Origin of the sequence: Pseudoalteromonas sp. SR44-5, from assembly GCF_014163675.1 — a bacterium.
Classification (GTDB): Bacteria; Pseudomonadota; Gammaproteobacteria; order Enterobacterales; family Alteromonadaceae; genus Pseudoalteromonas; species Pseudoalteromonas rhizosphaerae.
In genome coordinates this window covers 1-57,671 of record NZ_JACJDT010000017.1, presented here as the reverse complement: position 1 = coordinate 57,671, position 57,671 = coordinate 1, and the positions used below count along the sequence as shown (strand labels likewise).

The 57,671-nt window shown below is 40.5% G+C and carries 55 protein-coding genes, 3 tRNA genes and 2 pseudogenes (1 of these 60 running past the window's edge); 38 read left to right on the top strand and 22 right to left on the bottom strand.

The window, feature by feature from the left end; all coding sequences use genetic code 11:
- The 5 genes in view from H5154_RS11435 to H5154_RS11415 are tightly spaced (at most 33 nt apart) and all read left to right on the top strand, a layout consistent with a single transcriptional unit that may run on beyond the window.
- Window positions 1–13, top strand: the end of a protein-coding gene (locus H5154_RS11435) for an FAD-dependent oxidoreductase (RefSeq protein ID WP_182718353.1). The gene continues 989 nt to the left of window position 1, outside the view; the window shows 13 of its 1,002 coding nt (coding positions 990–1,002); the start codon falls outside the window, past its left edge; it ends in the stop codon at window positions 11–13.
- A 20-nt stretch (window positions 14–33) separates the two neighbouring features.
- On the top strand, window positions 34–231 hold the full coding sequence (thiS, locus tag H5154_RS11430; RefSeq protein ID WP_145234634.1) for a sulfur carrier protein ThiS: 198 nt from the start codon (window positions 34–36) through the stop codon (window positions 229–231).
- 1 nt (window position 232) lies between these two features.
- Window positions 233–1,030: a thiazole synthase gene (locus H5154_RS11425; RefSeq protein ID WP_145234637.1), complete on the top strand. Its 798-nt coding sequence runs from the start codon at window positions 233–235 to the stop codon at window positions 1,028–1,030.
- A 33-nt stretch (window positions 1,031–1,063) separates the two neighbouring features.
- Window positions 1,064–2,599 (top strand): thiamine phosphate synthase, encoded by a 1,536-nt coding sequence (gene thiE, locus H5154_RS11420; RefSeq protein WP_182718352.1) that lies wholly within the window; start codon window positions 1,064–1,066, stop codon window positions 2,597–2,599.
- A complete protein-coding gene (locus tag H5154_RS11415; RefSeq protein WP_182718351.1) occupies window positions 2,592–3,365 on the top strand; it encodes a HesA/MoeB/ThiF family protein in 774 nt (257 codons plus the stop codon). Before thiE ends, H5154_RS11415 begins: the two co-directional genes overlap by 8 nt.
- A 107-nt stretch (window positions 3,366–3,472) precedes the next feature.
- Here H5154_RS11415 and asd read toward each other — a convergent pair whose 3' ends face one another.
- Together asd and rsgA are read right to left on the bottom strand one after the other, a co-directional pair.
- A complete protein-coding gene (asd, locus tag H5154_RS11410) occupies window positions 3,473–4,339 on the bottom strand; it encodes an archaetidylserine decarboxylase (protein ID WP_182718350.1) in 867 nt (288 codons plus the stop codon).
- Window positions 4,340–4,357: 18 nt separating this feature from the next.
- Window positions 4,358–5,416 (bottom strand): small ribosomal subunit biogenesis GTPase RsgA, encoded by a 1,059-nt coding sequence (gene rsgA / locus H5154_RS11405; protein WP_145234644.1) that lies wholly within the window; start codon window positions 5,414–5,416, stop codon window positions 4,358–4,360.
- 121 nt (window positions 5,417–5,537) lie between these two features.
- Here rsgA and orn point away from each other — a divergent pair, with 121 nt between their 5' ends.
- From orn to H5154_RS11380, 5 genes are all read left to right on the top strand, one after another.
- Entirely contained in the window at window positions 5,538–6,083 is a 546-nt protein-coding gene (gene orn / locus H5154_RS11400; RefSeq protein WP_145234646.1) for an oligoribonuclease, read from the top strand.
- 247 nt (window positions 6,084–6,330) lie between these two features.
- Window positions 6,331–6,406, top strand: a tRNA-Gly gene (locus H5154_RS11395).
- A 239-nt stretch (window positions 6,407–6,645) separates the two neighbouring features.
- Window positions 6,646–6,721: transfer RNA gene (locus tag H5154_RS11390), tRNA-Gly, on the top strand.
- 47 nt (window positions 6,722–6,768) lie between these two features.
- Window positions 6,769–6,844 (top strand) — tRNA-Gly (locus H5154_RS11385).
- Between the two features lie 242 nt (window positions 6,845–7,086).
- A complete protein-coding gene (locus H5154_RS11380) occupies window positions 7,087–7,905 on the top strand; it encodes a hypothetical protein (protein WP_169021497.1) in 819 nt (272 codons plus the stop codon).
- Window positions 7,906–8,162: 257 nt separating this feature from the next.
- Here the strand turns inward: H5154_RS11380 and H5154_RS11375 are convergent, their stop codons facing one another.
- A complete protein-coding gene (locus tag H5154_RS11375; RefSeq protein ID WP_145234652.1) occupies window positions 8,163–8,630 on the bottom strand; it encodes a chemotaxis protein CheX in 468 nt (155 codons plus the stop codon).
- 80 nt (window positions 8,631–8,710) lie between these two features.
- Window positions 8,711–9,145 (bottom strand): transcriptional repressor, encoded by a 435-nt coding sequence (locus H5154_RS11370; RefSeq protein ID WP_145234655.1) that lies wholly within the window; start codon window positions 9,143–9,145, stop codon window positions 8,711–8,713.
- Between the two features lie 93 nt (window positions 9,146–9,238).
- Here H5154_RS11370 and H5154_RS11365 point away from each other — a divergent pair, with 93 nt between their 5' ends.
- From H5154_RS11365 to H5154_RS11325, 9 genes are all read left to right on the top strand, one after another.
- Complete coding sequence (locus H5154_RS11365) at window positions 9,239–9,859, top strand: MarC family protein (protein ID WP_149983245.1); 621 nt, start codon at window positions 9,239–9,241, stop codon at window positions 9,857–9,859.
- A 104-nt stretch (window positions 9,860–9,963) separates the two neighbouring features.
- On the top strand, window positions 9,964–10,434 hold the full coding sequence (locus tag H5154_RS11360) for an outer membrane lipoprotein-sorting protein (protein ID WP_149983244.1): 471 nt from the start codon (window positions 9,964–9,966) through the stop codon (window positions 10,432–10,434).
- 175 nt (window positions 10,435–10,609) lie between these two features.
- Entirely contained in the window at window positions 10,610–11,569 is a 960-nt protein-coding gene (gene dusA, locus H5154_RS11355) for a tRNA dihydrouridine(20/20a) synthase DusA (protein ID WP_220491376.1), read from the top strand.
- 235 nt (window positions 11,570–11,804) lie between these two features.
- Window positions 11,805–12,476, top strand: coding sequence for a PspA/IM30 family protein (locus tag H5154_RS11350; RefSeq protein ID WP_182718349.1), 672 nt, complete (start codon window positions 11,805–11,807; stop codon window positions 12,474–12,476).
- A gap of 11 nt (window positions 12,477–12,487) precedes the next feature.
- Entirely contained in the window at window positions 12,488–12,694 is a 207-nt protein-coding gene (locus H5154_RS11345) for a PspC domain-containing protein (RefSeq protein WP_149983241.1), read from the top strand.
- 9 nt (window positions 12,695–12,703) lie between these two features.
- The gene (locus H5154_RS11340) at window positions 12,704–13,027 is read left to right on the top strand and encodes a hypothetical protein (RefSeq protein WP_145234667.1); all 324 of its coding nucleotides are present in this window, start codon (window positions 12,704–12,706) and stop codon (window positions 13,025–13,027) included.
- A gap of 101 nt (window positions 13,028–13,128) precedes the next feature.
- Window positions 13,129–13,647, top strand: a complete 519-nt coding sequence (locus tag H5154_RS11335; protein ID WP_182718348.1) for a copper chaperone PCu(A)C — start codon at window positions 13,129–13,131, stop codon at window positions 13,645–13,647.
- Between the two features lie 8 nt (window positions 13,648–13,655).
- On the top strand, window positions 13,656–14,642 hold the full coding sequence (locus H5154_RS11330) for a DUF2333 family protein (RefSeq protein ID WP_145234671.1): 987 nt from the start codon (window positions 13,656–13,658) through the stop codon (window positions 14,640–14,642).
- A gap of 3 nt (window positions 14,643–14,645) precedes the next feature.
- Window positions 14,646–15,407, top strand: coding sequence for a TIGR04219 family outer membrane beta-barrel protein (locus tag H5154_RS11325; protein WP_149983237.1), 762 nt, complete (start codon window positions 14,646–14,648; stop codon window positions 15,405–15,407).
- Between the two features lie 24 nt (window positions 15,408–15,431).
- On the opposite strand, the gene H5154_RS11320 is transcribed toward H5154_RS11325, so the two are convergent.
- The gene (locus H5154_RS11320; protein WP_182718347.1) at window positions 15,432–16,319 is read right to left on the bottom strand and encodes a TIGR03899 family protein; all 888 of its coding nucleotides are present in this window, start codon (window positions 16,317–16,319) and stop codon (window positions 15,432–15,434) included.
- The gene (locus H5154_RS11315) at window positions 16,288–16,791 is read right to left on the bottom strand and encodes an SRPBCC family protein (protein ID WP_246175639.1); all 504 of its coding nucleotides are present in this window, start codon (window positions 16,789–16,791) and stop codon (window positions 16,288–16,290) included. The genes H5154_RS11320 and H5154_RS11315 overlap by 32 nt, the downstream gene beginning before the upstream one ends.
- Before the next feature lie 268 nt (window positions 16,792–17,059).
- On the opposite strand from H5154_RS11315, the gene H5154_RS11310 reads away from it, so the two are divergent.
- Both H5154_RS11310 and H5154_RS11305 read left to right on the top strand, forming a co-directional pair.
- The gene (locus H5154_RS11310; protein WP_182718346.1) at window positions 17,060–19,255 is read left to right on the top strand and encodes an EAL domain-containing protein; all 2,196 of its coding nucleotides are present in this window, start codon (window positions 17,060–17,062) and stop codon (window positions 19,253–19,255) included.
- A gap of 94 nt (window positions 19,256–19,349) precedes the next feature.
- Window positions 19,350–21,524 (top strand): YgiQ family radical SAM protein, encoded by a 2,175-nt coding sequence (locus tag H5154_RS11305; RefSeq protein WP_145234682.1) that lies wholly within the window; start codon window positions 19,350–19,352, stop codon window positions 21,522–21,524.
- A gap of 67 nt (window positions 21,525–21,591) precedes the next feature.
- On the opposite strand, the gene H5154_RS11300 is transcribed toward H5154_RS11305, so the two are convergent.
- The 3 genes from H5154_RS11300 to coaBC form a co-directional block, all read right to left on the bottom strand.
- Window positions 21,592–24,366 (bottom strand): prolyl oligopeptidase family serine peptidase, encoded by a 2,775-nt coding sequence (locus H5154_RS11300; protein ID WP_182718345.1) that lies wholly within the window; start codon window positions 24,364–24,366, stop codon window positions 21,592–21,594.
- Between the two features lie 157 nt (window positions 24,367–24,523).
- Window positions 24,524–25,111, bottom strand: a complete 588-nt coding sequence (gene slmA, locus H5154_RS11295) for a nucleoid occlusion factor SlmA (protein WP_182718344.1) — start codon at window positions 25,109–25,111, stop codon at window positions 24,524–24,526.
- Between the two features lie 115 nt (window positions 25,112–25,226).
- Window positions 25,227–26,444: a bifunctional phosphopantothenoylcysteine decarboxylase/phosphopantothenate--cysteine ligase CoaBC gene (coaBC, locus tag H5154_RS11290; RefSeq protein ID WP_179959239.1), complete on the bottom strand. Its 1,218-nt coding sequence runs from the start codon at window positions 26,442–26,444 to the stop codon at window positions 25,227–25,229.
- Window positions 26,445–26,597: 153 nt separating this feature from the next.
- Between coaBC and radC the strand changes: the two genes are divergently transcribed.
- From radC to rpmG, 3 genes are all read left to right on the top strand, one after another.
- On the top strand, window positions 26,598–27,272 hold the full coding sequence (gene radC / locus H5154_RS11285; protein WP_169020545.1) for a RadC family protein: 675 nt from the start codon (window positions 26,598–26,600) through the stop codon (window positions 27,270–27,272).
- A gap of 277 nt (window positions 27,273–27,549) precedes the next feature.
- Window positions 27,550–27,786 carry a 50S ribosomal protein L28 gene (gene rpmB, locus H5154_RS11280; protein ID WP_004335549.1) on the top strand — a complete coding sequence of 79 codons (237 nt, stop codon included), beginning with the start codon at window positions 27,550–27,552 and terminating at the stop codon, window positions 27,784–27,786.
- An 11-nt stretch (window positions 27,787–27,797) separates the two neighbouring features.
- Complete coding sequence (gene rpmG, locus H5154_RS11275; RefSeq protein ID WP_004335545.1) at window positions 27,798–27,953, top strand: 50S ribosomal protein L33; 156 nt, start codon at window positions 27,798–27,800, stop codon at window positions 27,951–27,953.
- 251 nt (window positions 27,954–28,204) lie between these two features.
- Here the strand turns inward: rpmG and H5154_RS11270 are convergent.
- Both H5154_RS11270 and H5154_RS11265 read right to left on the bottom strand, forming a co-directional pair.
- Window positions 28,205–29,323 (bottom strand): annotated as a pseudogene (locus H5154_RS11270) (GGDEF domain-containing protein).
- Between the two features lie 167 nt (window positions 29,324–29,490).
- Entirely contained in the window at window positions 29,491–30,417 is a 927-nt protein-coding gene (locus H5154_RS11265; protein WP_182718343.1) for a manganese-dependent inorganic pyrophosphatase, read from the bottom strand.
- A 172-nt stretch (window positions 30,418–30,589) separates the two neighbouring features.
- On the opposite strand from H5154_RS11265, the gene H5154_RS11260 reads away from it, so the two are divergent.
- A complete protein-coding gene (locus H5154_RS11260) occupies window positions 30,590–31,108 on the top strand; it encodes a hypothetical protein (RefSeq protein WP_145234706.1) in 519 nt (172 codons plus the stop codon).
- A 1-nt stretch (window position 31,109) separates the two neighbouring features.
- Window positions 31,110–31,919: a bifunctional DNA-formamidopyrimidine glycosylase/DNA-(apurinic or apyrimidinic site) lyase gene (mutM, locus tag H5154_RS11255; RefSeq protein ID WP_145234708.1), complete on the top strand. Its 810-nt coding sequence runs from the start codon at window positions 31,110–31,112 to the stop codon at window positions 31,917–31,919.
- Window positions 31,920–31,991: 72 nt separating this feature from the next.
- Here mutM and H5154_RS11250 read toward each other — a convergent pair whose 3' ends face one another.
- The 3 genes from H5154_RS11250 to H5154_RS11240 are packed head-to-tail and all read right to left on the bottom strand — an operon-like array spanning window position 31,992 to window position 34,439.
- Window positions 31,992–32,492, bottom strand: a complete 501-nt coding sequence (locus H5154_RS11250; RefSeq protein WP_182718342.1) for a DUF3299 domain-containing protein — start codon at window positions 32,490–32,492, stop codon at window positions 31,992–31,994.
- Between the two features lie 10 nt (window positions 32,493–32,502).
- A complete protein-coding gene (locus tag H5154_RS11245) occupies window positions 32,503–33,753 on the bottom strand; it encodes an FtsX-like permease family protein (RefSeq protein ID WP_182718341.1) in 1,251 nt (416 codons plus the stop codon).
- Entirely contained in the window at window positions 33,750–34,439 is a 690-nt protein-coding gene (locus H5154_RS11240; RefSeq protein WP_149983162.1) for an ABC transporter ATP-binding protein, read from the bottom strand. Before H5154_RS11240 ends, H5154_RS11245 begins: the two co-directional genes overlap by 4 nt.
- 184 nt (window positions 34,440–34,623) lie before the next feature.
- Between H5154_RS11240 and H5154_RS11235 the strand changes: the two genes are divergently transcribed.
- The 5 genes from H5154_RS11235 (at window position 34,624) to H5154_RS11215 (ending at window position 40,097) form a co-directional block, all read left to right on the top strand.
- Window positions 34,624–35,730, top strand: coding sequence for a phosphoribosylaminoimidazolesuccinocarboxamide synthase (locus tag H5154_RS11235; RefSeq protein ID WP_182718340.1), 1,107 nt, complete (start codon window positions 34,624–34,626; stop codon window positions 35,728–35,730).
- A 163-nt stretch (window positions 35,731–35,893) separates the two neighbouring features.
- Window positions 35,894–36,553, top strand: coding sequence for a methylamine utilization protein (locus tag H5154_RS11230; RefSeq protein ID WP_182718339.1), 660 nt, complete (start codon window positions 35,894–35,896; stop codon window positions 36,551–36,553).
- The gene (locus H5154_RS11225) at window positions 36,546–38,858 is read left to right on the top strand and encodes an EAL domain-containing protein (RefSeq protein ID WP_182718338.1); all 2,313 of its coding nucleotides are present in this window, start codon (window positions 36,546–36,548) and stop codon (window positions 38,856–38,858) included. Before H5154_RS11230 ends, H5154_RS11225 begins: the two co-directional genes overlap by 8 nt.
- Complete coding sequence (locus H5154_RS11220) at window positions 38,845–39,678, top strand: DUF3034 family protein (protein ID WP_182718337.1); 834 nt, start codon at window positions 38,845–38,847, stop codon at window positions 39,676–39,678. The genes H5154_RS11225 and H5154_RS11220 overlap by 14 nt, the downstream gene beginning before the upstream one ends.
- Window positions 39,678–40,097, top strand: coding sequence for a group 1 truncated hemoglobin (locus H5154_RS11215; protein WP_182718336.1), 420 nt, complete (start codon window positions 39,678–39,680; stop codon window positions 40,095–40,097). Before H5154_RS11220 ends, H5154_RS11215 begins: the two co-directional genes overlap by 1 nt.
- On the opposite strand, the gene H5154_RS11210 is transcribed toward H5154_RS11215, so the two are convergent.
- A complete protein-coding gene (locus tag H5154_RS11210; RefSeq protein WP_182718335.1) occupies window positions 40,094–41,104 on the bottom strand; it encodes a glycosyltransferase family 9 protein in 1,011 nt (336 codons plus the stop codon). The two genes, H5154_RS11215 and H5154_RS11210, sit on opposite strands and share 4 nt — an antisense overlap.
- Window positions 41,105–41,361: 257 nt before the next feature.
- Here H5154_RS11210 and H5154_RS11205 point away from each other — a divergent pair, with 257 nt between their 5' ends.
- A complete protein-coding gene (locus tag H5154_RS11205) occupies window positions 41,362–42,216 on the top strand; it encodes a sulfurtransferase (protein ID WP_182718334.1) in 855 nt (284 codons plus the stop codon).
- Here the strand turns inward: H5154_RS11205 and H5154_RS11200 are convergent.
- The 3 genes from H5154_RS11200 to H5154_RS11190 form a co-directional block, all read right to left on the bottom strand.
- On the bottom strand, window positions 42,185–43,729 hold the full coding sequence (locus tag H5154_RS11200) for a tetratricopeptide repeat-containing sulfotransferase family protein (protein ID WP_259398499.1): 1,545 nt from the start codon (window positions 43,727–43,729) through the stop codon (window positions 42,185–42,187). The two genes, H5154_RS11205 and H5154_RS11200, sit on opposite strands and share 32 nt — an antisense overlap.
- A 64-nt stretch (window positions 43,730–43,793) precedes the next feature.
- Window positions 43,794–46,178 (bottom strand): TonB-dependent receptor, encoded by a 2,385-nt coding sequence (locus H5154_RS11195; protein ID WP_182718332.1) that lies wholly within the window; start codon window positions 46,176–46,178, stop codon window positions 43,794–43,796.
- Window positions 46,179–46,348: 170 nt separating this feature from the next.
- Entirely contained in the window at window positions 46,349–46,705 is a 357-nt protein-coding gene (locus H5154_RS11190; protein ID WP_182718331.1) for a DUF5522 domain-containing protein, read from the bottom strand.
- 55 nt (window positions 46,706–46,760) lie between these two features.
- Here H5154_RS11190 and H5154_RS11185 point away from each other — a divergent pair, with 55 nt between their 5' ends.
- Together H5154_RS11185 and H5154_RS11180 are read left to right on the top strand one after the other, a co-directional pair.
- Complete coding sequence (locus tag H5154_RS11185) at window positions 46,761–47,087, top strand: hypothetical protein (RefSeq protein WP_182718330.1); 327 nt, start codon at window positions 46,761–46,763, stop codon at window positions 47,085–47,087.
- 85 nt (window positions 47,088–47,172) lie between these two features.
- The gene (locus H5154_RS11180) at window positions 47,173–48,402 is read left to right on the top strand and encodes a hypothetical protein (protein ID WP_182767278.1); all 1,230 of its coding nucleotides are present in this window, start codon (window positions 47,173–47,175) and stop codon (window positions 48,400–48,402) included.
- Window positions 48,403–48,503: 101 nt separating this feature from the next.
- On the opposite strand, the gene H5154_RS11175 is transcribed toward H5154_RS11180, so the two are convergent.
- Window positions 48,504–49,472 (bottom strand): class 1 fructose-bisphosphatase, encoded by a 969-nt coding sequence (locus H5154_RS11175; RefSeq protein ID WP_145234740.1) that lies wholly within the window; start codon window positions 49,470–49,472, stop codon window positions 48,504–48,506.
- A gap of 161 nt (window positions 49,473–49,633) precedes the next feature.
- Between H5154_RS11175 and H5154_RS11170 the strand changes: the two genes are divergently transcribed.
- Together H5154_RS11170 and H5154_RS11165 are read left to right on the top strand one after the other, a co-directional pair.
- Window positions 49,634–52,063 (top strand): zinc-dependent metalloprotease, encoded by a 2,430-nt coding sequence (locus H5154_RS11170; RefSeq protein WP_182718328.1) that lies wholly within the window; start codon window positions 49,634–49,636, stop codon window positions 52,061–52,063.
- A gap of 104 nt (window positions 52,064–52,167) precedes the next feature.
- Window positions 52,168–52,941, top strand: coding sequence for a YggN family protein (locus H5154_RS11165; RefSeq protein WP_149983146.1), 774 nt, complete (start codon window positions 52,168–52,170; stop codon window positions 52,939–52,941).
- Window positions 52,942–53,007: 66 nt separating this feature from the next.
- Here H5154_RS11165 and H5154_RS11160 read toward each other — a convergent pair whose 3' ends face one another.
- Both H5154_RS11160 and rsuA read right to left on the bottom strand, forming a co-directional pair.
- The gene (locus tag H5154_RS11160) at window positions 53,008–54,678 is read right to left on the bottom strand and encodes a methyl-accepting chemotaxis protein (protein ID WP_182718327.1); all 1,671 of its coding nucleotides are present in this window, start codon (window positions 54,676–54,678) and stop codon (window positions 53,008–53,010) included.
- Between the two features lie 83 nt (window positions 54,679–54,761).
- Window positions 54,762–55,460 (bottom strand): 16S rRNA pseudouridine(516) synthase RsuA, encoded by a 699-nt coding sequence (gene rsuA / locus H5154_RS11155; RefSeq protein WP_182718326.1) that lies wholly within the window; start codon window positions 55,458–55,460, stop codon window positions 54,762–54,764.
- A gap of 58 nt (window positions 55,461–55,518) precedes the next feature.
- Here rsuA and zapE point away from each other — a divergent pair, with 58 nt between their 5' ends.
- Both zapE and tnpC read left to right on the top strand, forming a co-directional pair.
- Complete coding sequence (gene zapE, locus H5154_RS11150; protein ID WP_182718325.1) at window positions 55,519–56,628, top strand: cell division protein ZapE; 1,110 nt, start codon at window positions 55,519–55,521, stop codon at window positions 56,626–56,628.
- 317 nt (window positions 56,629–56,945) lie between these two features.
- Window positions 56,946–57,548: pseudogene (gene tnpC / locus H5154_RS11145) on the top strand (IS66 family transposase); the annotation flags it as partial.
- A 29-nt stretch (window positions 57,549–57,577) separates the two neighbouring features.
- Here the strand turns inward: tnpC and H5154_RS24180 are convergent.
- Window positions 57,578–57,671, bottom strand: a 94-nt coding sequence (locus H5154_RS24180; protein WP_404936147.1) for an IS3 family transposase, incomplete at its 5' end; no start/stop codon positions are given.

Genomic DNA, 57,671 nt, shown 5'->3' with positions numbered 1-57,671 from the left:
ACGGATAAAATAAGGCTTATTATGAAAGTAAGTATGAAAATAACAATTAATGGTCAACATTTTGAGTTAGCAGATAACGCCAATATAGCCCAAGGTTTGACGCAGTTTGCAGCAAAAGAGCCTTTTGCAGTGGCGCTTAATGGTCAATTTATACCGCGTAGTCAATGTGATACTACCTTACTTAACGAAGGCGATAGCATTGAATTACTGTCACCGATCCAAGGTGGCTAATATGAGTAGCGTAATATCAGATAGTTTCAGTATTTATGGTGAGCAGATCACTAGTCGGTTATTAATTGGCTCAGCACTTTATCCATCACCTGCGGTTATGGCCGATTCGATTGTTGCCTCTGGCGCGCAGATTGTTACTGTGTCATTACGACGTCAACAAAGTGCCGCCGCAGGAGATGACTTTTGGCAATTGATCAAAGATACGGGCTTAAAAATTCTACCCAATACTGCAGGCTGTCACAGTGTCAATGAAGCAATTACACTGGCACAAATGTGCCGCGAAGTGTTTGCTACCGATTGGATAAAACTTGAGTTGATTGGTGATGACTATAACCTGCAACCAGATCCATTTGCATTACTGGAAGCGACACAGATTTTATTAGCCGAAGGCTTTAAAGTATTACCTTATTGTACTGACGACTTAGTGTTATGTCAGCGTTTAGTTGATGCAGGGTGTGAAGTGCTGATGCCGTGGGGAGCGCCTATTGGCACAGGTAAGGGCTTGTTAAATAAATATAACTTAAAAACTATTCGGGAGCGCTTACCCGATACCACATTGATTGTTGATGCTGGCCTTGGCTTACCATCACACGCCTGCCAAGCGCTGGAATTAGGTTATGATGCGGTGTTATTGAATTCGGCTATTGCAGGGGCGGGCTGCCCTGTTACCATGAGTCATGCATTTAAAGCAGCCGTTGATGCGGGTCGTTTTGCTTACCGAGCAAAGGCGATGCCAGAAAAAGACGTCGCTGCGCCATCTACGCCCACTATGGGTATGCCATTTTGGCATCAACAGTAATAAATGAAGTAAAAAATTAGGAAATACGTAACTATGAATCATGTTGTTTGGACAATTGCTGGCTCTGACTCTGGCGGTGGTGCAGGTATTCAGGCGGATATTAAAGCGATGCAAAGTTTTGGCGTCCATGGTTGTACAGCGATCACCGCATTGACTGCGCAAAACAGCCTAGGCGTTGAAGCACTTAACCCGATTTCAACCGATGTTATTGAGTCGCAATTACTCGCCCTTGAAAGCGACATGAAAGCCCGTGTTATTAAAATTGGTATGCTTGCCAATGTGCAGCAAATTCAATTGATCAGTGAGCATCTAAAACATTATAAAGCCACTTGGCCGGTTGCGCCTTTGGTTGTATATGATCCGGTGGCCATTGCTAGCAGTGGTGACTTACTGACAGAAGAAGATACCGTTAGCGCAATTAAAGAATGCTTATTGCCGCTGGTGGATGTGATCACCCCCAATACCCATGAAACGCAGTTGCTCACTGGGATATATTTAATTGGTCCCAGTGCTGTGATCGAGGCTGCGCAAAAGCTACAAAGTTGGGGCGCAAAAGCGGTACTGATCAAAGGTGGCCATTGGGATTATCCAAGCGGATATTGCATTGATTACTGCAGTGATGCCAGCTCTTATGGCAGCAATGAATATTGGCTTGGTAACGAAAAAATTCAAACGCCGCACAGCCATGGTACCGGTTGTAGTATGGCGTCAGTGATTGCAGCGTGTTTAGCGAAAGGTTACCCGCTTAAAGATGCCTTTATTTTAGCCAAAGCCTATATAAATCAAGGTTTAAAAGCTGCGGTTCGTTATGGTGAAGGAATTGGCCCTGTGGCACAAACGAGCTTTCCCGATAATCTTGATGATTACCCACAAGTCATTGAAGCGGGTAGTTGGCTGGGTGATGAGCTGGATTTTGAACAACCAAACGAATTTACTATGGCGGCAGGTTTTACTGAGTGTGAAAACAAACAGCTTGGTTTATATGCAGTGGTTGATAGTCTCGATTGGTTAGAAAAGTGTTTAGCGCAAGGCGTTAAAACTGTACAACTTAGAATGAAAAACGCCAGCGAAGAAGAGCTTGAACACGCTATTGCTGCGGCGGTCACACTTGGTAAAAAGTACGATGGCAATGTGTATATCAACGATCATTGGCAGCTGGCAATCAAACATGGCGCTTATGGTGTGCATTTAGGTCAAGAAGATTTACTTGAGGCTAATCTGGTGGCCATTAAAGAGTCGGGCATGCGTTTGGGGATTTCGACCCATGGTTTTTATGAAATGCTGCGCGCTCATAATTACCGCCCGAGTTATATGGCGTTTGGCGCTATTTACCCAACCACGACCAAAGATATGACAGGGCAAATTCAAGGGCTTGAAAAGTTAAAGCATTTTGTGCCGTTAATGAGTGATTACCCAACGGTAGCTATTGGTGGCATTGATTTAGCACGAGCGGGCGAGGTTGCTGCAACCGGTGTTGGCAGTGTAGCTGTTGTTAGGGCTATTAGTGAGGCCAGTGACTATCAACAGGCGATTGCCGATTTACAAATGGTTATTAATAGCAATGAGTGAGGCAATAAAAGGATCTTTATCTGACAAAGAGCAGTTACGTTACAGTCGTCATTTAATGCTTAAAGAAGTCGGCTTTGAAGGGCAATTAAATCTCAAAGCCGCTCACGTTGTGGTAATTGGAGCGGGGGGGTTAGGCAGCCCCGCATTACTGTATTTAGCTGCGGCTGGCATTGGCGAATTAAGCTTGCTAGATGATGATAAGGTTGAGCTTTCAAATTTACAGCGCCAAGTGCTCTATAAAGTAAATCATTTAGGGCAAGATAAGGTCAGCGCTGCGGGCAAAGTATTAAGCAGCTTAAATAATCAAATCAAGATCAACACAGTAAGTGCAAAACTAACCACTGAAAATGCTGAACAAGTTTTTACTGGCGCAACCTTAGTACTTGATTGCAGCGATAACTTCAGCACTCGCTATGTAGTAAACCAGCAATGCTTGGCACTGGGTATTCCACTGGTGTCGGGGGCGGCAATAGCGAGTGAAGGGCAGTTGATGTGTTTCGATTTTCGCCAGCCACAGAGCCCTTGTTACGGGTGTATATTTGGAGCACAACCGCAACAGCAAGCGCTTAATTGCAGTAACGCGGGCGTGCTTAGTCCGTTGTTAGGTGTTATTGGCTCGATGCAAGCACTGTTGGCAGTTAATATCTTGCTGGGCCATCATCAAGGCAGTCAGTTTATTCGTTTTGATGGGCTAAGTTTAGCGCAGCAGCAGTTTAAATTAACTAAAGCGCCCGAATGTACTGAGTGTGCTGGGGAAAGAGCTTAAATAAAAAACGCGGCATGACTGCATTAGTCAGTCCGCGTTTTTAATTAAAATGAGTTATAACTTAATTATTAATTAGGTATTAATCATCAATCATCAATCATCAATCATCAATCATCAATTTTAGCAAACGGTGTGCCCATGCGAGTCACTGTGCCTGGTTTTTGATCATCAAAGATATCTGCTTTATTAGCACCCCAGGCTAAAATAACCGTGGAGCCTAATTTAAAGCGACCCATCTCTTCACCCTTTTTCAAGGTAATTGCATTTTCACCTGAGGTTTTGTAGTTCCAGCTAAATACATCTTTACCTGCTGGTGGTGTAACTGTACCTGCCCAAATAGTTTCGATACTGGCAACAATTGTTGCACCCACTAATACCATGGCAAGCGGGCCAATTTCAGTCTCAAAAATGGCTACTACGCGTTCGTTACGAGCGAATAGGTTAGGTACATTTTGCGCGGTAAGTGGGTTTACTGAAAATAAATCACCGGGGACGTAAATCATTTTACTCAAGGTGCCATCAATCGGCATATGAATACGATGATAATCTTTTGGCGCTAAGTAAATCGTTGCAAAGTCGCCGCCTAAAAAAGGCGCTGTATCTTGCTCTGAGCCGCCAAGTAAAGCTTGTAAGCTATAGCCATGTCCTTTGGCTTGAATAAGCTGGCCTTCAACAATTGGGCCTAGTTGACTGATGGCACCATCTACAGGATGAGTAATGATGTCATCTTCAGTGGTTAATGGCCGAACGCCTTCTTTTAAAGGACGAGTAAAAAACTCATTAAACGTTTTATAGTGAGCTGGGTCGCTATATTGCGCTTCATTCATATCAATTTTATATTGTTTAATAAACAATTTAATTAAAGTAGTTGTTAGTGCGCCTGCTTTAGCTGCAGCTAACTTGCCTACCATACGGGATACAAAATGTTTTGGCATTGCGTACTGCATTGCGATTTTGAATTTGTCTAAACTCACAAGTTTTTTCCTAAAAAATTATACGCGTGGAGCACGAGCACCCGCTCGGCCATCGGCCATTGTTTCTAAAATTCTATGGTAGCTATCAAAACGTAGCTGTGAAATATCACCATCATCGATTGCTTGGCGAATTATACAGCCCGGATCATTTAAATGCTTACAGTCTCTAAAGCGGCAACCGCCAATAAACTTGCGAAACTCTTTAAAGCACCAAGTAACGCGCTCTACATCTAAATGCCACAAGCCAAATTCACGAATACCAGGGGAATCAATTAAGTTACCGCCTGAAGGTAAGTGATGAAGTCGTGACACGGTTGTTGTGTGTTGGCCAAGGCCACTATTTTCAGAGACCTCTTTGGTCAGTATTTCAGCATCAGGTAAAACAGTGTTAACTAAAGTTGATTTACCCACACCACTTTGACCAACAAAAATACTATTTTTATCAATTAAGGTTTCTTTGAGTGCATCAATACCGTAACCGGTTTTATTACTGACTAGTAATACTTGATAATCAAGTGACCTATAAATATCCAGAATTTTATTGATGTTAGCAAGCCCAGGCTCATCAATTAAATCTATTTTATTGAGCACTAAAATAGGCTCAATGCCCATATCTTCGCAAGCAATTAAATAGCGGTCGATAATACTGGGGGTAAACTCTGGTAGTACCGCAGAGACCATCAAAATCTGGTCAATGTTGGCGGCTATGACTTTTACACCGTCGTAAAAATCAGGGCGAGTAAGTTGCGAGCGCCGTTCATGCATCGCTTCTATAACGCCAGCTAAATCACCTTCGCTGACTTTTGCGCGGCGAAATTGCACTTCGTCTCCGCAAACAATACCTTTAACGGTACGGCGAATATTGCAGCGCAAAACATCTCCGTTATCAGTTTCAATATCGGCATGTTGACCAAACCGACTGATCACCACGGCATTTTCAGGCGCACCTAAATTGTCAGTTTGCCATTGCTCAACCTTGTTAGTGGTTGGCGCAGAATCTGCATTAGACAAGCGTTTTTGGTGATTGGCCTTAATCCTACGGGATTGACCTTTACTTAATTTCTTCTGTTTTGCCACTTTTGGCCCATAACTTAGTTAAATGTCGTGCTTTTTGAAAAAAAAGCTTTAGGTCGACTGATGATACTAATATGATATATCTAAATGCGTTAGATCTAAAGGAAAGCACCGCAAGGTAATTATGTCTTTTCATAAATCAAATCTGATTTGGCTCGACCTCGAAATGACAGGTCTTGAACCAAGTACAGACAAAATACTCGAAATAGCCACGGTTGTCACCGACAGTGCGTTAAACATCTTGGCTGAAGGGCCAACTATTGCAATTCATCAAAGTGATGAGTTGCTTGATGGTATGGATGAATGGTGTACTAAGCAACATGGTCAGTCAGGGTTAACTGCACGCTGTAAAGCGAGCACATTCACAGAGCAAGATGCTGTTGAACAAACTTTGGCATTTTTAAAGCAGTGGGTTCCTGCAGGCGCTTCGCCTATGTGTGGTAATTCAATAGGCCAAGATAGACGCTTTATGAATAAATATATGCGTGAACTGGAAGATTACTTCCACTATCGTAATTTAGACGTAAGCACTATCAAAGAACTAGCACGACGCTGGAAACCAGAAGTTTTAGCACAAGTGCACAAAAAAGGTTCACACCTTGCTCTTGATGATATCAAAGATTCCATCATGGAATTAAAAGTCTACCAAGAAAAATTCTTTAATTTGTAAAAAACACTTGCAAACACATCGGATTATTGTAGAATCCTGCCCCGCTTAAGACGATAACCCCCGCGGGGTTAGTGTGCTTGAGCAATTTGAATGCGGCACTAGTTCAGTTGCCGGAACGTTCACCGCGACCTGTCGCGGACCAACGGAAAAATTACTGACTATTTTGAATGCGGCACTAGCTCAGTTGCCAGAACGTTTACCGCGACTTGTCGCGCACCAACGGACAAATTACTGACAATTTTGAAATGCGGCACTAGCTCAGTTGGTAGAGCGCGACCTTGCCAAGGTCGAGGTCACGAGTTCGAGCCTCGTGTGCCGCTCCAATTTCTCACCAAAGAAATTGCAGCAAGTTTCAAATTAAAAGCTATAAACTTTTTTAGAACCTAGAACCTAAAAATTATAATGCGGCACTAGCTCAGTTGCCAGAACGTTTTACCGCGACTTGTCGCGCACCAACGGACAAATTACTGACTATTTTGAAATGAGGCACTAGCTCAGTTGCCAGAACGTTTTACCGCGACTTGTCGCGCACCAACGGACAAATTACTGACTATTTTGAAATGCGGCACTAGCTCAGTTGGTAGAGCGCGACCTTGCCAAGGTCGAGGTCACGAGTTCGAGCCTCGTGTGCCGCTCCAATTTCTAACCAAAGAAATTGGAGTAATTTTAAAGTGAAAAATATTATGCGGTACTAGCTCAGTTGGTAGAGCGCGACCTTGCCAAGGTCGAGGTCACGAGTTCGAGCCTCGTGTACCGCTCCAATCTCTTTAAGTAAACATCCAATCTCTATTAATTCACTAGCAGATAAACACATGTCGTCATCTAAAAGACGTTCTAAGCGTTATGTTTAAGGCTTTAGCTGATTTCTAAGAGACACACGGCTTCCCACATCAATTTAGTGTATTCAGTCCGTTTATCAGCCACTTTAAGTTTTATATTTTTTGAGTAATTCCCTTTTTTTGCTATTGTAAAATATGGGAATAACTCAAAAGGGAATTTATTTATGAAATATTTAATGTTAATGGGTTTTGTTTTTATTTCATTCGGAGCATTTTCTGCGCCTTTAGATGATTGTGATAAACCTAATCAGCCTGACCACTATTATGAGGTGTGTCCAATAAAGGTGTTAATCACAGGTAAAAGTAAAATTGAAGGTGAAGAAGAGTTATTGATATCAGGCAAAATGTTTGAAGTAAAATATTATGCTTCACTATTTACAGAGACAAAAAAGCAAGGAGCATTGACGCTTAGTACTAAGAAAAATGTGAAGGTAAATAAATTAGATATTAATTTACGTTTTGAAGATTGCGATCAAAAAAATTGTAACTTAAGTGATTACAAAGAACATTTACAGCATCTAGTTGGAGATATAAGCATTTTTTTTAAAGCAATGGTTGGAAATGCGAATAGAAAGAAAATTGAGGATAATCTTAAAAATAGACTATTGGAGCTAGATCGCTCCATTTCATTTTCTGATATCACCACAGCTGTTGACCTTTTTTTAAAAGCTAGTAATAAGCCTGTATTTTTTAAGTTTTTGAATCCGCATGGGAATGTTATCGCATACATACGTGCCGATATAGATTTAAATGGGTATGTAAAGCTTTCTGAATTTATTTATAGAGTCGTAGAGGGAAATGAAACAAGCTGGTTGGGGAATAGAGACTATGACTTAAATGCCAGTGATGCTATGTGGGACTTTTTGTGGGAAAGACAATTAAGAAGAGTTAAAAGATGTGTAAACACGATTGTTCAAGTTAGAAACATGAATGGTAATCTAGAAAGTTTTCCAAGCACTCAGTGTTGGTATATATACAACTAAAAAAAGCTAAGATGGATACTGTTTTCTAGTTAAAAACTCGCTTATAGCGGGTTTTTATTTTCAGCCCTTAAACCACCTACTTCAGTAGATGGTAAACGAAGAAACAATACGAAGATATGTCAGGCATCAGCAGAAAGGGGGAGACAAGAGCAAGCTCCGTTAACTCTGGAGTAAACAACGCTCCCTTTTAGGGGGCTAATTCAAAACCACCTTCTTTAGAAGGTGGATCTTTAATTGAATGGTTTTTTGCAACCAGCTCATATTTTATCGAAACTAACTTCAATATTGGCATTACCGGCATCAGAGGTAAATGGGATTAATATTTTTGCCCCTTCACTTTTATGAGTTATGGTATGGCCTTTACCAGACACAACGATTGGTGTAGCCATATTAAAGTCATAGCCTTTTTCACCAAGTAGATTTTTTGCCCCACCAGTGACCATATTGGTAATTTCACCAACCATATCGGTTACTTCTTCATTGATCGAATCAGGGCGTTCACCTAGCATTCTTTCCATAATAGTCAAGGCAAGGCTCTCATCAAAAGTGATCGAAAATGAACCTTTAGTTTGCGGTCCTACCATGCCAATTAATCCCGAAACGTCGCCACAGGCAACTTCATCTTTTTTTATTTTCGGCTTACCCGGTTTTAGTTCGGTTTGCGCCATTGTGCTGAGCACATTTAATAAAGATGATAAAAAAGGATTGATGAACTCTACATTCATTATTGTTTATCCCTCGAATTTAGCAGTTTAACTGCGGTTATACGTTAAAGTGTAGTGAGTTATTTTAGCTCTGCACTTAATTATTCTTTACAATTTCCACATCTACCATGGGCTTCAATAGTTTGCCCCGATACGACGAAACCACTCTCAGCAGCAAGACTATTAAGTTCATGCGAAATCACGCTAGAGTGCAGCTCTTTGACAAAACCACAACTGTCGCATATCAACAGTTGTACAGGGTGGATATGATCAAAATGATGACACAACATAAATGCGTTAGTACTTTCAATTTTGTGAATAAAACCTAATTCAGCTAAAAAGTCTAAGGCACGGTAAATTGTGGCTGGTTTTGCTCCTGATTCAGTGAGTTTTAGTTGCTCTAATAAATCATAAGCGCCCACTCCGCCTTGCGCACTTGCTAATAGGCGAAATACTTTTTCACGAATTGGAGTGAATCGCGCACCGCGATTGTCACACACTTGTTTGGCTTTACTAACGAGTGATTCTATTTTCATCTTCTCTTATCCTTACGCTACCGTGTTATACTAACATACTGTATTGTAGTTGCAGCGTTTTTATTAGACAGTTTTATTCTAGGAAGGCTAACAATGAATGAATTATTAGCGGTATTTATTTTCTTTTTTGCGGTTATCGATCCAATCGGTACTGTGCCTGTTTTTATAGCCTTAACACGCGGAGATAGTGACAAATTCAAACGTAAAGTCGCGTTGAAAGCTGTTCTGGTGTCTGCTGGGGTATTATTGTTTTTTGTTGTCGCTGGGGAGCTGCTTTTAAATGCTATTAATATCCCCTTGTCAGCGTTTCAAATCGCAGGTGGTATCGTGTTATTGCTGTTCGCTTTGTCGATGATTTTTGGTGAAAGTAAACCAGAAATGGAAATTAAAAGTGTACGTGATAGCACTGAAACGGCCATTTTCCCTTTAGCTATCCCATCAATCGCCAGTCCAGGCGCGATGCTTGGCGCTGTTTTGATGACTCGTAATACTGAATACACGTGGGTTGAGCAGTTAATTACTTCATCAATGATGTTAGCTGTTCTTACTGTGGTACTTGTGCTGTTACTGTTGGCAACCCATGTTCACAAATTAATTGGTGATAGCGGTGCGAGTATCGTTAGCCGGATCATGGGTTTGATCCTTTCATCAGTTGCCGTGACAAATATACTCGACGGGATAGCCCATTATTTTGGCTTACAAGTATTCATATAAAGGCTGTGTAGCGCTGTTAAAAAACTATTGTCATATAAAATTTTGAATTATTGCTTAGAATTATCTAGATTAAATATAACGTAATAAAATTTAAGGAATGAAAAATGTTATTAAAAAAGATTATTTTATGCGGTTTTCTCGCTTTAGGATTAACGGCTTGCGTTGAACCGCCTCCAAGCGAAATGAAGGTTATTCAAGTTACTGACTATGATTTTAGTCATAATGACAATCATGCCGTTACCGTATATTTCGGTCATACGGGAGGAGATCATTACACCGTTACTTTATTACGAGACGAAATTAAAGAGGGAGTGTTTATTGAATCTTCCGCTAAAAATGCGCCTAATTTAGTGTTTGATGCCAGTTGGGCTGGTGAATATTATGTGCAGTCAGCTAAGCATGATACTCATTCATCTTTAAAAATACTTGAGCTAAATAGCGAAGCTAAAGTTGCTAAATTTGAAGTCGCAGCACGTTTGGTTAACCCCAAGCAAAAAAATGATTATATAAGCTTAGAAAAAACCACTATTACAGTGCAAGGCCAGCAATTTGATAATCTAACAAAATCGTTTTAAGTATATTATCTAAAGCGCAGCATACATTTTTGTTGCTGCGTTAAACAACTCAATCTCTGCTACCGACAAACAACAACTTGCTTACGATTGAAGCTCGGCTTTGATTTGTGTAAAATATAGCGCCTTCCAATGAGGGAATAACCCTTATACTTATATATCATCTGAGGATTTTACTTTGAATAGACGTTTTTCTGTGGCACCCATGCTCGATTGGACAGACCGCCATTGCCGTACTTTTCATCGTAAAATGACCAAGCATGCGGTGCTTTACACCGAAATGGTAACAACCGGTGCAATTTTATTTGGGCGTGGTGATTATCTACACTTTAATACACATGAAAACCCCGTTGCTTTGCAATTAGGTGGCTCTGATCCTGAAGCTTTGGCAAAGTGTGCAAAACTGGCTGCTGAACGTGGTTATGATGAAGTAAACCTAAATGTTGGTTGCCCTTCGGATCGAGTGCAAAATGGCCGCTTTGGTGCGTGTTTAATGGGCGAGCCGCAGCTTGTTGCTGATTGTATTGCAGCAATGAAGGCGGAGGTTACTATTCCTGTTACGGTGAAAACACGCATTGGTATTGATGAGCAGGATTCATATGAGTTTTTATGTGCGCTGATCGAAGCGAGTCATAAGGTTGGCTGTGATGACTTTATTATTCACGCCCGTAAAGCATGGCTAAAGGGATTAAGTCCGAAAGAAAACCGTGAAGTTCCACCACTTGATTATCCGCGTGTTTATCAACTGAAAAAAGATTACCCACAGCTTGATTTAAGCTTAAATGGTGGGGTTAATACCATCGCTGATAGTGTTGCTCATTTAGCGCATCTTGATGGCGTTATGATCGGTCGTGAAGCGTATAGTAATCCATTTATATTAAGTGAAGTGGACGAGAAAATTTACGGTGATACTGCGTGTACATTATCGCGTCATGACGTGGTGCGTTCAATGTATGGTTATATTGAAGATGAAATGCGCCAAGGCGCTAACTTTTGGCATATAGCTCGCCATATGTTGGGTATTTTCCAAGGCCAACCAGGGGCGCGAGGATTTAGACGTCATTTATCTGAAAACGGCCATGGTAAGCAAGCAGATTTATCAGTGATGGATAAAGCATTAAGTTTTGTGCCTGAATAGCTGAAATTTTAATCTTGGAAGCCACTTTTTAGTGGCTTTTTTTGATCCTAAAATTTAGTCAAAATATCACTTTTTTAGTTAATTTAACGTATTTTAATTCAGCTAAACGTCACTTTTAAATTGATGTTATCTTTCTATCCTATTGTTATTTATTGTTTTAGTTGTTTTTCTAACGACATGGCATAAGTCTTGGAATCTCCTTGGTGTAATCACCCATAATCAACAGGAGAAAATCATGGGCCTAATGAATCGTGTTAATGATCTAATTCAATCAAACTTGGTCGCTGTGCTTGATAAGGCAGAGGATCCAGCAAAACTACTTAATTTACTTATTATCGAGATGCAACAAGCTCTGAATGAGTGTCGTACTACTACTGCAGCGATTTTGTGTGAAGAAAAAGCATTGAAACGCCAGCAAAGTGATAAGTTAACATCCATAGCACAATGGCAAGAAAAAGCCGAAATAGCCGTTAGTAAAGGCCGAGATGATTTAGCCACAGCCGCATTAAAAGAAAAGCAGCGTGTAGTCGCTGATATGGCAGCTGTTGAACCTGAGCTCGTTAAATTAACCGATTCATTGGCCAAGTTAGCTGACGATGCACAGCGTTTACAAGACAAACTTAGTGCTGCCAAAGCAAAGCGGCAGAGCTTAACTCAGGTGCATAGTGTTTTAAATGCACGAGTACGAGTTAATCAGCAGTTACATAGCGATAAAGTGGCACATGCACTGTCGCGTTTTGATGTGATTGAGCGCCGAGTTGAGTCAATTGAATCACAAGTGGAAGCATACGAAATGGCTGCAGCTAATCAATCAGACACGGCAACGCAAATTGATGCGCTTGTAAAAGACGAAGCCTTGGATAAAGAGCTTGCAGCACTTAAAGCTAAAGTAAAACAGTCGGCTTAGGAGTTATAAAAATGAATACATTTAATAACAATACTCAATGGTGTAAAGATCCATTAAATAAAAAAATATCGGGAGTATGTAGTGGCTTAGCGCGTCGGTTTGACTTTCCGATTTGGGCAACTCGATTAGCAACTATTGTACTGTTTATTCAGTTCCCACTGTTTATTGGTGCGGGTTATTTAATTGCACATTGTTGTTTAGACAACAAGGTTTATTAGGAGAGCGCCATGAAAATTATTGCACTGTGTCTACTAGCAGCATTGTTTATCGCTTCTAGTCCATTTGAGATAATGCAGTTTGACTCATGGCAGCTCCCTTTGTGGATTGCTGACTTGAGTTGGGTTGGCATTGAACTATTTGGTGCATTAGTCGCTGTGGTGGTCGTTATTGCCATTATTGCGCTGGTTAGTGTTGGTTTGATTGGCGCAGGTCTAATAATAGGAGTCGGCGTGATGCTGGCTTTGTTGTTTGGTTCTGTGATGATCGCATGGCCGCTACTGCTGATTGTTTTTCTGTGTTGGTTAGTCGCGGATAATAAAAAGGTGGCATAGCTTGCCACACAGAGGTTACCTTAAATGCTAATTTAGCTGACTATTTTTTCGCAAATATGCTAAATTTAGCACTTAAAGTGATTATTATAACAAGGATCGAAATGACTCTTAAGCCATTACTAACTATCTTCACAGCGGCTTTTTTAGCTGTAGGCCTATACTCTCCTGTGCTATTTGCCCATGCAGAGCATCAACATGATACAGCAAGTGATATTGTAGTTAGCAATGCCCAAGTAAGGATTTTTTTACCTGGCAGTCAATCCAGTGTTGGTTATTTAACGCTTGTTAATCATGGTGATGCAGCAGTGACATTAACTAAGGCTAGCCTTGAGGGCTTAGGACGAGTTGAAGTACATGAACATCAGCATGTTAATGGTATGATGAAAATGCAAAAAGTAGATGGGTTAGAGATCAAAGCACATCAACAGCTAGATTTTAAGCCAGGTAGTTATCATTTAATGGTTTTTGAACCAAAAGAGCCGTTAAAAATAGGGCAAGAACTCAAACTCACGCTATATTTTAGCAATGGAGATCGTGTATTTACTCAAGCTACCGTGGTTTCATTAGAAAGCCAAGTTGAGCAAGTATCACTATCTGAACAGCACCATACACATCACTAGGAGATTAAATGTCACAACATAAAGGGAAAATTATAGCAGGGCTAATATTAGTTTTTATTTTATTTTATGCCGTATCTGTGTATTGGAGTGTTGAGCCAAGCCGCGTAAATGTGATCACGCAAGCTAAACAGGATGCGCAGCAGCGTGGCGAAAAACTAGTAACAGGTTACACAACAACTACGGCTTTGATTAATGTTGCCAGCACATTATTGAATAAACCTGGTGGCTATTTATCAAATGATGTAATACCTCCGAGTATTCTTATGGATAATATGCCTGCTTGGGAATATGGCGCATTAGAAATGACGCGCGATTTGGCGCTATCAATGCGTAAAGACTTTAGCCGTTCTCAGTCGCAATCGACCGAACATGAAGCTCTAAAAAAAGCCCAGCCCCAATTTAATATTAGTTCAGAAGCATGGGCGTGGCCAAGTGCCGAGAGTGAATACCAAAAAGGCATTGATTTATTAATCGTGTATCGTACTCAAATAGCTGACCAAAACAGTCGTGACAGTCAGTTTTACGCGCGGGCAGACAACCTACGAGGCTGGTTAAAAGAAGCCGAAAAACGCCTTGGTAGTTTAAGTCAGCGGTTAAGTGCCAGCGTTGGTCAAGATCGGTTAAATACTGATTTAGCTGGTGACAAAGAAGCACACCAAGCGACTTATGCACCATTACAAAATCAGATAAAAACCTCTTGGTGGGAAATTGATGATGTGTTTTATGAATCACGCGGTGCAACTTGGGCTTTATTACATTTTTTGCAAGCGGTAGAATATGACTTTGCTGATGTATTAGAGAAAAAGAATGCACGTGTGAGCTTACAACAAATTATACGTGAGCTTGAAGCAACCCAAGAGACTGTTTGGAGTCCGGTGATTTTAAATGGTAATGGTTTTGGTTTTGTTGCTAATCACTCATTAGTAATGGCAAATTATATTTCACGAGCCAATGCGGCTCTTATTGAACTTAGCGAACTTTTAGCGCAAGGATAACACATGAAAAAGTACTGTTTAGCCGCTGCCCTTTCGATGGCATTTTTGGCTCCAGCGGCTCACGCTGACACTCTATTAGGTTTATATGTTGGTGTTGATGGCTGGCAATCTGATAATTCAGGTAGCTTTTCTGATAGCGGTAATATGCAAGACTTTAATTTTGAAGATGAAACCTTCATTAGCTACTACGCAGCGCTTGAGCATCCAATTCCATTAGTGCCAAATATTAAGTTAAAGTATACCGAGCTTGAGTTAAATGGCTCAACCTTGCTTAATGAGACGTTTGAGTTTGGTGGCACTTCATTTACAACCAATACCACTGCAACTACGGTCAGCGATTTATCACACATTGATTATATTTTATACTATGAGATATTTGATAATGACTTGTTGTCTATCGACTTAGGTGTAAATGCTAAGCAGTTTGATGGCGATATTGTTGTTACCGGTACTGCCAATGGCACAACAACAACAGAAACTGTGGATTTTTCTGGTTTTGTGCCATTAGTGTATGGTCGTGCTGAAGTAGGCTTACCGTTAACGGGTTTAAGCGTATTCTTTGAAGGCAGCTTACTTGCTATCGATGATAGCAAAGTACAAGACTACCAAGCGGGTATTGCATGGGCTTTACTTGATAACTTAGCGGTAGATTTAGATATCAAAGCGGGTTACCGTAAAATGACGCTAGAGCTTGATGATATTGATAATCTATATACTAATATTGATGCATCAGGTCCATTTGCCGGCATACAAATTCACTTCTAATTTGTGTGCTTTGGCGTGGTACCGTTATTTAATTGCGTGCCACGCTACTTCAAACTCTTCCTCAAGTGCACTGTTTAACAAGTGCTTATAGGCCTTATTAACTGGCGTGTTAATCAATTTTCTAAGTTCATCACCCGTTTGCGTAAATTTATAGTAACTGAGCACTAAATCGTTATTTTTTGGTTTGAGTGCAATCCGTTGGGTTAAAAATGTCAGATTCATTTCTTGGCCCGCCTTAAGTGCTGCGGATTCAATTTCTTTACGGTAGATTAGGCCGATATCCATCAAAGTTAATACATCAGGAAAGCTGATCCCAGCTTTACCTAAGTTAAACGACACTTTATTGCCTTTGCGTAGCAAATCAAATAGCGAAGGTTTTTTATAAAAGCCTAATAAAATTAAATGGCTATTATCTTTTTCATTATAGCCACAAATCGCGGTACATTTTTGTAATGCATCCGCTTCGCGCTGGGTCATTTGCTTAAGTGTTTGTAAGCTTTTAATTGAAAATGTTCCCGGTGATACCGTTTCTCCCGCTAAAATTTTTGCCCACAGCTTTTGCATTGATTCGTTTGAAGTATCTTCACATAGTGCAATAAAGCGTTCGACCCAATCACTGTCAGGTTGCCCTTTACTAGTTACGTCAGGGCAAAAATCCATTGCCATGGCCATAATCGCTTCAATATTGTGTTGTTGTTTGATAAGGAGCAATTGTTGGCGATGTTGGGCTCTATTGAGTGTTGAGTTATCACTATTGACTTGATAGGGCAGTTTACTTTGCCCTTGTGGGCCATAACTATCATCACTGGTACTGGTAAGGCGAGTCGAACTGGTTTTACTCATCGAGTAACCTAGCTTAGTTTCAATTATATGAGCAAGGTTAATTTTTGCTTGGGCTGTTTGAATCGTCATCGATCTTCTCGCTGTGTGGGGCTATTTGCAGCTGTGCAGTAGTTTTTAAATTATTAAGTCCAAGTTTCACCGTATTTGCCAAAATATATTGGCTAAATAGCGCCAAGTAACCACCTAAAATTGAAGTAGTAACTTCGCCATCTAGTGAGCATGTCACTTGATTACCATTAGCTAGTGGTGAAAAAGAGACCACACCTGTAACAATATGCTCTTCATTAAAGAGAATATTAAAATTGATTTTAGTGCTGCTTATATTGGTAATCGTCATTTCACCAAATCCCCAGCTACTTTGCCAAAATTGATGAGCACCAACGCCAGAGCTCGGCTCTCCAAGCGTGAAAACAATACTCGGATCTACTTTTTGCCAAGGTGACCAGCTAGACCACTTGGTAAAATCACTAAGTAACGGGGTGATATCTGTTTGCGGAGCATGAATTTCAATGCTCTTTTGTACTTGGTATTGCTGTGGCAATAGCAGCCCAATTACCAAAAGAATTAAAGTAATCAGAAAAATAAATTTAGTAATTCTGGGTAAAATATTAATGGCTGTTCCTTAAATTATAAATTCCACTGTCGCACAGCAAGCTGCTGAATATCGACTATAATCTGTAAATCAATATTCATTAATCATCGACATTAATACTGTATCATAAGTTAAATAGTGATAACTTATTAGTCAATAACTGAATTGTCTCAATATTAAATGATGGCGCGTAATATTTGAATTTAAAGGATTTGGAATGACGTCAGAACACAATGATTTTTTGTTTTTTAACCATGAAGATGAGCCTCATGAAGAGGTTGTGCCCAAAGATTACTGGGATGTTCTGATTGTTGATGACGATCCTGAAATTCACACTGTAACAGAACTAGCACTCTCAGGCGTCGAGTTTTGGGGAAGAACACTGCGTTTTCATCATGCTTATTCTGGCGCTGAAGCAGTTGAAGTGTTAGCTAATACTAATAATGTGTCGGTATTACTGTTAGATGTAGTCATGGAATCCGATGATGCGGGTTTAAAAGTAGTTAAAGAGGTACGTGATACGCTGAAAAATCATAACGTACGAATTATCTTACGAACGGGTCAGCCTGGATATGCGCCTGAAGAACAGGTGATCCGAGAATATGATATCAATGATTATAAAACTAAAACCGAACTTACCCGCAGTAAGCTAGTTACCTCGTTAGTTACAGCTATTCGCTCATACGAACAAGTTTGCCAACTTGAATATCAAAGCAAAGCGTTAAATAATATTCTGTTAGCCTCAAAGGCAATTTTAGGTTTTACCGACATTAAAGCATTTACTATGGCGGTGATTAAGCAGCTCTCGGTAATTTTAGATTGTGCGCCAAGGGGGGTTGTGTGTGGCAGTCTGGATGATAGTTATCAAGTTCAAGTGTTGGGTGGTTGCGCTGAGTTTAGTGCTTTTATTGGCCAAGGTGTAGAACAACTTGATGATGGGCGGATTATTTTGCAAGTGAAAAATTGTTTTGAGTTTGGCGAACATCAGCACACTGAGCACGACACTACGTTTTTATTGAAAAGTAAAAATCGTCAGGCTGCTATTTACTTAGAGTACGTTAGCCAACCAAGCTTAACACAATTGCAATTTGCTGAAATTTTCTTAACAAACGTCAGTGTAGGCTTAGATAACGTCAGACTTTTTAATAAACTCAGAGATGCAGCCTACAAAGATGTGTTAACAGGTCTTGCCAATAGAACTGATTTTATTGAACAAATTGAAAAGTATCATCGATTAAATAGTAACGAGTATCTATTTATTCTAATTGATGTCGCTCATTTTTCAGACATCAACAATGGTCTGGGTCAAGAAGTGGGTAATCACTTACTTACATCAATCGTTGAGCGACTCAAACAAGAATACCCAAACGCTAAATTACTGTCACGGATTGGTGCAGATGTATTTGGTTTTTTAATTGAGCGCGATGGATTTGATCTAAACGAATTAAGTGAAAATTTAAGCTTACCGTTTGCAGCAGCAGAGCATCTGTTACCGGTTAATTTTAAAATTGGTTTGTGCGAGCAACTGGACTTTCAAACCACCGGTATTGAAACACTTAAGCTTGCGTATATTGCACTCAATCACGCTAAAAAAGGTAATCAGGGGAATGCTGTTTGTTATACACCCGATATGGAAGAGCAAATGGCTTGGCGATTAGGGATTATTCGCCAGCTTCGCCAAGACTTTGAAAATAATAAATTGGAAGTATGGTATCAACCGCAATTGGCGTTTAGTGATTTGTCATTAAAAGGCTGTGAAGCATTACTACGTTGGCCATCGGGACAAGGTAACTATATTTCTCCTGCGATTTTTGTACCACTTGCTGAAGATGCCGGGCTAATTGTTGAGATTGGTCAATGGGTATTGGAGCAGGCTTGTCAGCAGCAAAAACGTCTTGAGGTTCAAGGTGTTGAAATTTGTATTGCGGTCAATGTGTCGGTACCGCAATTTAAGGTAAAAGGCTACGCACAACAAGTCAAAGATACTTTGCGAAAATATCAGGTAAACCCAAAAAATATTGAATTAGAAGTTACCGAAAGTGTGGTGATGGATGATCTCTCGATGGTGATTGAAACACTGCAAGATCTAAAAGAGTTTGGTATTGAAGTGGCGATAGATGATTTTGGTACTGGTTTTTCATCACTGAGTTATTTGCAAAAGTTACCGTTGGATAGGTTGAAAATAGATCGTGCATTTGTCAAAGACTTACCCGAAAAAGACAGCGGCGCAATTGCCAAGCTGGTTATAGCTCTTGGCGCGCAGCTCGGATTAAAAACGATTGCAGAAGGTGTTGAAACACAAGCACAAGCTGATTTTCTTAAGCAATTGGGTTGTGATGAAGTGCAAGGTTTTATGTACGCTAAACCGATGCCTGAAGTTGAGCTTATTCAATATATTGAAAGTAAAAAATAATATTATGTTTGATGCCAGTGTAAATAGCTAATATCGCTTGGTGATTAATTCGGGTATACTCTGCGACCTTTTTTAAAGCAATTGGTTACTTTATATGAGCGCACTTAAAGCCAAGCGAGCGTTATTCTCATACCCTAAATATTGGGCTGAGTGTTACGGCACAGCACCATTTTTACCAACTACACGCGAAGAGATGGATGCCCTTGGCTGGGATAGCTGCGATATCATCATTATCAGTGGTGATGCTTATGTAGATCACCCCAGCTTTGGTATGGCGGTAATTGGTCGTGTACTTGAAGCACAAGGTTTTAGGGTCGGTATTATCGCTCAGCCAGAATGGGATTCGAAAGATGCCTTTATGGCTCTTGGTAAGCCTAACTTATTTTTTGGTGTGACTGCCGGTAACATGGACTCGATGATCAACCGCTATACGGCTGAAAAGCGTATGCGCCATGATGATGCCTACACGCCCGGTAATGTGGGTGGCAAGCGTCCTGATCGTGCGGTGATGATTTACTCACAACGATGCCGCGAAGCCTACAAAGGTGTGCCAATTGTAATAGGTGGTATCGAAGCCAGCTTACGTCGAATTGCCCATTATGATTACTGGCAAGAAAAAGTTCGCCGTAGTATTTTATTTGATGCCAAAGCCGATATTCTTATTTACGGTAATGCTGAGCGACCATTAATAGAAGTTGCTCATCGTATTGCCGCCGGCGAAACGATGGATACCATTCAAGATATCCGTGGTACGGCGGTTATTCGTAAAGAGCCATTACCGGGCTGGCGTGGTAGTGATTCCACCGCGATTGATAAAATTGGTAAAATTGACCCAATTCCAAACCCATATGGTGCGGATGATGTGGGTTGTAGCAAAAGCGAATTTAAAAAAGCGGGTATTGATTTACAAGCTGAAGCGGCAAAACCAATTACCATTCAGCCAGCGCGTCCTAAACCTTGGGAAAAAACCTACGTTAAGCTACCTGCGTTTGAGCAAGTGAGTGTTAATAAACCACTGTACGCTCATGCATCACGTATTTTACATCAAGAAACGAACCCAGGTTGTGCTCGAGCGTTATTCCAACGCCATGGCGATCGTTCTATTTGGGTTAACCCACCTGCGTATCCGCTTGAAACACATGAAATGGATGCGGTGTTTGGATTGCCTTATCAGCGTGTTCCGCATCCAAGTTATGGTACTGCAAAAATCCCCGCTTACGACATGATCAAAACCTCAGTTAATATTATGCGAGGTTGTTTTGGTGGCTGTAGTTTCTGTTCAATTACTGAGCATGAAGGACGGATCATTCAAAGTCGTTCACAAGAATCGATTATTGAAGAAATCGAACAAATTCGTGACAAAGTACCAGGGTTTACTGGGGTTATTTCGGACCTTGGTGGGCCAACTGCTAACATGTATAAACTGCGTTGTAAGAGCAAAAAAGCTGAGAGTACCTGCCGACGTTTATCATGTGTATATCCTGATATTTGTAAGCATATGGATACCGACCATACACCGACTATCGAGTTGTATAAAAAGGCCCGTGAAGTTAAGGGGATTAAAAAAATCCTAATAGCCTCTGGTGTTCGCTACGATTTAGCTGTGCAAGACCCTCGTTACGTCAAAGAACTTGTAACCCATCATGTTGGTGGTTATTTAAAGATAGCGCCTGAGCATACCGAAGACGGGCCATTATCTAAGATGATGAAACCAGGCATGGGCGCATATGATCAGTTTAAAGAGCTTTTTGATAAATACTCAAAAGAAGCAGGGAAAAAGCAGTACCTGATCCCTTATTTTATTTCTGCGCATCCTGGCACTAAAGACGAAGACATGGTGAACATGGCGTTGTGGTTAAAGTCGAACGATTTTAAACTAGATCAAGTGCAAAATTTTTATCCGTCACCAATGGCTAATGCCACCACGATTTATCACACTGGGATGAACTCGCTGCGTAATATTAAAAATAATACTGAGCAAGTGCCGGTGCCAAAAGGCGCGCGTCAACGTCGTTTACATAAAGCGATATTGCGTTATCACGACCCAGCAGGTTGGCCGATGATCCGTGAAGCACTGCGTAGTATGGGCAAAGCTAAGTTGATTGGTAAAGGTCCAAACTGCTTAGTGCCAGAAGAAACCCGTGACGAAAAATCGCTTAAAGCAGGTAAAGGCGGGCGTCCAGCGCTTAGTCGTCACACCGGATTTAGCCAGTTTAAAAAAGCCAATACCAAACCTAAGGTTGGCGGTAATCGTCAGCGGGCTAGGTAGTTTTAGGTAAATAAAAAACGCCCAGCATTTGCTGGGCGTTTTAGTTTATGGCTGCTTATTCTTCAGCTTATTCTTCAATGAAAGCTTCGCCTTCGGTCATCCACTTAGCGGCAGGCTTGCCTTTTAAGTAGTGATCAAAGTACTGCATCATCCGAATTGAAAAATCCACTTGGTTAGGGAATTTCTTTAAGTGGTGTGGTTCACCTTCATACTGCAAAAACGTCGCATCTTTGCCTGCACGGCGCAGCGCTAAATAATACTGTACGCCTTCGTGCCATGGTACAGCATCATCTTTATCACCAAACATAATTAAGATTGGTGTATTTACTTTATCAGCGAAGAATACCGGTGAGTTTTCGATGTAAAGCTCTGGCGCTTCAAACAAGGTTTTACCGATACGGCTTTGCCCAGTTTCATATTGGAACTGACGCGCTAATCCAGATTTTAAGCGAATACCGCTGTAAGCGCTGGTCATGTTTGACACGGGCGCACCCGATACTACCGCTTTGAACATATCAGTTTGGGTGATCATAAAGGCACTTTGATAGCCCGCCCATGAATGCCCTTGTAAGCCAATTTTATCAGGGTCAGCGATACCTAAATCAATCAGCTTTTGGGTGGCGTTGATCATGGTTTGCGTTGATGATTTACCTGGGTGACCAATTTCAAAGCGAATATCAGGTAAGAAAATCGCGTAACCGTTCGAAGTAAACATTGGGAAGTTAGGGCGGTGGTTTAATTCCATTTTAGGGAAATCAAACATGCGTTGACTCATATAACGGTAAAAATACACCACCACTGGCACTTTATCGCCCTTTTTATAGCCCGCAGGCTTTATCAATACGCCTTGTAAGTCTTCACCATCGAAGCCTTTATAGCTAATTAGCTCCGGTTTTTGCCCCCACGCAAAGTCGTTAACTTGTGGGTTTAAGTTAGTAACGCGTTGTGGCTTTTTAAAGCTAAAATCAGTTTGATAAAAGTCAGGGAACTGCTGATAAGTTTGCTCAGTGAATAGGTATTTATCGGCATTTTTAGCTTTTTTTACCACGTCAAAACGTTTTTTACCGCTTAATACTTTGCTGATCGAGTTATCAGCAAGATTGAGTTTTGCTATTTCAGTTTGCTTTTGCTGTAAGTTTGTAGCGCTAAGTAGTAAAGTTTCATCTTGTTTAAAGCCTACTTGGTCTTTATCAAGTTTGATGACTCGATATTGCGTGTTGTTTTCTTTGCCTTGTGTAAGGCGTGTGGCTTTGAGAGTTTTAACGTCAAATGCCCAGATATCGTATTTGCTATATACCAGCACTTGGCTGCTATCAGTTAACCAACCGGCAAAACCATAACCCGGTTGAGTTGAAGGGTAATCGTGCTGATCATCAGCGAACGTTGCTTTAATCGCTGTTGTTAAGGTACTGACTTTATTGTTACCTAAGTCTTTGAGTTGCACTTGGCTATTTTCAAAGTAAGCAGCAAATTGTCCACTGGGTGATAGGCTGGGCCTAAACGGGTAATCACTGATAATCGCTTTACGCTCACCATTTTGCACATTGACTGCATAGTAGTCAGCAAAAAAACCGCCATACATAATACGTTTAAGATAAGGTAAATTTGAAGAACCAAGTAACGCAGTGCGATTGTTGGTATTGAGTGCCACATCTGGCATGTCAGTGTTACTTAGTTGCGCAACTTGTTTGCCATTAAGATGGTAAACGGCTTGATAATGACGATTTTTATTGCTCTCGTTCCATTGTTGCTCTTCGCGGGGTTTAATTTCGGCATCGTTGTTATGCCAAACGTGAAGGCCTTTTTGGTCGCGTATCGTATCGTAATCAAATAACGAGGCTTGATCGGTGTATTTCTTTTCTTTAATTTTTTCCGCTAACTTAGGGTGATTTTCAAAGTACAGGCGTTCACCGTCTTCAGACCAGCTCAATTTTGCTGTTTTACCAATAGTCCAATCTTTTTCAGGAGCAGCAATATTTGTAAGCTGTTCGTTTTGCCACAGTTTTAGCTGATGATCGCGACGGCGCATATCGTCATTTACATAATTACCCAGTGTAAATGCGGCAATATTCTTAGTTGGATGCCACACTATTTTGTTTGCAACAACGCCTGGTTCATCAATTAATACACTCGTATCAAATGTTTGGTTTAATGTAATTAATGCTACTTGGTTATCGTTACCGTCAGGATAGCTTTGGCTGACAAGAAGCTCGCTGCCAAATGTATTGATTGCGTAACTAAATACGCTATTTACTGTATGAGTTGTTTTGTCTTTTAAATTTACAACAATGAGCTCAAACGCTTTATCTTTTTTATCAGGTTTGATTTCACTGGTTTTAGCGGTGTTTTTTGTGTCATCAATATCTTTACTATCAGCGTCTTTATCTGCTTTTTCATCAAAGCGATAAGCTAACCAGTTACCATCATCAGAGAGCTGGTAATCTTTTACGTTCTCAAAAACTTGTTGTTCCCCCGTTATTGTATTAACGAGTACTAGATTGTTTTTTAAGGTGTCTTTCTTTTTTGTGGTTTCTTTTTCAAGCAAAGTAGGGACTTGGGTGAATGCTACCCAGTTAGCTGCTTTGTTGATCTGAGGTTTAGTGCCGCGCTCAATTTCTGCAAGTAATTTATTATTGTTTAAGGTATAGACTTGGCCTGTTGCATCGCCACGGTATGGGGTTGCACTAAAGCTCAGTACTTCACCATTTTCAGATAATTGCGTTGTTTTAGCTGCTTTGAAATCGAATACATCTTTAAATTGTAGCGGCTCTTTTGCGGATGCCATGGCACTGCCAAGGCTTGCAACCAGTGCTACGCTGAGTAGGGAAAGTTGTGCTTTCATTGTTACTTCTCGTTTTGTTTCATCTGCATCATCATAACGAGTTTGTTCAACAATTCGAGTAGAAACGATAAGCGGTCGAAAATAAAGGTTGAAAGTAACATTTATAAAAAAACCTTGTAGGAAAACCGACAAGGTTGATAATTTTAGGAGCTAGGAGTTAAAGCCATATTTTTTGTAATTCTAACCACTGTTTTTCAAATTGCGCGCTAGGTTTTGCTTTAAAGTCACTGCGGACAAATTGGTTCATCTTGCCTTCAATGTAGGCAAGTAAAAAGTTGGCAATGGTTAACTCATCACTTTGAAAGGTTTTACCTTCGCGAAGTTTACGCTCGCGTAGTACTTGTTTTAGTTGTGTTTCAAGCTTTTCAAACAAGCTTTGTACACGCTCACGCAAGCGTTCTTGTTCACCTTGCAAGGCGTCGCCGGTCAAAATACGAGTGATCCCCGGATTTTTCTCAGCAAATGCCAGTAGTAGCAATAAAATATTATAGATACGGCTTTGAGTTTCTTTTTCGTTTTCAAGAATGAGATTTATGCGCGACAACAAAGTGTCTTCAATAAACTCTATTAAGCCTTCAAACATCCGTGCTTTACTCGGGAAATGACGATAAAGCGCAGCTTCAGAAACGCCTACCTCAGCAGCTAATTTTGCTGTGGTGATACGTTGACCTAGGCTGGTTTCTAACATTTGTGCGAGTGCTTGTAGTATTTGCTCTTTGCGATTACTTCTTTTTGTCGCAGGCATGAACATTCCTTTCTTTATAATTATTTACTTAGCTTTTGGCGGCTACTTATCACTCACTTTTTGAGCAAGCGATAAGGGCTATGTTAATGTTTTATTCAGTTTCTTTCCAGCCTTTTTACAATCGTTTAGCAAGCTCACTCATTACACTCAGTGCTAATGCGCTTTTGGTATCGACGGGCAGTTCTTTTTGTTCATTATGCCAGAACAGTGTTAAAGCATTATGATCTGAATTAAAACCAAGGCCCGTTTGTGATACATCGTTAGCGCAGATCATATCGAGGTTTTTATTGCTGAGTTTGCCTTTCGCATAGCTTGCGACATCTTGAGTTTCTGCGGCAAAGCCAACTGTATATGGGCGACCCTCTGTAAGGCTAGCAACTGCGGCAATTACATCTGGATTTTTAACTAAAGTGAGAGTCAGTTCATCGCCTTGTTTTTTCATTTTTTGCTCGGCTATCGCTGCGGCGCGATAATCGGCAACCGCGGCGCAACCAATAAAAGCATCCGATTTGGGAGCAAAAATAAGTGATTGTTCAAGTAGTTGCTCAGCGGTCTCAATGTTTATTAGGTTTACACCTGGTGGTGGCGCAATTGTTACCGGACCTGAAATCAGGTTAACCGTTGCACCTAAACTAACTGCCGCATGTGCAAGCCCAAAGCCCATTTTCCCAGAGCTGTGATTTGATATAAAACGCACCGGATCAAGTGGCTCACGAGTTGGCCCTGCGGTGATTGTAATTGTTTTACCAGCTAGTAGTTGCGGTTGCGAAGGTTGCGTGCATAGTGCCACTAACTGATGTGGTTCAAGCATTCGCCCTGCACCTACATCACCACATGCTTGTTCACCCTTACCTGGGCCCCAAATTGCAATGCCACGCTGTTTTAAAGTTGCTAGGTTAGCTTGAGTTGCTGGGTGGGCATACATTTGTTGATTCATTGCAGGCGCCACTGCTACTTTTGCGGGGGTTGCCAGCAATAGAGTGGTGAGTAAATCATCTGCAATGCCGACTGCCATTTTTGCGATGATATTAGATGTGGCAGGAGCGACTAATATTAAATCAGCCCATTTAGCAAATTCAATATGGCCCATAGCGGCTTCAGCAGATGGATCGAGCAAAGAGTCTGAGACCATTTCACCACTTACGGCCTGCATGGTAAGCGGAGTAATAAAGTGCTTAGCTGACTCAGTCATCACCACTTTGACATCACAACCATGATCTTTTAAACGTCTAACAAGTTCGGCGCATTTGTAGGCGGCAATACCACCGCTGATACCAAGTACAATTTTTTTATTTACTAATTCTGTCGCTAAATTGGTCATTAACTTTGTCATACTCTGATAAAACTGTTTGTCGATATGCGCTAACGATAGCAAATCTTTGCCTTGGGGACGAAGTTTTAATATGGAATTTATTCGCAGTTTTACAGGCGAAATTTTATTTTTGCATTACAGTTAAATTATAAATCATTTTTCAGGGACGAAATAATGCAGCTCACCTCTTTACCAAGTAGCCAGCGACCACGCGAAAAGTTATTGGCGAAAGGGGCTAAGTCGTTAAGCGATGCCGAGTTATTAGCGATATTTTTGCGAACGGGTTTGCCGGGCATGAATGTAGTTGAGTTAGCACAACATTTAATGACACAAAATCAAACACTGCATAACTTATTTAATGCATCAATCGATGATTTTTGTGCACAAAAAGGACTGGGCACAGCAAAATTTGTGCAACTTCAAGCAGTACTGGAGTTGAGTCGTCGTTATATGATGGAGCAATGCCAGCGCGAAGCGGTATTTAATTCACCGCAATCAGTATATGACTATTTAACGATTGAGCTGCGAGGCTTGCAGCAAGAAGTATTTATGGTGTTGTATTTAGATAGTCAGAATCGCTTAATTAAAGAAGAAACACTTTTTTATGGCACTATTAATGCGGCATCTGTTTACCCAAGAGAAGTCGTCAAAGCGGCTTTAAAAAATAACGCTGCGGCACTTATTTTGGCTCATAATCATCCATCAGGTATTGCTGAACCAAGCCAAGCTGATAAATTAATTACCACTAAATTGCAGCAAGCTTTGCAATTAGTCGATATAAATATTTTAGATCACATCGTTGTTGGGGGAGATAATTGTGTTTCGTTTGCAGAACGAGGCTTGATTTAAGCGTATTCAAATCACTAAGCGTGTTAAAAATGAGCGGTTTAGTGCTTATTTGCAAATTAGTTTAATTTAAATGCAGTTTTTACTTTCCCTAAGGGCATTCGATCTTTATAATTAGCCGCTATCAAATTTACACATGAGCTGGTTGGATTAGATCAATCACTTGATCTTTGCCTGTATAAGCTGTATAAAGAGCGCCCTTCGATTTATCCCTGGGGCACAAAATACATAGCCTAGGGGACAAATTAAGCTCGAGCGAAGTTATTGGAGATATATAGACATGTCTAAAGTATGTCAAGTTACAGGTAAGCGTCCTGCGGTTGGTAATCACCGTTCACACGCGAGAAACGCGACTAGACGTCGTTTCCTACCTAACCTACAAACACACCGTTTTTGGGTTGAAAGTGAAAAACGTTTTGTAACATTACGCACTACTACTAAAGGTATGCGTATTATCGATAAAAAAGGCATCGACACGGTTCTTACTGAAATCCGTGCTCGCGGCGTAAAAGTTTAAGGACCTGAGTCATGCGTGATAAGATCCGTTTAGTTTCTACAGCTGGTACTGGTTTTTTCTACACTACCGACAAGAACAAGCGTAACATGCCGGAAAAAATGGAAATCAAAAAGTTTGATCCAAAAATCCGTAAACATGTTCTTTTCAAAGAAGCTAAAATCAAGTAATTTTAGTTTTCTATGAATATCAAAAACCCAGCTTAGGCTGGGTTTTTTGTTTTTCAAATGCGTAGTTTTTCCGTTCTCGAATCACAGATTATACCAATCGTTTTAAGTTACTGACCATTTATAGCGACAGAAAAACACAGTGATAACAAGGCAGAAATTTTGACATGTAGTTGTTCTACATGAAAAATTACTAACGCAGTTAGCGCTTTATTTAGCGCGCTAGAATAGTTAAATATTTAAGTCGATTGGTATTATTCGTTTATATCATCGTCGACTAATTTTAAAAATGTGTCATAACAGGTAACATGTGCGTTGTTATCGTTGATGCAAACTAAATTTCGGCCGTGATGTTTAGCAAAGTAGAGTGCCTTATCAGCTCGCTCTAATACTTTTAAAACGCTATCATTACTCTTTTGTATAGCGGTTACCCCAAGGCTGATAGTGATAGGCATATTGGCAACTGTATTTGAGCTAATTAAACTCCTTAATTCATTCGCTTGCTTTGCTGCATCCAACAAAGCAGTGTTGAGTAATATTATTACAAACTCTTCACCACCCCAACGAGCGATTAACGCTTACTCACCTATTTTTTGCTGCAACAGATGGGCAAACTCTTTTAGTACTTTATCGCCAACTAAATGCCCGTGGGTATCATTAATTTTTTTGAAATAGTCTATATCACACATAAGTAAACAATGAGATGTTTGAGAGTGCTCGCTTTTAGTTATTAATGCCGATAACTCTGCATCAAATTTTTGTCTGTTATATAACTCAGTCAACTTGTCTGTTTCTGCTAACTTTTTAATTTCGTCATTAAGGTTAGATAAGTTTTGATACGCTAACGAACGTGTTTTTTCGTAAAATCTAAAAATTAGAATATGAGCGATACTGACTTCGATAGTGTTAAATAATGATCCTAACCCTATGGTTATTGTTTGTTGTTGCTGTGTATAAATTAAGTATGCACAAATAGAGAATGCAATTGCGCTGATGATGCTTCCCCGTTTTCTGCCTATTAAAAAAAATGCAATAGGGGGGATAAGCGTAGCCCATAATATTGAGAATGGATTTCCGCCTACCGAAATTATAAATAATATAGCTAAGCTGCTAGCCATTAATGTAACAGCCCATGCGGTTACATTAACGTTGCCAGATTTGTAAAACCAGAAATAAATAGTTAATGAGATAACAAGTCCTAAACAGTCAATTAAGGCAAGGTCTAATTGCTCGAAATAGAAAACATTGAGTACTGTTAAAATGAAAAAGTAAGCTGTTGAAAATAATAAAAAATGGGCGATTAAACGTGCTCGCCAAAAATCTTTGTGATCCTTTGCAAATTGCGGAGACTTACTGTACCAAAACCCTAACATAAATGAATATTACCTAATTATTTATGATGTTAAGTATTACTTATTTGCAGAGTCCTGTGTAGCACAAATATTAACTGATAAGTTTTAGGTATAAAAAAACCTTGCAGGAAAAACCCACAAGGTTAATATTTTTAGCACCTAGCACCTAGCACCTAGCACCTAGCACGTTAAAGCTTTGCAAATGCATCTTGCAGTGGTGGTACTACTTGCTTTTTACGGCTCAGTACGCCGTCTAGCCATGCTTTTCCGTCTTTGGGCGTTACACCATAAGCAGTTTCAACTAGTGTTGCATCGTCAGATACGATCAGCATTTGTGAGCCTTCTTTCATGATGTCGGTAAGTAATAAGAATACCGAGTGGCGTCCACCTTCTTCTTTAAGCTTAGCAATATCAGCTTCAAGGTCTGCTTTAATATCATCAAATACCGCTAGATCGATAACTTCTAATTGACCAATACCAACTAGTTTACCGTTCATGTTGAAGTCTTTAAAATCACGCATTACTAAATCACGCGCTGGAGTATTCTCAACCGCTGACTTAACACGGAACATATCCATGCCTAATTCTTTAAAGTCTTCGATGCCGGCAATTTCAGCAAGCGCTTCAACACATTTAATATCAGCTGTGGTGCAGGTTGGTGATTTGAAAATAACCGTATCACTTAAAATTGCACACATCATGATGCCTGCAATGTCTTTTGGAATTTCAACATTGTAGAAGTCATACATCATTTTAATGATAGTGTTTGAGCAGCCAACAGGGCGGATCCAGCATTCAAGAGGTGTAGAGCTGGTTAAATCGCCTAGTTTATGGTGATCAACAACGCCAACAACGCGAGCTTGATCGATATCATCAGGTGCTTGCGTTTTTTCGGTATGGTCAACGATGTAAACATCTTCACCGGCATAACTTAATTTTAGCTCTGGTGCTTCAAAGCCGAATTTATCAAGAATAAACTGCGTTTCAGGTGATATTTCACCAAGACGAGTTGGAATTGCTGGTTCTTCGATTTGGTTTTTCAAATATGCGAGTGCGATTGCACCACAAATAGAATCTGAATCTGGGATTTTATGACCCACTACATACATTGACATGACGGAACTCCTTAAATTTTGCCGTATTTTAGCAAAGTAATTTAACTTTGACACATTCGCGTTGGTGATTTTTTGTAATATTCAGTCTTAACAGTAGTTAAAAAATTCAACTGCCATTTTTATATGTTTTTGGTTACACTTTAACTAATTGAATCTTTTAGGAAGAACTCAAATGCAGTTAGGTCGCAGGGGCTGGAATAATGTGGTTATTTTTTCCATGCTGTTGATGATTTTCTTTTTTAATGGATTACATACAAAACTCAACAGTGGTTCAGAACAATCTAGTGTGCAAAGTGTATTGCCAGCGCAAAACTTTATTTTAGCTCTAGAGTTTCCCGATCAAAAAATAGAGCGCATAGGCACTTCTTGGCGCGCCACTGCATTAATCAATAATGCACCTGCTAGTTTTTGGCAAGCAACAACAGCAAACCTTGTGGCATTAGTAAATGAATGGCAGAGCATGCAATTGTCGGTCGCTGATAATCAGCAAGCATTCCATAATACCTCAGCTTTGACTGTAGCAACCGTATGGTTGGCAGGCGAGCAACTTCCTTGGTTGTATCAATTATATAGCGCACCACAAGGCTATTATTTATTAGATAAAAGCAACCAGCGCGTGTTATCACTTGATAAAGCAACTGCGCAGCGTTTATTCCCTAGTTTTAATTTTTCACAAAGTGAGCCTAAATAGTATGCCTGAATTACCAGAGGTTGAAGTTAGCCGAATGGGGATCACCCCACATATTTTGCAGCAAACAGTTACAAAGGTGAATATTCATAATCCGAATATGCGTTGGCCTGTGCCTGATGATGTGTACAAAATCGCTAACTTAGCTGTGTTAGCTGTTGAGCGTAGGGCAAAGTATTTGCTACTTGAGTGTGAACTGGGCAGCATTATTTTGCATTTAGGTATGTCGGGTAATTTACGAGTTGTTGAACAAAATGAGCCATTAAAAAAGCATGATCATATCGAGTTTATATTTGCCAACGGTAAAGCTCTTAGACTAAATGACCCACGCCGATTTGGTTGTTGTTTATGGCAAGCGCCCGGCGAATGCCATAGCTTACTGAGCAAACTGGGCCCTGAGCCACTCACTGATGAATTTACTGCTAAGCGCGTATATGAGCAGTCACGAAATAAGAAAGTGCCAATCAAACAATTTATTATGGATAACGCTGTGGTGGTTGGTGTGGGTAATATTTACGCTAACGAGTCTCTTTTTAAGGCCGGTATTCATCCAAAACGTGAAGCAGGAAAAGTATCACAAGCGCGCTATCAGCAATTAATCCCTATTATTAAAGATACTTTGGCTGCGGCTATCACCCAAGGTGGCACGACATTAAAAGACTTTGCCCAAAGTGATGGTAAACCAGGTTACTTTGCACAACAGTTATTAGTTTATGGCCGCAAAGGTGAGCCATGTATGGTATGTAAGAAAGCATTAACAGAAATTCGTTTAGGGCAACGTAGTACAGTGTACTGTAGTCAATGCCAAAAATAAGTTAAGGCATGTTGCACTTGAGAGCTGCTATTTGCAGCACTGGGAACAACACGCCTGAGGTATGTATCTGAGTTACAGCTCAAACGGTGCAACGCCGACGGCTGTCATTTTATAGCCCACTTGTGCAATGTCGCCACTCCAGGTTTCAGTGCTGATGACGCCGGTAACTACTATGGCATCGTACAAACTTTCAATTGGCACGCCGCCTTTAATTGTCACATGAACAATTTGATTCGGTGGTGGTGGTGGCACGTGGATGCAAGCACCAAAGTAAGGCACTAATAAAAACTCAGTAATCATTTCGCTGTCACCTTCAAGAGGTACTACAAACCCAGGTAAGCTGACTGATTGGCCATTGAGTTCCTTAACAATTGGTGCATCTAGATCAGGTTGCACCCAATTTTGCTCTGTACCTTCATGGCTAGCTTGATCTAGGGTATCTATTTGCACGTGGCCCTTAGGAATTAAATCTTCCCAAAAAATTTCTTTTGGTTCATTGGCATAACTACTAAAATTATAACCAAAGCTAAAAATAACTAAGCAAAGCAAACTGAGCTTTTGAAAGTACTGCATGATATTCCTCTTAAATTTTAATGCTCATGCCATCAGACAATGAGTAAAAATAGGCGCGGGTGGCTGGTATCAAACCAACGATAAAGCCGGCCGCCATAATAGCGCCGATCAATACCAGTTCATAGCTCGATAGCATCGCAATGGTGATTGTGATGCCGGCATTACTTTGCAAGTAACCTGTGGCAAGAGACATTAATAAATAAAATAACCCACAACCTACTAGGCAACCTAAAAAGGTTATCAGTAGTGATTCTATGCTGATCAATGTGAATAAATGCCAAGGACGCGCACCGACAGAGCGTAAAATGGCCAATTCGCGGCGGCGTTGGTTAAGGCTGGCCAATAGGGTCGTTAGCATGCCTAGCAGGCTCACGAGTACCACTACGATAGAAAACAGCAACAAGATTTTTTCAACAATTGTCAGCATTTCCCATAGCTCACGCAAAGTTACACCAGGCATGATGGCAAGCAACGCTTCAGGTTTGTACTGATTAATATTGCGCCTAACTTGTAACGTATAAAGCGGAGAATCAAAACCCACTAAAAACGCGGTGATTTGCTTAGGTTCGCCTGTTAGATCATCATGCTGTTCATGTTCATGTTCATGTTCATGGCTGGTATGGTTACCGCTGTGGATCAGTTCAATAGCCGCTAATGGAATATGTAGGGTTTTATCAACTGGCGTGCCTGTCGCATCTAAAATGCCCACCACAGTGAAGGGATTATCATCATGATGATGAAAGCTGGTATTACCCATACCGTGTGAAATAACGATACTATCACCCAGCGAATAGCCTAGCTTTGCTGCTACCTGCGCGCCCAGTACAACTTCATTTAAATGGGCGAAGGCGCGGCCTTGGCTAAAACTAAGCTGCTGCTTTTTAGCAAATTTATAATGTTGAAAATAATCAGCAGAAGTGCCCAGTACCGCTTGGCCTTTATGGCTGTCCCCTAGTGATAGCGGAATGGTCCAGTTGACGCCGCGTTGCTGTTTTATATATTGGTAGCTTTGCCAGCCAACGCCATTATTAGCATGACCAATGCGAAAAACCGAAGACAATAACAGCTGTATATCTCCGGTACGAGCGCCAACAATTAGATCAGTACCAGAAATGGTATTACTAAAACTACTTTTGGCATCAACCCGCACTCGCTCAATACTCAGCAATAACATGACACTAACAGCAATAGTAAACAGAGTTAAGAATGCACTGGCGCGGCGATTATATAAGCTACTAATAGCAAGTTTTAAGAGGATCATTTACCTTGCTCCTGTAGCGACAGTAAATCAATGTTGCGATTAAAAAGCGGTTGTAAGCTTGTATCATGGCTGACAAAAAGTAAGGTGCTATTCGCTTCGTTTGCTTGTGTAAAAAGTAAGTTGATAAAGGACTGGCGATTGTTTGCATCAAGAGCAGACGTTGGCTCATCGGCAATTATCAATTCTGGGCTGCCAATAAAGGCGCGCGCCGCCGCGACTCGCTGTTGCTGGCCAATACTCAAACTAGCGACATTTTGTTGATGTAATTGCTCGTCTAAGCCCAGTGCATTTAATAGCCTTGAGGCCTCTTGATTAAGGGTTGGACTATTGATTAATGCTTTTTTTTGCCGTGGTTTTGAAAATTGGCAACCTAATGTGACATTATCAATCGGTGATAGGTAAGGAAGTAAATTAAAATTTTGAAAGATATACCCAATATGCTCAGCGCGAAACTTATCGCATTTACTTTTACTTAATTGACCCAGTTCACAGCCTAAAATACTCAGTTGGCCTGATGTAGGGCGGTTAATGCCTGCAAGTAACGATAATAAAGTGGATTTACCACAGCCGCTAGGGCCATGTAAAAACACATGTTCGCCTTTAGCAATGCTAAGTGTTGCAATTGCTAAAGTGGGTTTGACTTGTTGTTTTTGCCATTTAAAACTTAGCTGCTGTATATTAATCATCACGTAAATTACTACTGGATTTTGATGTTATCTTATAACGTGTATAATAAAATACCAACTAAACTGCGTTAAATCACATAGTGCTTTAATTGTGATTTCCCCCGGTCTCGATTATTATTAGCGGCTTATAACCCCATACCCATACAATCGCCCTTACAGGGCGTGCCATATACTCGGAGATAGCATGACTAGCTATAAAGTTTTAGACGTAAACGATGACTTACCAATACGCACTAAGGGCCCCGTTCACAGTGGCAAAGTACGTTCAGTTTATTGGTTAACAGACGAAGACAGCGCACGTTTGATCAGCGAAAAAGGCTATCAAGTACCTAAAGGTACTGAGCTGGCTATTATGGTAATTTCCGATCGTATCTCTGCCTTTGATTGTATTTGGCAAGGTGAAAATGGCCTAAATGGTGTACCAGGCAAAGGTATTGCGTTAAATACTGTTGCATCGCATTGGTTTAAGCTATTTGATCAAGCAGGTCTGGCGGGCAATCATATTGTTGATATTCCACATCCGTATGTATGGATTGTTCGTAAAGCCAGTACTGTGAAAGTAGAGGCAATTGCTCGTCAATATATAACTGGCAGCATGTGGCGTGATTACAGCAAAGGTGTTCGTAATTTTTGTGGTTTAGAATTACCTGAAGGCTTAACCGCTAATCAGCAGTTAGATGATGTGTTAATTACGCCATCAACGAAAGGTATTATTACTGGCGTTGCAGATATTCCTGCTGTGGATGATGTAAATATTACTCGTGACAATATCACTAATAACTTAACTGTGTTTAACTTTAAGTCTGAAGATGATGTTACGCAATACGAAAAACTTCTTGTTGAAGGTTTTACCTTAATTAGCGCTGAGCTGGCTAAATTGGATCAAATCTTCGTCGATACAAAGTTTGAGTTTGGGTATGTAGAAGATATTGATGGTACAGATAAACTTATCTACATCGATGAAGTCGGTACGCCTGATTCATCGCGCATTTGGGATGGTGCTGCGTATCGTGATGGAAAAATTGTTGAGAACTCTAAAGAGGGGTTCCGCCAATTATTAATTAGTAATGTACCTGATAGCGATGTGTTACTGAATAAAGACCGTATGCCTGAGCGAGAGCAACTTGCTAAAGATTACATACTGCCTGAATCAGTTATGTTATCTGTGTCAGAAACATATGTTGGCATTGCCAGTAAAATAGTTGGCTACGATATCGCTATTCCAACAGATCCTCGCGCAGAGGTTATAACTATTTTGGATCAACAATATGGCTTGATTTCCAAGCTTTAGTCACTAGTTATTTGCTTGCTGTTGTTTAAAAGCCTTAAGTTTTCCTATTATTTAGTGTAACTGGGCTTTTATTCTTGCATTTGGAGTCAGTCTCTAATTAACTTAACCTAAGATTAATTAGAGATACTCATATGTTAGTGTTCGCACAACAGGGGATGACCAAATGAGATTGCAAGTAATGGTAACAAAAAGCGTTATAACTCTTTTCGCAATGGCGCTTGCAAGTAAAGGTTATGCACAAGATGTTACGCTCAATATCGTTGATCAATATGGGCAGCCTCTCACCAATGCAGTTGTAGAAATTGCTAGCAAAAGCAATAAAAAATTATCGCAGCAGTTACCTGTACTGATAATGGATCAAGTAGATAAGCAGTTTTCACCAACACTTTTGATTGCTCATCAAGGGCAGCAAGTGAACTTTCCTAATAGCGATAATATTCGCCACCACGTGTATTCTTTCTCTGAAGCTAAACCATTTCAGTTAAAGTTATATTCAGGGCAACCAGAAAATCCGATTACATTTGAAAATCAAGGGGTTGTGGTGCTTGGCTGTAATATCCATGACTCTATGCTAGGGTATATTTATGTTGCAAAAAGCGCTGATGTTTATCAAAGTGATGAGCGTGGAAATGTGCAACTAAGTGGCCTAACTTTGCCAGTACAGCTAACTCTTTGGCATTCTTTACAAAAGAACACACTTGAAGAAAAGCAGTCGCTAACGTTAGCTGTAAATTCGCCTCATAGTTTACAAGTAACACTGCAAACAACTGAGCCTAAGCCACGTAATACTTTTGGTAGTAAGTTTAAGGGTGGGAATGACTAATAGTTTAAAAAATCGCATAACTATTTTATGTGTAGGCTTAGTGTTATTAACTACAGTTATGAGCTTATTTAGTTTCTGGTGGTCGACTAGTCAATTTAATGAAAAAAAGGTCACCCAAGATATTAATGTGGCTGAAAATGTCTATAAGCAGTACTTAGCGTCGAAAGAAAGTTTATTGCTCACAGCTGCAAAAGTATTGACTGCTGATTTTGGTTTTAAACAAGCGGTTGCCACTAAGGATGCAAATACGATTAGTAGCGTATTGTATAATCATAGTCAGCGAATTAATGCTGATTTAATGTTGTTATTGGACTTATCAGGTAAGTTGGTATCAACTAATCGACAACAAGACTTTGATAATAATTTACAAGCGTTAATGAGTGAGTTGCTCAACAATACCGAGCAATCTAGCTTTGTTGTGCTAAATAATGAGCTATATCAGGTTATTTTATTACCTATTAAAGCCCCACGTACTATCGCGCACAGTTTAGTCGGCTTTAAAATTGATGATAAGGTTGCGGTTGAGCTAAAAAACTTAACCGGTATGGATGTAAGCTTTATTGCTAACAGCGATAATTTGGTTAAAAGCTCTTTGTTAGAGCGCCCGACGCCGTTTATTCCGACTGAATATTTTCATAAAACAACCACGCAACGAATTTTTGGTGAACAACTGGTATATCGCAATCGCGATGTACACCTACCTTCCCTTGACGATCATCCCGTTAATGTATTACTGAGTGCTGATCTAACGCAGAGTTACAGTGAATTTGAGCGATTGTTTTACACGCTAGTCATTCTTGCGTCTTTAACGATTTTTATCGGTGTTATTACCAGTAGTTTATTGGCCAAAAACTTAACCATGCCATTATCACAATTAGTGACTTTAGCGCGGCAGTTTGCCCGAGGAAACTACAGTGTTGACGCGATGAGCAAAAAGCAAAGCAATGAAATAGCTACATTAATTGATGCTTTTAAAAACATGGGTAATGATATCCAAGAGCGTGAACAACAAATTAGCTTTGCTGCAAAGCATGATTCTTTAACTGGTTTTTATAATCGTTCTGCAATGCTGGAAGTGTTGAGCGAAAATCTTCAACAAGACCAAGAATATACCTTAGTGGCAATTGATATTCGTGGCCTTAGGCATATTAACGATAAGCTAGGAGCTCGTATTGGCGATGACTGCTTAAAAGCTGTAGCTTTACGTATTGCTGAGTTTTCAGATGAGTTTGGTGGTTTACATGCACGTATTGGTGGTGATGAATTTTTAACCGCGTTTCCTAGTAGTGCAGGGCGTAATCTTAAAAGTGGCATAGTCGGGTTAATGGCGCAGTTACAAGCTGGTTATACTATTCAAAAGCTTAAAATCAATTTACGTTTTAGTGCTGGTGTGGTGGAGTATCCTTCGCAAGGGTTACAAGCGGATGATTTAATGCGTCGGGTATTGATTGCTGTGGATAGTGCCGCAAGTGCTCATGAAAATATTCATTATTACCTGCCTGGAGAGGATGAAGCGCATCTTGATAGGCTCATTATGATCGATGAGCTCAAGCAAGCGATTAATGATGACGATGGTCAATTGTTTATGACTTATCAGCCTAAATTACATATCGCTACACAACAAATCAATAAAGTGGAATCGCTTATTCGTTGGCAACGCAAGGATGGTAGTTGGGTATCGCCGGAGCTATTTATTGACCTAGCTGAACAATCGGGATTAATTGTTGACCTTACCGGTTGGGTGGTAAAAACAGTAATAGCACAGGTCGGACTTTGGCAACAGCAAGGCATTTATATGCAAGCTGCAATTAATGTTTCAGCCCAAGATATCGCTTATCCCGGCTTTCACTCCAATTTAATTCGTACTTTAAAACAGTTTTCAGTTGCACCTGCGCTTATCACGATTGAATTAACAGAGCGCGATATGATTGAAAATGAAGAAAAGGGCATTCACGCGCTGGAGAATCTTAAAGCGATCGGTGTCAAAATATCTCTTGATGATTATGGGGTTGGGCAAACATCGCTAGGGCGCTTGAAAATGTTACCTATTGACGAGCTGAAATTAGATAAATGTTTTATTCTTAAACTTGATGAATCTGAAAAGGATCAGTTTATTGTTGAATCCACAATTACCTTAGGTCATCAGCTTGGCTTCTCTGTCGTAGCCGAAGGGGTTGAAACATTAGGATCGCTAGAGCTGTTACAAAAAATGCAGTGTGATCATGTGCAAGGGTATTATCTAAGTCGTCCACTCAAAGCCGATGCGTTTGAGCAATGGTTGGAGCAGTATAATGAAAAAGCTTAAATTATTATTTTTAGCTGTTATCGCATTATCTGCATTTAATAGCTTTGCCTCAAAAGGCAAGCTGCTAGCAACGCCTGGAGTATCGCAAGTAGAAGGTAGTGGTGGTGGTGGTATCGTGCCTTGGGCGCAGCTTGCGGGTTATGCCAGCGAAGATGAGTTTTCTATTAATGGCTTTTGTAGTCGGGCTGATGTTACCGATTACAGCTTAGATGTATGCGGTGCCCAAGTTAACTTGTTTAATCGCGTTGAGCTTAGCTATGCACAGCAAAACTTTGCTGTGCCGGCGCTAAATACCGAGATAGAACAAGAAATCACCGGTGTTAAGATTAGGCTCTATGGTGATATTGTTTATAGTGACTGGCCTCAAGTTACCTTGGGAGTACAACATAAATCACTTGATGATGGTGCAGTCGCTACATTAGTAGGGGCTAAGGATACCTCCGGTACTGATATCTACCTTGCTGCAAGCAAGCTACATTTAGGGGCCATTGCAGGTTATAACTGGTTTTGGAATGTTACCACGCGTTATAGTGAAGCAAATCAGCTTGGCTTACTTGGATACGGTGGAGCGAATAGCAATGAAAAACTCTTATTTGAAGCTAGTACTGCCATTTTTCTTAGTCGAGAAGTTGCTGTTGGAATAGAGTATCGTCAAAAATCAAATAATCTCGGATTGGGTGAGCAAGATTGGCAAGATGTATTTGTTGCTTGGATGCCAAATAAATACGTAAGTGTCACTGCCGCATACCTTGATTTAGGTAGTATTGCTGGAGCAAAAGACCAAACCGGTTGGTACTTATCGGTAACAGGATATTGGTAATGGAAAAAATACTAACAACGATAGTGTTAATAGCCAGCTTAGCTGGTTGTTCATCGGCTTCAAATCTAACGTTTTATCAGCAACTTGATGGTAAAGCAGGGCTACAAAGACTGGTTGATAGTTTCATTAATCAAATCGGTAATGACGAACAAATTATTCATTACTTTGAGCATGCAAATATTAGCCATTTCCGCGAAGGCTTTATTAATCATTTGTGTGTATTAACTGATGGGCCCTGTGAGTACACGCGTGATAGTATGGTTGATATTCATACTGGCATGCACATCACGGAGGCTGACTTTAATCATGTGGTTGATTTGTTAATCAATGCCATGAATGAACAAAATATTAGTCATACAGTGCAAAATAAAATACTCGCGAAAATGGCACCACTGAGAGCTGAAATTATTAAGATTTAGTGATCCAGTAACTTTAAAGCAGCTTCACTGACGTGATGTGGCTTTATTTCGTTAATAATATCTTTTTCAAGTAGCTGATCGCCATTTGCAATTAACGTAATGGCATTAGTTACTTTGGGTGCCACAACACTCCATGGCGAAGTTCCTAAGCCCACAACAGCAACAAAAGGAATATTGAATGCAGCTGCAATATGCATGGGACCAGAATCGATTGTCAGTAATAAATCAAGCTCACCGATAGCGTCTATCATAGTAATAATCGAGGTTTTCCCAGCAAGGACGACAGAGTCAATTTTTTGCTGGTTTAGCCGCTCCTGTAATTGTTGGGTATCTTCAAGCTCACCGTTATCACCAAAAATATAAAATGTGCAGTCAATATTTTTAGCTATATCAACCATTGCAACAAATGAAAGCTCATTAGGGTAATGACGCAAGCCTTTATTTTTTCCGCCAAAATAAACCCCGATAGATTTTTTGTTCTGTTTAGGGATTAACAGGCTCGGCTCTTTTACGATTGCTGTTTTTGGTATAGAGCTAAACGGATTACCATGTGGCTCATTCACAAGTCGGCAGTAGCGAAATATATAGTGGTGATTTTCGTCTAATTTCAGTTTGTGTGTTAACAGTGGTGAGCGACCATTTTTTGCATAACCTACTCGGTATTTGATACTTGCTAAAAAGCAAAGTATTGCTTCAGACAATGAGTTGCGCATAATTACTGCAAGCTCAATGTTAGCATTTTTGAGTATTTTTGCTTGTGCCCACATAGAGATGGGTTTGTTATTATCAAAGCGTTCATCCACGATAACACAGTAGTCAGTCTCGCGTTTAAACATCTCAGCTAAGTGAGGTCTAACAAATAAGATAATGCTTTTAGTTGGATAAAGGTCTTTAAGTAGTTGTAAAGCCGGTGTGCAATTGACTGCATCACCAATAAATTTTGGTAGTACTACTAAAATATTGCCTGCTATTTGGCTGCTTACTATTTGTTGATTATTTTTTTTCATCTAAGTTTAGCCTTTAGAACTGTCAATATTAAGATATTTTAAAATCATCTTTGTATCACATTGTTTGCAATATAATGCCTAGTATAAATGTATATAATTGTAGAAAAAATATTTTTTAGTTTATTCTTGATAATTTAAGTAATTTACAGTGTATATAGAAACTGGCAAAATTATTGTGCAAAATGTACCGTAACTATTTTAATAATAGGCTCTGGTAGAGAAGGCTTAGTAATATGTAACAGAAGTAAAGGAACACAATGAAAAACATAGTAACTTGCCAATGGCTAAACGAGCACTTAAACGACCCAAAGCTGGTTATCTTTGATGCTGGCATGGTGCGCCCAGGTAAGCTGGGTGAGTATAAACCGCAGGCTAAGTTGCCAAATGCACAGCGTTTTGACTTTAAAAAGCAATTAGCCGATCAAGACAATCCGCTACCGCATACCATGTGCAGTGCGGAGCAATTTACTCAGCAGATGCAGTTAATGGGGGTTGATAAAGATTCCTTAGTTATCATCTACGAAGACCAAGGCTTATTTAGTGCTGCAAGAGGTTGGTGGATGTTTAAAGCCATGGGCTTTGATAATGTCAAAGTACTCAGTGGTGGCCTTGCTAAGTGGCAGTCGTTGGGTTATTTAACGCAAATTGAATATAGTCGCCATTATCATAAAGGTAACTTTGTTGCCAAACCGCGAGTTGGTTACTTTATTGATGCGGCTGCAGTCTTTCAGGGCATAGATGATGAACATACCGTACTACTTGATGCACGAGGTTATCAGCGTTATTTAGGTGAAATGGCAGAGCCGAGAGCTGGGATGCGCAGCGGCCATATTCCTAATAGCCGCGCTTTACCTTTTGTTGAATTATTGGATGATGGCGAAGCAAAACCATTCGTTGACATTAAAGCTGCTTTCGAGGCTGTACTTGGCGATCAAGCAGATCTGCAAACTACCTTGCAATTTAGTTGTGGCTCCGGCGTTACTGCATGTATCTTGGCGTTATTTGCCGATGAGTGTGGATATGAAAATCTGCATGTTTATGACGGCTCATGGAGTGAGTGGGGCGGCCGAGACGAACTACCTATCGAAACGGGTCCCTGTCCTTCGCGTTAAACGCAAATCCGTAGTGCTGCCAGTAATCAATGGCTTTTTTATTGAGAGGCTGGCGTACTTGTACTTTGCTTGCTGTTGCCGACGGGCTATGTTGTTTATGAAAATCCAGACACTTAACTTGCCAAGGTAAATCACAAAAATCATAGAGCTGTTGCGTGCTTGTGATTGGCTCTGATACTAATGTTTCGTATTGCATAATCATCACATTATCCGGGTGTTTTGCTGCAAAATGATTTATCAAAGAGCTGTAATCTTGATAAAAACTATCGATGTCTTGCAGGTTATAGCTATAGTGATGAAACGCACTGGCTGGGCTGTACAGTTGGCGGTAATTAGCTATACAGCTAGCTTTTCGGCCTCGTTGCATGCAAATGATTTTAGCCTTCGGGAAAGCCGCTAAAATTAAATCGATATAGTAAAAATTAAATGGCTGTTTGTCGCAGCTGCGTAGCTGTGGTGCTACTAGTTGACTAATACGCTGTTTATACTGACTCAACTGCGCCATTAACGCAGCATTTTTATATGCATCATTGAGCACCACGCTATTTAATGCCTGAGCATTATTACCTTGGCAAAGCTGGGCAATATCATTGAGTTCACCAACACCTTGCACCAAATCTGATTGATTCATTATTTTTTCTAGCAAAGTAGTCCCTGAGCGCGGCATACCAACAATAAATATCGGGGTAAAATCGCTGTCGCTTAAGGGCGGCGTATACTCGTGACTTAAGGTTATTAGTTGCTGGCAAAATGCTTTGTGAGCTTGCGCATCATATTTTACATGCTGACAGATCGCTTGCTTACTTGTAGTAAAGTGGGCAAAGGCTTGCTTATAATCAGCGCAGTGCTCGTAATTGAGTGCAATCGCATGGTGCAGAAATTGTTGCTGCATCGGCGTTTTAGCGTATTCGGTTAAAGTTAACAGCTGTTGTAAATGCTGCTTAGCCTGCTTGTTATTGTTAAGTTCAGCGAGCGAGTAGTGAGCTTGAAGATGCTGCGGATGTAACTCTGTAAGTGTACGCAGTAGCTGTATAGCATCATTCAATTGCCCCATGATTTTATAGGCCACAGCTAAGTTATAACTTATTTGCGGATTGTTAGGGGCTTGTTGATAGGCCCGTAATTGCCACTCGAGCGCCAGTGGATAATGGCCTAAACGAGTCAGTACATTAGCAATTAAATCGCATTCAATAACTTCATAATATGGATGTTTTATTGCTTCAGTTATATATTGCTGCGCATCTAACAGCTGCCCGCGCAGTACGGCAAACTTGGCTGAGTGAGCAAAATATAAAGGTAGGGGCGTAATACTAATCGCTTTGTTTAAGAGTTTATTTGCTTTGCTTATATCATTTGCTGCAACATTTACTTGCGCCAGCAAAAAATAGCTAAAGTGATCATCTGGTGTGTTTTTAATATTACTGATCAGTAATAAATGCGCGTCATTAAGCTTGCTATGATTAATAGCGTGCTCAATTTGTTGTTGTAGGTTTTTTTGTATCGATGTCAGCATGGCAATAAGCATAAAAGCCTTGGCGTAAAACACCAAGGCTTTTTTAATTTATAGATAACCGTTATTACAGTTCAAAGTTATACGTAAACTTCATGCCGATAGTACGCGGTGTTGTAGTGTAGTGACCATACACACGTTGTAGTTCAGGAAGTTCTTTCGAATCAATCCAAGACTTATCTCGACGTACAGAGGTGAACGCGTACTTATCGAATAAGTTATCAACATAGAGAGTGGCCGACCACATATCACCGGTTAGCTTGGCAGATAAGTTACTCAAGGCATAGCCTGCAAGCGTTTCACCATCAGCTTTTAAGCCAATTTTAGTGATCGTATCGCTCTGTGCTGTTATACCGTAATTTACGCTTAAAAGTTTATTATCTAATACATCTTGTTCGTAACGCAGACCAAACGAGAATTGATGCTCAGGCGCACCTGGCAAGCGGTCGCCATCTTCACCGCCTTGTACTCCTGCACCAAATACATCAGGAGAATCTTCAGTTAATTGCGCTTTGGCATAAGCGTATGTGGCATAAGCAGTCCAGTTATCCGCGATGATTGCACGGCTTGAAACTTCAACCCCTTTAGAGTTAGCAGTAGCTGCATTTGAGGTAATCAACTCCTGACCATTTACGGTTGTGCTACCGATTTGCGCGTCTTTCCAATCAACATTAAATAATGCCGCGTTAAAGTGTAGGCGGTTTTTAAACCAGCTCGATTTAAAACCAAGTTCATAATTTACAGTGGTATCAGGTTCATAACCAATTTCATTTGGTAGAGCACAGACAATTTGTTGTTCAGGTAACACATCAGGGCAAGGAGCTAGGCCGTTGCCACCACCAATCCTAAAGCCTTCACTAACGGTAAAATAGGCTAGTACACCAGTTTCAAAAGTGTAATTAGCGTTAAATTTAAATAAGTTACCGTTATCACTGGCGCTCGTATTCACCATTGCAAGTTGATCTAATGATGAAAAATCACCTGAATACAACGGTGTGGCTGAGCCTGAAGTAGTGGATACATCATATTCGTAAAAACGCGCACCAAGGGTTACATTGAATTGATCGGTAAACGCATAACCTACTTCACCAAATAGTGCTTTTTCAGTGGTTTCAGAGTCACTGACTAAAATATACTCGAGATCTTGTTGTAGATTAGGAATATCATCGCCCCAAAACTCAGTTAAACCGGGTGTGTATTCGCGATCGTCTGAGTGAGTTTCAAGCTTGTTGTAGTAACCACCGACAATCCAGTTAAAAGCACTATCAGAGTTAGACACTAAACGAATTTCTTGAGTGAAACTATCACGTTTTGATGTATCCAAGGTTTGCGCAACAAACGCTGGAAATTCTGCATAACCAGTCCATATGTCGTAAAGCAAATCAGTTTGATCACGTTGTCCAGATTGCTCATAGCTTGACCAACCAGAGGCAGATACAAGTTCAGCAAAACCTAAATCCGCTTTAATTTCCAAGCTTAATAAGTCGTTTTCTTCTTCACCAGGCTCAAGTATCCGCGCGGCATTTTCATACTGGCCAACCATCCCTTGTAGGCCACTGCTGTCACTTAATGAATTATATTGCGATGTAGAATTACCGCCATTTTCTTGTTTTTGATAAAAATAGTTTAGCGTTGCCTCTACAGCTTCATTAGCTTGCCAGCGAAGTGATACACGACCTGTGGTAATTTGCTCATCATTTACATCACTGACACTGCGCAAGTTAGCACTGACATCTTGTGGGTTGGTAAAATCAGGGTTTGGGTTTGATACGCCTGGGTTTTGTACTACGAAGTTATAATCGATATAACCTGGGTTGGTGTAGTAATTGACGCTAGCGCGAATAGCCAATACATCGTCAATTAACGGCGTATTAAATACTAAACCCAACTCACCGCCAGTGCCGTCACTTTCGTTTAAGCTAAACACATCACCAGTGACTTGGCCTTCGGTAATATCGAGCTGAGGTTGTTTTAATAAGTAACGAATTGCACCACCTAATGTTCCCGCTCCGTATAATGTACCTTGTGGACCGATAAGCACTTCAACACGGTCTACGTCTGTTAAACGTAAATCAATATTAAGTGGAATCTCACCCACGTAAGTGGCAACTGTACCACCATCAGAAATACGATCTGAAGTATTGGTATTTAAGCCACGGACAATAATTGGTGAACCTTCACGGCCACCTTGATCAGAAATAGTTAAACCTGGCACCCAGCGTGCCACATCTTCAAGATCACCAATGTTTTGATCTTTGATCACATCACCATCAAGGGCGGTAATATTAAGTGGTGCCTCTTGCACTGAGCCCGCACGACGAGTCGCGGTAATTTGAATTGTTTCTATTGCTTTGTCTGCTTGGGTTGTTGACTGCGCAGCAGCAAGATGGTGGCTATTAAATAAAATAGCAGAAACAGCTGATGCAAGAAGTGCTGGCCTAAAGGTGTTCATGTTCATTTTCCGAATAAGTTACAGTGATTTTATGCTTAAAAATCAACCTGAGGCGATATGTTAAGCAGATTTTCTGGATGTTTTATGAATTTATATCCAATTATAGTGTATTTTTATTCTGCCAGTCATGCGTTATTTGCAGCTTTATGCCATTATTTTGAATAAATACTCTATACGTTTTTATAAGGACAGTTTTTACAATTGTTTTTACAGCACTTTCCACGCTTTAAGAAGAACCAGCGGCTGAATACCATATAATTGTTTTGCATTTCATAATCGAGGTGCTCGATTAAATTGGCGTTAGTCTGAAAGGACTTTGCGAAAGTAAGCTGCTCTTTGAGAGGCCGCAGGTAAAGGGTACTTAGAAACTGATTAATTTTAGCCAAGGTACACACTCGGCATAAACAACTGGTGGTTGTGTTATCAAGCGGTAAAATAGCAGGCAGTTCATTGCACCAACATGTATCGATATCATCAACATTACAGGTGAGCGAAGCTTTACATTGTGAACAGGCTAGGGTTGTCATTAGATATTGGGTCAATTTTTAAAATAATCATTAATAGAATAACAGATAAACAAATATGAACAGAGCACAAGCGTTAGCAGAATTTGCCACCTTCGGCAAAAATAAAGATCAAGCCATTGGCATTATTGTTTCATCATTGACAGGTGATCAAAGCCCAGCTTACATATTAACGCTCGAAGCCGTACTCAATGTGCTCACTCGATGCCTTGCCGGCGAAATAGATTTAGACGACCTAGAGCTGTGGGCCAATGTTTTAGAGTCAAGAACCGACATAGACCACAGCGCCGTCGAAGGTGTAATTTATGCTTTAAGCAACAGCGAACAAATGGGCGAGATAGATAATAGTAAAATTGAGAGGTTAGTTGGGTTATTGATAAACTAACCATTTGCCTAGATTGTAGTGTTAAAGTCTTGATGTATTCTGATAAAGTACAAAATAGTAAAATATATTTTGTGGAATCTATAGCATGTATCTGAATAATAAAATGGCTTTATCAGGCGGTGAGGCTTTAGATCTGTATCTACAAGGAAGAGAGGTATGGAATGAATGGGTTGAAAATAACCCTGATGCAAGTATAAATTTCTCAGGTATCAATTTTTCAAAATATAAAGGTGATAGTCAACTCTCAGCTGATTTTAGTGATTTTCATTTCCCAGGTGGAGTTGTAGATTTCAGTAATACAATTTTTGGAAATCACTTAGTAAGTTTTACTGGGGCTATTTTTAATAGTGTTTATGTTCTATTCAATAACGCTAATTTCGGCAATGGCGGTGTTAATTTCTTTTCTACAAAATTTTTGAAAGCGGGTATGTGTGTGGAATTTGACGCTGCTAGATTTGGTCGAGGAAATATAAACTTTGACGAAGCTAGCTTTAATTGCAATAAAGTTAGTTTTAAAGGGATTTCTAGTAAGAAGGGAAACCTAAGCTTCCTTGGCACTACATTCAATACACACTTTCTGAATTTTGAGTCAATGACTGTAGATGGAGAGTTTAGGTTTCTGCACATAAAAGGTATTGATAAAATACAAGGAGTTTCATTCAAATATTCCTGCTTTAAGCGCAGTTTTGATATTTCAAATAATAAATTTAACTGTGTAATTGATTTAACTCAAACAGCAATGAGTAACCATTGTAATTTAGAAGGCGTTGTATGCGCACCTAAAGAATTAACAAATCATCGGTTTATAAGGAAAACATGCAATAAAGATAATATCGCTCGATTTAGGCGGTTAAAAGAGTTAGCTGAAGTCAATAAAGATCATGATCGTGCTTTAGACTTTCATGCATATGAAATGCGCAGTAAACGAGGACATGAAAATATCACAAAAAGCGGTCTTTTCTTGGATATTACTTTTGATTGGTTAAGTAATTATGGGCGAAGTGAGCTGAGACCATTTTTGGCTTTAGTAGCGGTTTGGCTTTTATTTACTGTGCTGTATTTTATTTCCTCTCCTGAAACTGTAATAGGCTTAAATGGTCATTGGCAAAAACTAACCGAAGCTCTTTCGTTTTCTGGTGGTCAAATAATGCCTATTATTCCGGACAGTAGGTTAGCCAGAAATGAGGGAGTTGAAATATTATTTAAAGGTGATTTATCTCCTTTACTACACCTAGCAACTTTTTTACAAAGCATCATTTCTTTATTAATGCTGTTTCTTATAGGTTTAGCGCTTAGGAATCGGTTTAGAATTTAAATATCTAGGGGCTATAAATAACTAAATGTAAGATAAAAGCCGCGCTTGATTTAACAAGCGCGGCTTTTATTTTATAGCTTAAAACTTATGACTTACAGCTATTACTTATGGTATCCCAAACAGGTCTCTACTTCGTTTTTAGAGCCTAGAATCACTGCTACACGCTGGTGGATGGCGTCTGGTTGTATATCCATAATACGCTCAGTGCCTGTTGATGCGATGCCGCCAGCTTGTTCGATTAACATGGCCATTGGGTTTGCTTCATAAAGTAAGCGTAGTTTGTTTGGTTTGTTTGGATCTTTAGTGTCGGTTGGGTAGGTAAAAATACCACCGCGACATAACACGCGATGAACATCACCGACCATGGCGGCAATCCAGCGCATGTTAAAGTTACGCGCTCGTGGGCCTGTTTCGCCAGCCATTAAGTCATTTATGTAGTTTTGCATCGCAGGCTGCCAATGGCGTTGATTTGACGCATTGATGGCGTATTCGTTGGTCTCTTCTGGTACTTGGGCAAAATCTTGAGTTAATAAGAAGCTGCCGTGTGTTTTATCTAGCGTGAAGAAACGTGTACCTTTGCCAGTCGTTAATGCAAGCACTGTAGATGGGCCATATAATACATATCCCGCAGCGACTTGGCTTTTACCCGGCTGCATAAAGATACTTTGATCTGCAGGATCTGAGCCTTCAGGCGCTTTCATTACTGAGAAAATAGTACCAACCAATGAATTGATATCGGTATTTGATGAGCCATCAAGTGGGTCAAACGCAACGATATATTCTGCATTCGGGTTGCCAGCTACAGTGTAGTCTTCTTCTTCTGAGGCTATCGCTTTTACGTAGCCTGACTCCAGTAAAATATCTTTAAGTAGTTGGTTGGTCAGAACATCGAGTTTCTTTTGTGTTTCGCCTTGAATGTTTTCATCAAGCGTTGAACCTAGTACACCGGACAGGGCACCTTGGCCGACGCGGAACGAAATTTCTTTACAGGCCGCTAAAATCGTTCTGATCAATGAGATTAACTCTCTAGGGCAACCGTCTTCAAGTAATACCGGAGGTAGTCTACGCATTCTATTTTCCTGATAACGTTATGGGCCATGATAATCATAGGGTGAGAGGGATCATCACAGCAAGCGCTGAATTTCGTCTTAAATAACTGTATTTTAGGTGCAACATCCTATACTGGACACACCTTAACCGTATTTAAAACGCGAATAACAAAGATAAGATTATGCAAAAAATACCATTGATACGTTACATACTCTTTACTGTGTTGCTAACTATGATAACCCAAGCGCACGCAGCAATTAAGTCTATTAATGATTTTACTGAACAAATGAATCATTTTCCGGGCTACTTCTCTTTTTATTACGACACTCAAAACGGTAAAATTTATTTAAAAGTTGATAAACTCAAGCAGCAATTTTTATTACAGCAAAGCTTGCCTTATGGTGTCGGCTCTAACGATATTGGCCTTGATCGCGGCCAGTTAGGCAATACGCATCTAGTACAGTTTGAGCGCTTTGGCGATAAAGTGATGTTACGGGCTATTAATACCTACTACCGTGCAAATACCAGCAATAAAGCCGAACAAAAAAGTATTCAAGAAGCCTTTTCATCAAGTATTTTAGCGGGTTTTAAAGTGGTTGCACAAAGCCCGCAAGCTGTATTGATTGATTATACGCCCTATTTACTGAGCGATGTGCATGGTGTGGGTCGAACGCTTGCTGCACGTAAACAAGGCAATTTTAGCCTTGATGAAAGTCGCAGTGCAGTAAATATGGATCGCTCAAAAGCGTTTATGAAAAATACTGAACTTGAAGCTGTGCTGACATTTAATGGCACTCAACCGGGTGAGTATATTCGTCAGGTCAGTGCTGACCCTTACGCATTAACCGTGCATATGCATCACTCTTTAATACAGTTACCTGATGATAATTACACGCCACGTGCGTTTCATCCGCAATCAGGTTATTGGAGTATTGAACATAAAGATTATGCCGCGCCATTAAGTGAATCAATGTTGGTACGTTATATCCCGCGTCATCGTCTAGCGAAAAAAGACCCAAGCTTACCTATTAGCGAACCCGTTGAGCCGATTATTTATTATTTAGATCCTGGTGTACCAGAGCCGGTAAAAACAGCGTTACTCGACGGCGCAAAATGGTGGGATGATGCGTTTTCTCAAGCGGGTTATAAAAATGCATTTATTGTTAAAGTGTTACCAGATAACGCCGATCCTATGGATGTGCGTTATAACGTGATCCAGTGGGTGCATCGTGCAACGCGCGGTTGGTCTTATGGCAGCTCGGTGATCGATCCGCGTACAGGTGAGATTTTAAAAGGTCACGTTACATTAGGCTCACTGCGTGTGCGCCAAGATATTTTAATTGCTGAAGCACTTGCAGCGCCTTATTTAGAAGGTAATGAAGTGGCAAAAACGTTACAAGCAATGGCACTTGATCGTATTCGCCAGCTCAGTGCTCACGAAATTGGTCACACACTTGGTATTGCACATAATTTTGCAGCCTCGGTGGCCGATCGTGCGTCTGTTATGGACTACCCACATCCATTAGTTGGCTTTAATGATAAAGGTGAGCTTGATGTGAGCCGAGGTTATGCACAAGGTATGGGGCAGTGGGATACGCAAGTTATAAAGTACGGTTACAGTGATTTTCGTAACCTTGATGAAGATGCAGAACTAAGCGCAATTTTAGCGGATAACCAAGCTAAAGGGCTGGAGTTTATTTCTGATAGTGATGCACGAGCGCAAGGTGGCGCGCATCCAACAGCACATTTATGGGATAACGGCAGTTCGCCAAGTGAAGAGTTATTAAGAGTGCTTGATGTAAGACAACAAGCACTCGCTAAATTTGGTATTAACAATATCAAAGAAGGAACGTCACTATCTCAGCTAGAAGAGATGCTGGTGCCGCTGTATTTATTCCATCGTTATCAGGTCGAGTCTGCTGTAAAACTGATTGCAGGTGTTGATTATGATTACGAAGTACGTGGTCAAGGTATTTTAAAAGGTGCACAAGTTGTTGCAAAGGCAACTCAACAGCTCGCTTTAAAGGCCATCTTAGCTACCCTAAATGCTGACAATTTAGTATTACCAGAATCAGTGTTAGCGCTAATTCCACCCAAGGCCTATGGCGAATCTAAAAGCCGAGAAAGCATTGTTGGCCGCACTGGCTTAACTTTAGATGCAATGGCGCTACCCGAAGTGGCTGCACAACATAGTTTAGCGTTATTGCTAAATAGCCAACGATTAAATCGTTTAGCACAGCAACAAGCGCGCAGTGATGCATTTTTTAGCTTAGATGAATTGCTTGCAAAAGTTTATCAGCAGGTGTTTTTGATTCAGAGCAAAAAAGGCATGGCAGGTAAAATCACTCAGCGGGTGCAGTTATTAACAGCAAAGCAGTTTGCTGATTTAGTCGCCAGTGATAAAGTTGCTCCAGAGGTGCAAGCTCAGTTGCGTTATTACTTAGTAAAACTGAGTAAGGCGTATCAGCAAGAGTCTTTACTTAGCAGTGCTGATGTTGGTGAAAGTGCGTTTAAGCAATACTTAGCCGATCAAATTAAACAGTTTCTGGCTACCGGCAATTGGCCTACAAATTTTACTGCATTACCAATTCCACCAGGATCACCAATTTAAATGTTAACTACAAGGCCCTAGAAGCTAGGGCCTAGTTTCTCTTGCATAAAACTGGTTTTTTGTTAACCTAGCCGCCTTCCATTTTTAGTCTTTTTGAGGTGTTTATGGCGTTTTTATCTCGTTCGATATTGGCGATGTCCATAGCACTATCAAGTCTTAATGTCAGCGCTAAAGCCGTGTGCGAAGTAGAGCTAAGGCATGGTTTGATCATCACTGATGATGTCATTCGTATTGTTGATAAGGGCCAAACCCGCGTACAAATAAATAATGATAATCAACTATTTATCCGTGGCTATTGGATTGATCTAACGTCAGATGAAACCCTAGTGTTAAAACAGTTTAGCGCGGGTATTCGCGATACGGTGCCTGAGTTGGTAGAGTTGGCAACTGACGGTGTTAATCTTGGCTTAAGTGCGATAGAGCAAGTTGTTGAAGGTATGTCGGACAAAGAGTCGGAAGTGCTAAAAACGCAACTGCAATATGTTGAGCGCGCTTTAATGGATAAATTTAAACGCGGTGATGATTTCTTTTTTATTGCCCCACAATCACTATCTAAAATTGATGATTTTTTTACCGAAGAGATCAGTCAAAAAATTCACTCTGCCGTGCATGGCTCTCTCGGCGCTATTTTAGTTTCTCTAGGTGATGCATTTAAGTCCCGCGAAGGTAATATTGAAGATCGTATCAATGACATGGGACAGCGCATGGATATTATTTCAAAAGAAATCGATAAGTCATTGCAGAAAAAAGCTCAACAGTTAGAGTTAAAAGCCTCAGAATACTGCGAATGTTTAAACTCGCTTGATGTCACCGAATCACGATTACAAATGATAGTACCAAGTATGGCTGATTTTGATTTAGTACAAATTAAATCTTAACTTAATCAATTCAATTAAAAAGCCCGCGTAATTAACGCGGGCTTTTTAGTTTTAGGTAACCAATTACTAGGATCTAAACTTGCCGGTTTCAGCTTCTAAATCGCTAGTCAGCCCTTTTATCAAGTCCGTTGCAGCATGGGCTTGATGCGATAGGTCTGCGGTCTGTGAGGCGGTGTCAGAGATGGTCACAATGCGTCTTGCTGTGTCTTCCCCTGCATCGAGCTGCTCTTTAGCTGCAATGGCTATTTGATGGCTCATTTGTGCGATGGCACTCAAAGATGCAGCAACACGCTGCAACTCTTCACTGGCATCTTTAGATTTCGCTACGGTTTGTTCACTGGTGGCAATACTTAAGTTAACTGAAGTTTTTGCATCTTTCGTGGCGGATTGTAATTTACCGATCATAGTACGAATTTCTTCTGTGCTAGTTTGCGTGCGCTGCGCTAGTTGACGTACTTCATCCGCAACGACCGCAAAGCCTCTTCCTTGTTCACCAGCACGGGCAGCTTCAATGGCTGCATTGAGTGCTAACAGGTTAGTTTGCTCGGCAATACTTTGAATAACAGTAAGCACATTTGCAATATTATTTACTTCATCATCAAGGAGTTGGATGTTATTACCAGCGCTGTCAATTTGTTGCTCTAAAAGAGCTATGGTATTTGCTGCCTCAGCAGTTAAATGACTGGCATTTTGTCCTTGGCTTTCGGCTTCTTGTACTGAAAAGGCGGCTTGCTCGGCATGCTCAACCACTGTTTGCGCAGAGGCTGTTAGCTCAGTGATAGCTGATGCGACCATATGGGTTTCTTCGTTTAGGCTGCGGGTCAGTTTATCAAGCTCAGTTGAGCGGGATTCGTTATCTAAACTCTGATTTTTTAGACTATCAGTAACATCTTTAATACTGCCAACTACACCCCGTAGCCCTTGTTGCATATAGTGCATGGCAGCAATAATGCTTTCAGGTTGGGCGTCAGTACGAATATGCGAATTTAAGTTGCCACGAGAAACTTGCTTAACAATACCAATTACCTCAGTGACTTCACCGCCTAACGCGTTGCTTAAAGAAATACCAAAGCGAGCAATTGCAGCAGTTAAAGCAAGGGCAATAAGTAGTGACAAGCCTAGTAACCACTTAGCGGTATTCCAGTAACGCTCATCAACTTCTTTTTCGCTGATCCCGGTACCAACATACCAACCAAAGTAAGGGGTTTTTTGTACCACAGAGGTTAGGTCAACGGTTTCACCATCACGGACAGAATCCCAATGATAAGTAATAATTTTGTTGGTTTGATTACCGACTAATTGTTCAACCATACGACCAATACTGTTACCGCTGGCATCTTTGAAATCATTAAAGCTGGTGTTGTGTAGCTGCGGATCGTGAGGTGTAGCAATAAAGTCGAGTTTATCATTCACTACGTAGACATATTCACTGTCGTGGTATTTGTTTTCACGCAACATTTGCGTGGCAAAGTCACGCGCCTGTTGCTCGGTTAGTTGCCCATTTTTAGCAAGTAACTCAAATTGCTCGACAATATTTGTCGTGCTTTTCATGAGTTGATTGATACGGGCAATATTATCGTTTTCACTAGCGTGACGAAGAGATTGTAAGCCCAGTAATGCTATAGCATTGAGTGCTATAAACATTGCTCCAGCGAACAAGATTATTTTAGTTCTTAATGCTAAACCTGACAGCACATCGAGCCCCTTATTATTGTTATGACCATGATTTTCTACCATGTTTGTCGGCTAGATGTTAGCTTTAATTAACAATAATAACGGAATTAGACGTGACTTTTACTCAAGTTTCCACTGTAGGTAATTTAAAGTAAAATTTCTGCTGCGCTTAAGAGTCGATATTCTCCGCTGGCAAGGGTCTCATCAAGCTCGATATTTGCTACTTTTTCTCTATGTAATTCAACTACCTTATTACCGACTGCGGCGAGCATACGTTTAACCTGATGATATTTACCTTCGCAGATCGACAAACGCATACGGTATGTGGCAAGTTGCTCTGCAATTGCGGGTCTGGTTAGCTCTTTTTCGTTGTGTAATTGCACCCCTTGTCGCAGTTTTTCCAGCGCATCATCCGTTAGAGGTTCTTGCGTTTCAATTAGGTAAGTCTTGAATTTGTTATGTTTTGGGGAGGTGATTTTATGTGACCAATCTCCATCATTGGTAATGATCACAAGTCCAGTCGTATCGAGATCAAGCCGACCTGCAACATGAAAATCACTCATGTTAGGTTCATCGAGTAAATCAAATACCGTTGGGTGTAACTCGTCACTGTTAGCGCATACATAACCGACCGGTTTATTCAGCATATAATAACGTTTACCTAAAAAAACTAGCGGCTTACCTTGCCACAATACGTCATCAGTTGCTGTGATTGGATGATCATAAGCGCAGATCACCTCGCCATTTACGCTGGCATCTTTACGCTTTATTCCTGCCCTCGCTTTGGTGCGTGGCGTTTCTGCTAGATGGCTAATAAATTTATCTAGGCGGCAAGGGAATTTCATTGGGTTCACACTTCTAGTCGACTACAATGGCGGCGAGTATAACGGATCGTGATAACGCATGACAGTACACAGCGGACAAATATTAGCATATTATCAACAGCAAATAGCCACCGGTAAATTGCAATTTGATGATGCCCAATTAGCGGCGGTGAATGCACTAGACAATCTCGCAATTGCCATTGATAAACCGCATCATTGGTGGCAAAAATCGATATCTTTGCAGGGCATTTATTTGTATGGACCTGTTGGACGGGGTAAATCGATGCTAATGGATGTGTTTTTTGAGACTGTAGCTATTAAACAAAAAACACGGTTACACTTCCATCATTTTATTGCTCAAGTACATACTCGCCTAGGACAGTTGCAAGGGGTTAAAAACCCGCTGGATAAAATAGCCAATGAGTGGTCAGAAACGCTGAAACTAATTTGTTTTGATGAGTTTTTTGTCTCTGATATTGGCGATGCTATGATCATGGCTGGGTTATTTAAAGCCTTGTTTGCCAAAGGCATCGTTTTGGTTGCTACGTCAAATTGTCAACCTGAGCAGCTTTATTATAACGGCTTGCAGCGAGCGCGCTTTTTACCCACCATAGCGTTAATTAAAGCGCATTGTCATATTATTAATGTCACAGGTCCTGTTGACCACCGATTTCGTTTTGGAAAGCACGCGACTCATTATTTTAACAGCTCGGCTAACTCTGAACTGGATGCTGATTTTTTGGCTTTTGCAGATAACTTACAAACAGCAACTGATATTACTATTTACGGGCGTAAACTAGCGTGTTTAAGGCTCAGCAATAATGCCATTATGTTTGATTTTATGGCGTTGTGCTCAGGCCCGCGTAGTACCGCTGATTATATTCATTTAGCAAAGTACTATCAGCGTGTATATATTTGTAATGTACCAGTAATGGGCGCTGCGGCGACAGGTAAGCAAATAGTGCATGGTATTGAAGATAGCTATCAGCGTGAAAAACAAGATTTAAAAGAACATACACTAGACGATGAAGCGCGACGCTTTATTGCTTTAGTGGATGAATTTTACGACCGTGGTAAGTTATTGATACTGAGTAGCGAGGTTGGCATTGCTGATTTATATCAAGGTCAAAAGCTGGCATTTGAATATGCGCGTACAGAATCTCGGCTAATAGAAATGCAAAACTGGTAGTCACTCTATCATTACTCTCTACTTATAAGTGAGAGTTGCATTCTCTTTATCTGTAGTAGCTCATATCTGATTTTGCAGTTTTGACGAATAGGTTTAGATTTAACCTGACAGGCAGCTATGAGCGAGAAGCAGACGGTCGAGTAAACTCGTTTTTGGACAAAAGCTTGTCAGTGACATTTCTAATTTAGAATATTACGGATAATCTCAGGTATTGTGATTATTCGTAATACTGTCTATTCGACATTCATTTGTAGCGTAAGCGCATCATAAACCCCGCATTCTAATCGTCTAGCCCGAATAATAAGATCAAACCTCCATGGCTTTACTGCTCAAGCGCGGACTCGCCAGGTGCCGCACTCCCTAATGTGAGACATATCGTCTTGTATGACTATCAAAACAGTCGCGCGAGGTCGTGCCCTGTAGCCTTCTTGGGCGACTATGATGGGTATCTGCAAACCGATGGCTATGTTGTTTATGATGGGCTTCATCTCGTCACCAATGTCGGTTGCTTCGCGCATGCTCGGCGCAAGTTCATGGACGCGAAAAAGCTTCAAAGCAAAGGTAAGTCAGGCAAAGCGGATAAAGCGCTAGCCAAAATCCAGAAGCTCTATGGGATAGAATCCCGCTTAAAAGGTGAGCCTGCGGAAAAACGAAAAGCAGAACGCCAGCAGCATGCCAAACCGATACTGGATGAGCTTTACGAATGGATGACAACTCAACAAGTGCTTGAGTCTAGCCCGCTGGGTAAGGCGATAAAATACACGCTCGGCCAATGGCCGAAGCTGATCCGCTATATCGATGACGGTCACTTATCGATAGACAACAACCGAGCTGAACGCGCAATAAAACCGCTGGTTATTGGGAGAAAGAACTGGCTCTTCTCGACCAATCCCAATGGAGCGGAAGCGAGCGCGATGCTTTGTAATGGTCAACAAATTCTGTAGAGATTCTAAGCGGCATTTTTTAATTCATTATATTTCTGATGTGGCGTCATATAATTAAGCGTAGAATGCCTACGTTTGTAATTGTAAAACTGAATATAA

Coding starts and splice junctions, on each gene's coding strand:
- thiS (WP_145234634.1), top strand. CDS start 34: ATGAAAATAACAATTAATGGTCAACATTTTGAGTTAGCAGATAACGCC.
- H5154_RS11425 (WP_145234637.1), top strand. CDS start 233: ATGAGTAGCGTAATATCAGATAGTTTCAGTATTTATGGTGAGCAGATC.
- thiE (WP_182718352.1), top strand. CDS start 1,064: ATGAATCATGTTGTTTGGACAATTGCTGGCTCTGACTCTGGCGGTGGT.
- H5154_RS11415 (WP_182718351.1), top strand. CDS start 2,592: ATGAGTGAGGCAATAAAAGGATCTTTATCTGACAAAGAGCAGTTACGT.
- orn (WP_145234646.1), top strand. CDS start 5,538: ATGTCTTTTCATAAATCAAATCTGATTTGGCTCGACCTCGAAATGACA.
- H5154_RS11380 (WP_169021497.1), top strand. CDS start 7,087: ATGAAATATTTAATGTTAATGGGTTTTGTTTTTATTTCATTCGGAGCA.
- H5154_RS11375 (WP_145234652.1), bottom strand. CDS start 8,630: ATGAATGTAGAGTTCATCAATCCTTTTTTATCATCTTTATTAAATGTG.
- H5154_RS11370 (WP_145234655.1), bottom strand. CDS start 9,145: ATGAAAATAGAATCACTCGTTAGTAAAGCCAAACAAGTGTGTGACAAT.
- H5154_RS11365 (WP_149983245.1), top strand. CDS start 9,239: ATGAATGAATTATTAGCGGTATTTATTTTCTTTTTTGCGGTTATCGAT.
- H5154_RS11360 (WP_149983244.1), top strand. CDS start 9,964: ATGTTATTAAAAAAGATTATTTTATGCGGTTTTCTCGCTTTAGGATTA.
- H5154_RS11350 (WP_182718349.1), top strand. CDS start 11,805: ATGGGCCTAATGAATCGTGTTAATGATCTAATTCAATCAAACTTGGTC.
- H5154_RS11345 (WP_149983241.1), top strand. CDS start 12,488: ATGAATACATTTAATAACAATACTCAATGGTGTAAAGATCCATTAAAT.
- H5154_RS11340 (WP_145234667.1), top strand. CDS start 12,704: ATGAAAATTATTGCACTGTGTCTACTAGCAGCATTGTTTATCGCTTCT.
- H5154_RS11335 (WP_182718348.1), top strand. CDS start 13,129: ATGACTCTTAAGCCATTACTAACTATCTTCACAGCGGCTTTTTTAGCT.
- H5154_RS11330 (WP_145234671.1), top strand. CDS start 13,656: ATGTCACAACATAAAGGGAAAATTATAGCAGGGCTAATATTAGTTTTT.
- H5154_RS11325 (WP_149983237.1), top strand. CDS start 14,646: ATGAAAAAGTACTGTTTAGCCGCTGCCCTTTCGATGGCATTTTTGGCT.
- H5154_RS11320 (WP_182718347.1), bottom strand. CDS start 16,319: ATGACGATTCAAACAGCCCAAGCAAAAATTAACCTTGCTCATATAATT.
- H5154_RS11310 (WP_182718346.1), top strand. CDS start 17,060: ATGACGTCAGAACACAATGATTTTTTGTTTTTTAACCATGAAGATGAG.
- H5154_RS11305 (WP_145234682.1), top strand. CDS start 19,350: ATGAGCGCACTTAAAGCCAAGCGAGCGTTATTCTCATACCCTAAATAT.
- H5154_RS11300 (WP_182718345.1), bottom strand. CDS start 24,366: ATGAAAGCACAACTTTCCCTACTCAGCGTAGCACTGGTTGCAAGCCTT.
- slmA (WP_182718344.1), bottom strand. CDS start 25,111: ATGCCTGCGACAAAAAGAAGTAATCGCAAAGAGCAAATACTACAAGCA.
- coaBC (WP_179959239.1), bottom strand. CDS start 26,444: ATGACAAAGTTAATGACCAATTTAGCGACAGAATTAGTAAATAAAAAA.
- radC (WP_169020545.1), top strand. CDS start 26,598: ATGCAGCTCACCTCTTTACCAAGTAGCCAGCGACCACGCGAAAAGTTA.
- rpmB (WP_004335549.1), top strand. CDS start 27,550: ATGTCTAAAGTATGTCAAGTTACAGGTAAGCGTCCTGCGGTTGGTAAT.
- rpmG (WP_004335545.1), top strand. CDS start 27,798: ATGCGTGATAAGATCCGTTTAGTTTCTACAGCTGGTACTGGTTTTTTC.
- H5154_RS11265 (WP_182718343.1), bottom strand. CDS start 30,417: ATGTCAATGTATGTAGTGGGTCATAAAATCCCAGATTCAGATTCTATT.
- H5154_RS11260 (WP_145234706.1), top strand. CDS start 30,590: ATGCAGTTAGGTCGCAGGGGCTGGAATAATGTGGTTATTTTTTCCATG.
- mutM (WP_145234708.1), top strand. CDS start 31,110: ATGCCTGAATTACCAGAGGTTGAAGTTAGCCGAATGGGGATCACCCCA.
- H5154_RS11250 (WP_182718342.1), bottom strand. CDS start 32,492: ATGCAGTACTTTCAAAAGCTCAGTTTGCTTTGCTTAGTTATTTTTAGC.
- H5154_RS11245 (WP_182718341.1), bottom strand. CDS start 33,753: ATGATCCTCTTAAAACTTGCTATTAGTAGCTTATATAATCGCCGCGCC.
- H5154_RS11240 (WP_149983162.1), bottom strand. CDS start 34,439: ATGATTAATATACAGCAGCTAAGTTTTAAATGGCAAAAACAACAAGTC.
- H5154_RS11235 (WP_182718340.1), top strand. CDS start 34,624: ATGACTAGCTATAAAGTTTTAGACGTAAACGATGACTTACCAATACGC.
- H5154_RS11230 (WP_182718339.1), top strand. CDS start 35,894: ATGAGATTGCAAGTAATGGTAACAAAAAGCGTTATAACTCTTTTCGCA.
- H5154_RS11225 (WP_182718338.1), top strand. CDS start 36,546: ATGACTAATAGTTTAAAAAATCGCATAACTATTTTATGTGTAGGCTTA.
- H5154_RS11220 (WP_182718337.1), top strand. CDS start 38,845: ATGAAAAAGCTTAAATTATTATTTTTAGCTGTTATCGCATTATCTGCA.
- H5154_RS11215 (WP_182718336.1), top strand. CDS start 39,678: ATGGAAAAAATACTAACAACGATAGTGTTAATAGCCAGCTTAGCTGGT.
- H5154_RS11210 (WP_182718335.1), bottom strand. CDS start 41,104: ATGAAAAAAAATAATCAACAAATAGTAAGCAGCCAAATAGCAGGCAAT.
- H5154_RS11205 (WP_182718334.1), top strand. CDS start 41,362: ATGAAAAACATAGTAACTTGCCAATGGCTAAACGAGCACTTAAACGAC.
- H5154_RS11200 (WP_259398499.1), bottom strand. CDS start 43,729: ATGCTGACATCGATACAAAAAAACCTACAACAACAAATTGAGCACGCT.
- H5154_RS11195 (WP_182718332.1), bottom strand. CDS start 46,178: ATGAACACCTTTAGGCCAGCACTTCTTGCATCAGCTGTTTCTGCTATT.
- H5154_RS11190 (WP_182718331.1), bottom strand. CDS start 46,705: ATGACAACCCTAGCCTGTTCACAATGTAAAGCTTCGCTCACCTGTAAT.
- H5154_RS11185 (WP_182718330.1), top strand. CDS start 46,761: ATGAACAGAGCACAAGCGTTAGCAGAATTTGCCACCTTCGGCAAAAAT.
- H5154_RS11180 (WP_182767278.1), top strand. CDS start 47,173: ATGTATCTGAATAATAAAATGGCTTTATCAGGCGGTGAGGCTTTAGAT.
- H5154_RS11175 (WP_145234740.1), bottom strand. CDS start 49,472: ATGCGTAGACTACCTCCGGTATTACTTGAAGACGGTTGCCCTAGAGAG.
- H5154_RS11170 (WP_182718328.1), top strand. CDS start 49,634: ATGCAAAAAATACCATTGATACGTTACATACTCTTTACTGTGTTGCTA.
- H5154_RS11165 (WP_149983146.1), top strand. CDS start 52,168: ATGGCGTTTTTATCTCGTTCGATATTGGCGATGTCCATAGCACTATCA.
- H5154_RS11160 (WP_182718327.1), bottom strand. CDS start 54,678: ATGGTAGAAAATCATGGTCATAACAATAATAAGGGGCTCGATGTGCTG.
- rsuA (WP_182718326.1), bottom strand. CDS start 55,460: ATGAAATTCCCTTGCCGCCTAGATAAATTTATTAGCCATCTAGCAGAA.
- zapE (WP_182718325.1), top strand. CDS start 55,519: ATGACAGTACACAGCGGACAAATATTAGCATATTATCAACAGCAAATA.